This is a genomic window from Mesorhizobium sp. CA15 (assembly GCF_020165215.1).
Classification (GTDB): domain Bacteria; phylum Pseudomonadota; class Alphaproteobacteria; order Rhizobiales; family Rhizobiaceae; genus Mesorhizobium.
On sequence record NZ_JAIUHQ010000003.1, the window covers coordinates 341710 to 397393 of the forward strand.

Annotated in this window: 57 protein-coding genes and 1 riboswitch (2 of these 58 running past the window's edge); of the genes, 38 read left to right on the top strand and 19 right to left on the bottom strand. The window is 64.3% G+C overall.

All coding sequences use genetic code 11. The features are described 5' to 3' along the window. The 6 genes from LB515_RS08265 to LB515_RS08290 form a co-directional block, all read left to right on the top strand. Window positions 1-377, top strand: the 3' portion of a protein-coding gene (locus LB515_RS08265; RefSeq protein WP_224707393.1) for an ATP-binding cassette domain-containing protein. The gene continues 460 nt to the left of window position 1, outside the view; only the last 377 of its 837 coding nucleotides appear in the window; its start codon lies off the left edge, out of view; the stop codon is at window positions 375-377. Continuing rightward, complete coding sequence (locus LB515_RS08270) at window positions 374-1627, top strand: sugar ABC transporter permease (protein ID WP_224707394.1); 1254 nt, start codon at window positions 374-376, stop codon at window positions 1625-1627. Before LB515_RS08265 ends, LB515_RS08270 begins: the two co-directional genes overlap by 4 nt. A 24-nt stretch (window positions 1628-1651) precedes the next feature. After that, window positions 1652-2380: an SDR family oxidoreductase gene (locus tag LB515_RS08275; protein ID WP_224632450.1), complete on the top strand. Its 729-nt coding sequence runs from the start codon at window positions 1652-1654 to the stop codon at window positions 2378-2380. A gap of 111 nt (window positions 2381-2491) precedes the next feature. After that, on the top strand, window positions 2492-4099 hold the full coding sequence (locus LB515_RS08280) for an FGGY-family carbohydrate kinase (protein WP_224707395.1): 1608 nt from the start codon (window positions 2492-2494) through the stop codon (window positions 4097-4099). A 440-nt stretch (window positions 4100-4539) separates the two neighbouring features. Further along, window positions 4540-6309, top strand: coding sequence for an acyl-CoA dehydrogenase family protein (locus tag LB515_RS08285; protein WP_224707396.1), 1770 nt, complete (start codon window positions 4540-4542; stop codon window positions 6307-6309). Between the two features lie 20 nt (window positions 6310-6329). Further along, window positions 6330-7082, top strand: coding sequence for a crotonase/enoyl-CoA hydratase family protein (locus LB515_RS08290; protein ID WP_224707397.1), 753 nt, complete (start codon window positions 6330-6332; stop codon window positions 7080-7082). Window positions 7083-7103: 21 nt separating this feature from the next. On the opposite strand, the gene pdxH is transcribed toward LB515_RS08290, so the two are convergent. Next, window positions 7104-7718, bottom strand: a complete 615-nt coding sequence (gene pdxH, locus LB515_RS08295) for a pyridoxamine 5'-phosphate oxidase (RefSeq protein ID WP_095766741.1) — start codon at window positions 7716-7718, stop codon at window positions 7104-7106. A gap of 40 nt (window positions 7719-7758) precedes the next feature. Here pdxH and LB515_RS08300 point away from each other — a divergent pair, with 40 nt between their 5' ends. From LB515_RS08300 to LB515_RS08315, 4 genes are all read left to right on the top strand, one after another. Next, entirely contained in the window at window positions 7759-8220 is a 462-nt protein-coding gene (locus LB515_RS08300) for an RT0821/Lpp0805 family surface protein (protein ID WP_224707398.1), read from the top strand. A 117-nt stretch (window positions 8221-8337) separates the two neighbouring features. Then, complete coding sequence (locus tag LB515_RS08305) at window positions 8338-9264, top strand: DnaJ C-terminal domain-containing protein (protein WP_095767150.1); 927 nt, start codon at window positions 8338-8340, stop codon at window positions 9262-9264. 107 nt (window positions 9265-9371) lie between these two features. Then, window positions 9372-10190, top strand: coding sequence for an enoyl-ACP reductase FabI (fabI, locus tag LB515_RS08310; RefSeq protein WP_127229536.1), 819 nt, complete (start codon window positions 9372-9374; stop codon window positions 10188-10190). A 55-nt stretch (window positions 10191-10245) separates the two neighbouring features. Then, complete coding sequence (locus LB515_RS08315; protein WP_224607527.1) at window positions 10246-10833, top strand: histidine phosphatase family protein; 588 nt, start codon at window positions 10246-10248, stop codon at window positions 10831-10833. A gap of 189 nt (window positions 10834-11022) precedes the next feature. Here LB515_RS08315 and LB515_RS08320 read toward each other — a convergent pair whose 3' ends face one another. Then, a complete protein-coding gene (locus LB515_RS08320; protein ID WP_224632445.1) occupies window positions 11023-11286 on the bottom strand; it encodes a DUF1344 domain-containing protein in 264 nt (87 codons plus the stop codon). Window positions 11287-11494: 208 nt separating this feature from the next. On the opposite strand from LB515_RS08320, the gene aroC reads away from it, so the two are divergent. Together aroC and ribB are read left to right on the top strand one after the other, a co-directional pair. Beyond that, a complete protein-coding gene (gene aroC / locus LB515_RS08325) occupies window positions 11495-12610 on the top strand; it encodes a chorismate synthase (RefSeq protein WP_224707399.1) in 1116 nt (371 codons plus the stop codon). A 105-nt stretch (window positions 12611-12715) separates the two neighbouring features. Further along, complete coding sequence (gene ribB, locus LB515_RS08330; protein WP_095766746.1) at window positions 12716-13816, top strand: 3,4-dihydroxy-2-butanone-4-phosphate synthase; 1101 nt, start codon at window positions 12716-12718, stop codon at window positions 13814-13816. A gap of 371 nt (window positions 13817-14187) precedes the next feature. Here the strand turns inward: ribB and LB515_RS08335 are convergent, their stop codons facing one another. After that, window positions 14188-15408 (bottom strand): MFS transporter, encoded by a 1221-nt coding sequence (locus LB515_RS08335; RefSeq protein ID WP_224707400.1) that lies wholly within the window; start codon window positions 15406-15408, stop codon window positions 14188-14190. Window positions 15409-15528: 120 nt separating this feature from the next. Between LB515_RS08335 and LB515_RS08340 the strand changes: the two genes are divergently transcribed. Further along, complete coding sequence (locus LB515_RS08340; RefSeq protein WP_095766748.1) at window positions 15529-16122, top strand: TetR/AcrR family transcriptional regulator; 594 nt, start codon at window positions 15529-15531, stop codon at window positions 16120-16122. A gap of 131 nt (window positions 16123-16253) precedes the next feature. After that, window positions 16254-17237, top strand: a complete 984-nt coding sequence (locus LB515_RS08345; protein WP_224545889.1) for a hypothetical protein — start codon at window positions 16254-16256, stop codon at window positions 17235-17237. Here LB515_RS08345 and bluB read toward each other — a convergent pair whose 3' ends face one another. After that, a complete protein-coding gene (bluB, locus tag LB515_RS08350) occupies window positions 17238-17969 on the bottom strand; it encodes a 5,6-dimethylbenzimidazole synthase (RefSeq protein WP_224707401.1) in 732 nt (243 codons plus the stop codon). A gap of 42 nt (window positions 17970-18011) precedes the next feature. Then, a riboswitch (cobalamin riboswitch) is annotated at window positions 18012-18190 on the bottom strand. Window positions 18191-18304: 114 nt separating this feature from the next. Here bluB and LB515_RS08355 point away from each other — a divergent pair. From LB515_RS08355 to LB515_RS08380, 6 genes are all read left to right on the top strand, one after another. Further along, window positions 18305-19231, top strand: a complete 927-nt coding sequence (locus tag LB515_RS08355; RefSeq protein ID WP_224707402.1) for a histone deacetylase family protein — start codon at window positions 18305-18307, stop codon at window positions 19229-19231. 3 nt (window positions 19232-19234) lie between these two features. Further along, on the top strand, window positions 19235-19486 hold the full coding sequence (locus LB515_RS08360) for an exodeoxyribonuclease VII small subunit (protein ID WP_095766752.1): 252 nt from the start codon (window positions 19235-19237) through the stop codon (window positions 19484-19486). A gap of 192 nt (window positions 19487-19678) precedes the next feature. Beyond that, window positions 19679-19945 (top strand): DUF2277 domain-containing protein, encoded by a 267-nt coding sequence (locus LB515_RS08365; RefSeq protein WP_095766753.1) that lies wholly within the window; start codon window positions 19679-19681, stop codon window positions 19943-19945. Between the two features lie 9 nt (window positions 19946-19954). Next, a complete protein-coding gene (locus LB515_RS08370; protein ID WP_140847990.1) occupies window positions 19955-20875 on the top strand; it encodes a pirin family protein in 921 nt (306 codons plus the stop codon). A 265-nt stretch (window positions 20876-21140) separates the two neighbouring features. Continuing rightward, on the top strand, window positions 21141-23048 hold the full coding sequence (dxs, locus tag LB515_RS08375; protein WP_224707403.1) for a 1-deoxy-D-xylulose-5-phosphate synthase: 1908 nt from the start codon (window positions 21141-21143) through the stop codon (window positions 23046-23048). Window positions 23049-23237: 189 nt separating this feature from the next. Then, complete coding sequence (locus LB515_RS08380) at window positions 23238-23486, top strand: hypothetical protein (RefSeq protein ID WP_224707513.1); 249 nt, start codon at window positions 23238-23240, stop codon at window positions 23484-23486. Here LB515_RS08380 and LB515_RS08385 read toward each other — a convergent pair. Further along, window positions 23483-23884, bottom strand: coding sequence for a GFA family protein (locus LB515_RS08385; protein ID WP_224707404.1), 402 nt, complete (start codon window positions 23882-23884; stop codon window positions 23483-23485). The genes LB515_RS08380 and LB515_RS08385 overlap by 4 nt on opposite strands. Before the next feature lie 107 nt (window positions 23885-23991). On the opposite strand from LB515_RS08385, the gene LB515_RS08390 reads away from it, so the two are divergent. The 3 genes from LB515_RS08390 to LB515_RS08400 all read left to right on the top strand — a co-directional run bounded on the left by LB515_RS08390 (window position 23992) and on the right by LB515_RS08400 (window position 28999). Next, the gene (locus LB515_RS08390) at window positions 23992-24759 is read left to right on the top strand and encodes a TlyA family RNA methyltransferase (protein ID WP_224707405.1); all 768 of its coding nucleotides are present in this window, start codon (window positions 23992-23994) and stop codon (window positions 24757-24759) included. Continuing rightward, window positions 24756-25997, top strand: coding sequence for a class I SAM-dependent RNA methyltransferase (locus tag LB515_RS08395; RefSeq protein WP_224707406.1), 1242 nt, complete (start codon window positions 24756-24758; stop codon window positions 25995-25997). The genes LB515_RS08390 and LB515_RS08395 overlap by 4 nt, the downstream gene beginning before the upstream one ends. Before the next feature lie 167 nt (window positions 25998-26164). After that, the gene (locus LB515_RS08400) at window positions 26165-28999 is read left to right on the top strand and encodes a caspase family protein (RefSeq protein WP_224707407.1); all 2835 of its coding nucleotides are present in this window, start codon (window positions 26165-26167) and stop codon (window positions 28997-28999) included. Window positions 29000-29246: 247 nt separating this feature from the next. On the opposite strand, the gene LB515_RS08405 is transcribed toward LB515_RS08400, so the two are convergent. The 4 genes from LB515_RS08405 to LB515_RS08420 all read right to left on the bottom strand — a co-directional run bounded on the left by LB515_RS08405 (window position 29247) and on the right by LB515_RS08420 (window position 32694). Continuing rightward, the gene (locus LB515_RS08405; protein ID WP_224707408.1) at window positions 29247-29906 is read right to left on the bottom strand and encodes a transglutaminase-like cysteine peptidase; all 660 of its coding nucleotides are present in this window, start codon (window positions 29904-29906) and stop codon (window positions 29247-29249) included. Between the two features lie 191 nt (window positions 29907-30097). Next, entirely contained in the window at window positions 30098-31510 is a 1413-nt protein-coding gene (gene tldD / locus LB515_RS08410) for a metalloprotease TldD (RefSeq protein ID WP_224707409.1), read from the bottom strand. Window positions 31511-31609: 99 nt separating this feature from the next. After that, window positions 31610-32077: a YbjN domain-containing protein gene (locus LB515_RS08415; RefSeq protein WP_224707410.1), complete on the bottom strand. Its 468-nt coding sequence runs from the start codon at window positions 32075-32077 to the stop codon at window positions 31610-31612. 77 nt (window positions 32078-32154) lie between these two features. After that, a complete protein-coding gene (locus tag LB515_RS08420) occupies window positions 32155-32694 on the bottom strand; it encodes an invasion associated locus B family protein (protein WP_095766761.1) in 540 nt (179 codons plus the stop codon). Between the two features lie 211 nt (window positions 32695-32905). Here LB515_RS08420 and coxB point away from each other — a divergent pair, with 211 nt between their 5' ends. The 12 genes from coxB (at window position 32906) to LB515_RS08480 (ending at window position 42810) form a co-directional block, all read left to right on the top strand. Then, window positions 32906-33907 carry a cytochrome c oxidase subunit II gene (coxB, locus tag LB515_RS08425; RefSeq protein WP_411965842.1) on the top strand — a complete coding sequence of 334 codons (1002 nt, stop codon included), beginning with the start codon at window positions 32906-32908 and terminating at the stop codon, window positions 33905-33907. A gap of 38 nt (window positions 33908-33945) precedes the next feature. Then, a complete protein-coding gene (ctaD, locus tag LB515_RS08430) occupies window positions 33946-35595 on the top strand; it encodes a cytochrome c oxidase subunit I (RefSeq protein ID WP_095766763.1) in 1650 nt (549 codons plus the stop codon). Window positions 35596-35671: 76 nt separating this feature from the next. Then, complete coding sequence (locus tag LB515_RS08435; protein ID WP_224605091.1) at window positions 35672-36616, top strand: heme o synthase; 945 nt, start codon at window positions 35672-35674, stop codon at window positions 36614-36616. Continuing rightward, a complete protein-coding gene (locus LB515_RS08440; RefSeq protein WP_224545860.1) occupies window positions 36613-36804 on the top strand; it encodes a hypothetical protein in 192 nt (63 codons plus the stop codon). The genes LB515_RS08435 and LB515_RS08440 overlap by 4 nt, the downstream gene beginning before the upstream one ends. Next, a complete protein-coding gene (locus LB515_RS08445; protein ID WP_224707411.1) occupies window positions 36804-37433 on the top strand; it encodes a cytochrome c oxidase assembly protein in 630 nt (209 codons plus the stop codon). The genes LB515_RS08440 and LB515_RS08445 overlap by 1 nt, the downstream gene beginning before the upstream one ends. 1 nt (window position 37434) lies before the next feature. Next, entirely contained in the window at window positions 37435-38316 is an 882-nt protein-coding gene (locus tag LB515_RS08450; RefSeq protein WP_140847288.1) for a cytochrome c oxidase subunit 3, read from the top strand. Window positions 38317-38400: 84 nt separating this feature from the next. Continuing rightward, window positions 38401-38787 (top strand): DUF983 domain-containing protein, encoded by a 387-nt coding sequence (locus LB515_RS08455; protein WP_224707412.1) that lies wholly within the window; start codon window positions 38401-38403, stop codon window positions 38785-38787. Further along, window positions 38784-39539 carry an SURF1 family protein gene (locus LB515_RS08460; RefSeq protein ID WP_224707413.1) on the top strand — a complete coding sequence of 252 codons (756 nt, stop codon included), beginning with the start codon at window positions 38784-38786 and terminating at the stop codon, window positions 39537-39539. Before LB515_RS08455 ends, LB515_RS08460 begins: the two co-directional genes overlap by 4 nt. Window positions 39540-39676: 137 nt before the next feature. Further along, on the top strand, window positions 39677-40681 hold the full coding sequence (ispH, locus tag LB515_RS08465) for a 4-hydroxy-3-methylbut-2-enyl diphosphate reductase (RefSeq protein ID WP_140541535.1): 1005 nt from the start codon (window positions 39677-39679) through the stop codon (window positions 40679-40681). 6 nt (window positions 40682-40687) lie between these two features. Continuing rightward, a complete protein-coding gene (locus LB515_RS08470) occupies window positions 40688-41650 on the top strand; it encodes a homoserine kinase (RefSeq protein ID WP_224707414.1) in 963 nt (320 codons plus the stop codon). Continuing rightward, complete coding sequence (gene rnhA / locus LB515_RS08475; protein WP_224707415.1) at window positions 41647-42177, top strand: ribonuclease HI; 531 nt, start codon at window positions 41647-41649, stop codon at window positions 42175-42177. The genes LB515_RS08470 and rnhA overlap by 4 nt, the downstream gene beginning before the upstream one ends. 39 nt (window positions 42178-42216) lie before the next feature. Further along, entirely contained in the window at window positions 42217-42810 is a 594-nt protein-coding gene (locus tag LB515_RS08480) for a histidine phosphatase family protein (protein ID WP_224707416.1), read from the top strand. A 3-nt stretch (window positions 42811-42813) separates the two neighbouring features. Here the strand turns inward: LB515_RS08480 and LB515_RS08485 are convergent, their stop codons facing one another. The 3 genes from LB515_RS08485 to LB515_RS08495 form a co-directional block, all read right to left on the bottom strand. Next, window positions 42814-43290, bottom strand: coding sequence for a DUF2938 domain-containing protein (locus tag LB515_RS08485; protein ID WP_095766774.1), 477 nt, complete (start codon window positions 43288-43290; stop codon window positions 42814-42816). 91 nt (window positions 43291-43381) lie between these two features. Further along, on the bottom strand, window positions 43382-43864 hold the full coding sequence (locus LB515_RS08490) for a peroxiredoxin (RefSeq protein WP_224628553.1): 483 nt from the start codon (window positions 43862-43864) through the stop codon (window positions 43382-43384). 139 nt (window positions 43865-44003) lie between these two features. Continuing rightward, entirely contained in the window at window positions 44004-44810 is an 807-nt protein-coding gene (locus LB515_RS08495; RefSeq protein ID WP_318012615.1) for a protein-disulfide reductase DsbD domain-containing protein, read from the bottom strand. 125 nt (window positions 44811-44935) lie between these two features. On the opposite strand from LB515_RS08495, the gene LB515_RS08500 reads away from it, so the two are divergent. Next, entirely contained in the window at window positions 44936-45544 is a 609-nt protein-coding gene (locus tag LB515_RS08500; RefSeq protein ID WP_095767156.1) for a YqgE/AlgH family protein, read from the top strand. A gap of 159 nt (window positions 45545-45703) precedes the next feature. On the opposite strand, the gene LB515_RS08505 is transcribed toward LB515_RS08500, so the two are convergent. The 4 genes from LB515_RS08505 to thrC are packed head-to-tail and all read right to left on the bottom strand — an operon-like array spanning window position 45704 to window position 51911. Continuing rightward, window positions 45704-48592: an EAL domain-containing protein gene (locus tag LB515_RS08505; RefSeq protein WP_176476983.1), complete on the bottom strand. Its 2889-nt coding sequence runs from the start codon at window positions 48590-48592 to the stop codon at window positions 45704-45706. Between the two features lie 2 nt (window positions 48593-48594). Continuing rightward, window positions 48595-49191 (bottom strand): GNAT family N-acetyltransferase, encoded by a 597-nt coding sequence (locus LB515_RS08510; protein WP_140541542.1) that lies wholly within the window; start codon window positions 49189-49191, stop codon window positions 48595-48597. Between the two features lie 15 nt (window positions 49192-49206). Next, a complete protein-coding gene (locus LB515_RS08515) occupies window positions 49207-50499 on the bottom strand; it encodes a M16 family metallopeptidase (protein WP_224628555.1) in 1293 nt (430 codons plus the stop codon). A 14-nt stretch (window positions 50500-50513) separates the two neighbouring features. Then, window positions 50514-51911, bottom strand: a complete 1398-nt coding sequence (gene thrC / locus LB515_RS08520; protein WP_224707418.1) for a threonine synthase — start codon at window positions 51909-51911, stop codon at window positions 50514-50516. A gap of 128 nt (window positions 51912-52039) precedes the next feature. On the opposite strand from thrC, the gene LB515_RS08525 reads away from it, so the two are divergent. Continuing rightward, the gene (locus LB515_RS08525) at window positions 52040-52783 is read left to right on the top strand and encodes a hypothetical protein (protein ID WP_224607607.1); all 744 of its coding nucleotides are present in this window, start codon (window positions 52040-52042) and stop codon (window positions 52781-52783) included. Window positions 52784-52808: 25 nt separating this feature from the next. Here LB515_RS08525 and LB515_RS08530 read toward each other — a convergent pair whose 3' ends face one another. Further along, a complete protein-coding gene (locus tag LB515_RS08530; RefSeq protein WP_224707419.1) occupies window positions 52809-53498 on the bottom strand; it encodes an HAD family hydrolase in 690 nt (229 codons plus the stop codon). 173 nt (window positions 53499-53671) lie between these two features. Between LB515_RS08530 and LB515_RS08535 the strand changes: the two genes are divergently transcribed. Continuing rightward, window positions 53672-54805, top strand: a complete 1134-nt coding sequence (locus tag LB515_RS08535; RefSeq protein WP_224637704.1) for a site-specific DNA-methyltransferase — start codon at window positions 53672-53674, stop codon at window positions 54803-54805. A gap of 51 nt (window positions 54806-54856) precedes the next feature. Here the strand turns inward: LB515_RS08535 and LB515_RS08540 are convergent, their stop codons facing one another. Together LB515_RS08540 and mutY are read right to left on the bottom strand one after the other, a co-directional pair. Beyond that, window positions 54857-55468, bottom strand: a complete 612-nt coding sequence (locus LB515_RS08540; RefSeq protein WP_224637705.1) for an HAD family hydrolase — start codon at window positions 55466-55468, stop codon at window positions 54857-54859. A 10-nt stretch (window positions 55469-55478) separates the two neighbouring features. Continuing rightward, window positions 55479-55684: the final stretch of an A/G-specific adenine glycosylase gene (gene mutY / locus LB515_RS08545; RefSeq protein ID WP_224707420.1), read on the bottom strand. It continues 949 nt past the right edge of the window; 206 of the gene's 1155 nt are visible here — the last part of the coding sequence; its start codon lies beyond the right edge, outside the window; the stop codon is at window positions 55479-55481.

Consider the following 55684-nt stretch of genomic DNA (forward strand, 5'->3'; position numbering starts at 1 on the left):
GCGGCCAACGCCAGACGGTCGCGATTGCACGCTCGCTGCTGCTCGAGCCGAAACTCATCCTGCTCGACGAGCCGACCGCGGCCCTCGGCGTCGCCCAGACGGCTGAAGTGCTCAACCTCATCGACCGCGTCCGCGCGCGCGGCCTCGGCGTCGTGATGATCAGCCACAACATGGAAGATGTCCGCGCCGTCGCCGACCGCATCGTGGTGCTGCGGCTGGGGCGCAACAACGGCGTCTTCGAGCCCGACGCCTCGAACCAGGATCTGGTGAGCGCCATCACCGGCGCGTCCAACAACGCGGTGTCGCGCCGGGTCGAGCGCCTGCGCATGGAGCGCGATCGCAGCGGCAGCGTACAGGCGGGGGAGCAGCGCCCATGACGGCAGAGAAAAGCACCTCCGCCCCGATGGCGCTCGACCGCGCCGATGCGCGAGTGAAGCATGAAGCTGGCTTCGGCGGCGCGCTGCGCGCCTTTCTGGATCGCGTGCGCAGCGGCGATCTCGGCTCCCTGCCGGTCATCGTCGGCCTGGTGGTCATCTGGACTGTCTTCACCAGCCTCAACCCCGTCTTCGTCTCCAGCAGCAATTTGGTCAATCTTCTGTTCGACTGCTCGACGGTCGGCGTCATCGCGCTCGGCATCGTCTGCGTGCTGATGGTCGGCGAGATCGACCTCTCCGTCGGCTCGATCAGCGGCTTCGCCTCAGCGATGGTCGGCACGCTCTGGGTCAACCAGGGATGGCCGGTCGCGCTCGCCATCCTGGCGGCGTTGGCCTTCGGCGCCCTGATCGGCTCGCTCTATGCCATTTTGTTCAACCGTCTGGGCATGCCGAGCTTCGTTTCGACGCTGGCCGGCCTGCTCGCGGTGCTGGGCATGCAGCTCTACATTCTCGGCTCCACCGGCTCGATCAACCTGCCATACGGCTCCGCTTTGGTGGATTTCGGCCAGCTGATGGTGATGCCGAAATGGGTATCGTACACGCTGGCAGCGATCCCGGGCCTGGCGCTGCTGATCTCCGGGCTTCGCACCTTCGCGCGCCGCCGGGCGGCCAACCTGTCGGCACCGTCCGTGACCGGGCTCATCGTGCGCGTCGCCGTCATTACCGTCGGCCTCGAGCTGATCGTCGCCTATCTCAACCAGTCACGTGGCATCCCGTGGATGTTCGGCCTGTTCGTCGGTCTCGTCGTGGCGATGAACTATGCGCTGACCCGGACCAAATGGGGGCGCTCGATGACCGCCGTCGGCGGCAACCGCGAGGCGGCGCGCCGTGCCGGCATCAAGGTGCGCGCCATCTATCTCAGCGCCTTCGCGCTGTGCTCGCTCTTTGCCGCGCTCGGCGGTGTGCTTGCGGCCGCCAGGCTTGCTTCCGCCAGCCAGCAGGCCGGCACCGGCGACGTCAACCTAAACGCCATCGCGGCCGCGGTCATCGGCGGGACCAGCCTGTTCGGTGGCCGCGGCAGCGCCTATTCCGCGCTGCTCGGCATCATCGTCATCCAGTCGATCGCCAGCGGCCTGACGCTGCTCGATCTGTCCTCGTCGCTTCGTTACATGATCACCGGTGCCGTTCTGGCCATCGCCGTGATCGTCGATTCCCTCGCGCGCCGTTCCCGTGCTTCGCACGGCCGCGCCTGAACAGTTCAAACGAGAAGGGTACACATGGCTCACAATCTTTCGGGAAAAGTCGCCGCGGTCACCGGCGCGGCATCGGGCATCGGCCTCGAATGCGCCAGGGCGATGCTTGCGGCCGGCGCCCGCGTCGTTCTGGTCGACCGCGCGGAGGACAGGCTGAAGGAGGTGGTCGCCGAGCTCGGCGACGGCGCGATCCCTCTGGTGGTCGACCTCACCAGCCCCGCTAGCGTGGCGACCATGATGCCCGGCATCCTCGACAAGGCCGGCCAGCTCGACATCTTCCACGCCAATGCCGGCTCCTATGTGGGCGGCGAGATCCTCAACGGCGATCCGGATGCCTGGGACCGCATGCTGAACCTCAACATCAACTCGGTGTTCCGCTCGGTGCACGCGGTGCTGCCGCATATGGTCGAACGCAAGACCGGCGACATCATCGTCACAAGTTCGATTGCGGGCCTCGTCCCTGTCGTCTGGGAACCGGTCTACACGGCCTCCAAGCACGCCATCCAGGCCTTCGTCCATACGCTGCGCCGGCAGGTCGCCAAGCATGGCCTGCGCGTCGGCGCGGTGGCGCCCGGACCGGTGGTGACGGCGCTGATCAGCGATTGGCCGAAGCAGAAGCTCGAAGACGAGCTGGCGGCCGGCGGACTGATGCAGCCCACGGAGGTCGCGGACGCCGTCCTGTTCATGCTGACGCGGCCGAGAAACGTCACCATTCGGGATCTGGTGATCCTGCCGCAGAGCAATGATTTGTAGGCAATAGGAATTAGGCAGTACGGAATAAGGAAAGAGGCGGTTGCCTCCGGCCATCCAACACGGACCATCTGCCTACTGCCTACTGCCTACTGCCCTACCTTTGAGGTTCTCATGCCTTCCCACTTTCTCGGCATCGATGTCGGCACCGGCAGCGCGCGCGCCGGCGTCTTTGACGAGCGCGGCGAGCTGCTCGCTTCCGCCAAACGGGACATTGCGCTCTTCGTCGAGCCCGGTGAGATCGCCGAGCAGTCGAGCCGGGACATCTGGGAGGCCGTGTGCGCCAGCGTGCGCGAGGCGGTCGGGAAGGCGGGCGTCGATCCCCGGGAAATCGGTGGCATCGGCTTCGACGCGACCTGTTCGCTGGTGGTGGTCGGCGACGAGGGCGAACCTTTGCCGGTCGGCCGCTCGGGAGATAGCGACAGGAACATAATCGTCTGGATGGACCACCGAGCCCTCGACCAGACCAGGCGCATCAACGCCCTGCGGCATCCGGTCCTCGACTATGTTGGCGGCGTCATATCGCCGGAAATGGAGACGCCGAAGCTTTTGTGGCTCAAGGAGAACCTGCCGGGGACCTTTGCCCAAGCGCGGCATTTCTTCGACCTGGCCGATTACCTGACCTGGCGCGCCACCGGCAGCCTTGCCCGCTCGGTCTGCACGCTCGCCTGCAAATGGACCTATCTCGGCCACGAACGGCGCTGGGACGAAAGCTATTTCCATGCCGTGGGGCTTGCTGAGCTTGCCGACGAGGGTTTTGCCCGCATCGGCACCGACGTGGTCGATCCCGGCACGGCGCTGGGCGCCGGCCTGACGGAAGCGGCGGCCGCTGAACTGGGACTGGTCGCGGGCACGGTTGTCGCTGCCGGGCTGATCGACGCCCATGCCGGCGGCGTCGGCACCGTGGGGGCTGCGGGCGAAGTCGGCACCATCGCCTCGCGCATGGCCTATGTGCTCGGCACCTCTGCCTGCACCATGGCAAGCAGCGAAGGCCCGGCCTTCGTTCCGGGAGTCTGGGGACCCTATTATTCCGCCATGGTGCCCGGGCTCTGGCTGAGCGAAGGCGGCCAGTCGGCGGCCGGCGCGGCCATTGATCTGCTGGTGCATTTCCACCCGGCCGAGGCCGAAGCCTCCGCGCGTGCAGCTGCCGAAGGCAAATCGCTGGTCGATTGGCTGGCCGCGGCAGCCACGGCGGGCTCGCCCGACCTGTCGACCGCCGCCACGCTCGCGGGAAGCATCCATGTCGTGCCCGAATTCCTCGGCAATCGCTCGCCCCTGGCCGATCCAGACGCGCGCGGCCTGATCGCCGGGCTTGGCACCGACCGTTCCGTCGAGAATCTCGTCGGCCTTTACGTGGCCGGGCTTTGCGGCCTCGGCTACGGCGTGCGCCAGATCGTGGCGGCGATGGCGTCGTCCGGCCATGCGGTCGATACCATCGTCATCAGCGGCGGCGCCGGACAGTCGCCGCTGGTGCGGCAGCTGCTTGCCGACGCCGCCGGCTTGCCGGTCGCCGCGTCGCAATCGCCCGAACCGGTGCTGCTGGGCGCTGCGATGCTCGGAGCTGTCGCGGCCGGCCGTTACCCGGACCTTTCGAGCGCCATGCCTGCCATGTCCCGGCTTGGCGATGTTTTCTGCCCGGCGACCGGTGAAATGCGGGCTTGGCATGACAGGCGCTACGAAGCCTTCCTAGCGCTGCAGGCGGTGGGACGCAGCATACGTTGAGAGACCGTTTTGTTTCTGCGCGATTTCGCCAAGCGGAGCAGCGCAGACCAGGAGCCATTCCGCGACTTCAAAGCGTTGCAACGGTCCAGATTCTGCTCCGCTGCACCCACGGCAAAGGTCACGGAATGGATCCTCGGGTCTGCGCGTCCGCTGCGCTCCCGCTCCGCCCGTGGATGACGAAGCTCAAGCGCTGCGGCTAATCCCCGGAGTCTGTGATTGCTCGTTGAGGCAAGTGTCCCGAACCTTCGCGATTGGCCGAAGCGATGCCAGGACCCTTCTCGGGTCTGCGCGTCCGCTCCGCCCGTGGATGACGAAGTCCACGCAAAATCCGCGTGACAAAAGTTGACGTTTACGTAAAGAGAAGGCGCGGGGCCGGCCCAAAGGTGGATGGCTTCGCTTCGGCCATGCGCCTACGCTCGGCCGGAATGGGAGGAGCAGACATGTATCGCGCGCCGATCGAGGACATCGCCTTCACGCTGAAGCAGGTAGCGGGACTGAAGCCGGCGCTCGACGCCGGCATTTTCGGCGATCTCGGCGAGGACCTTGTCGATGCGATCCTGACCGAGGCGGGCCGTTTCGCCAGCGAGGAAGTGGCCCCCCTCTACAAGATCGGCGACGAGCAAGGCGCTGTGCTGAAGGACGCTGCCGTCACCACGCCGCCCGGCTGGAAGGAACTCTACCGGCGCTGGATCGAGGGTGGCTGGAACGCGCTGTCCGGTCCTGAGGAATTCGGCGGTCAGGGCCTGCCGGCCATGCTCGGCGTCGCCGCGCTCGAAATGTGGAACTCCGCCGCCATGGCCTTCGGTATTGGTCCGACGCTAACCATGGGCGCGGTCGAGGCGCTCGACAAACACGCCTCGGAGGAACTCAAGGCCAAATACCTGGCAAAACTCGTCTCCGGCGAGTGGATGGGGACGATGAACCTGACCGAGCCGCAGGCGGGCTCGGACCTCGCGGCCTTGCGTACGCGCGCCGAGCCGGTCGGCGACGGCACCTACCGCATCTTCGGGCAGAAGATATTCATCACCTACGGCGAGCACGATTTCACCGACAACATCGTGCATCTGGTGCTGGCCAGATTGCCCGACGCGCCGGCCGGCACGCGCGGCATCTCGCTGTTTTTGGTGCCGAAGTTTTTCGTCAACGACGACGGTTCGCTCGGCGCCCGCAACGACGTCTTCTGTTCCGGCCTCGAGCACAAGCTCGGCATCCATGCCTCGCCGACCTGCACCATGATCTATGGCGACGCTTTTCAAGGCTCCGCACCCGGCGCCATCGGTTGGCTGATCGGCGAGGAGAACAAGGGTCTGGCCTGCATGTTCACCATGATGAACAACGCCCGCCTTGCCGTCGGCATGCAGGGAGTGGCGGTGGCCGAGACCGCCACGCAGAAGGCGATCGCCTATGCCAACGAGCGCCGCCAAGGCAAGGCTTCCGCTTATACGGGCCCTGGCATGGCGCCGATCGTCCATCACCCCGATGTACAGCGCAACCTGCTCACCATGAAGGCGCTGACCCAGATCGCGCGCTCGATCAGCTATTCCTGCGCCCACGCCATCGACCGCGCGCGCGTCGGCCAGGGCGAGGCCGCCGCCAATTGGCGCGATCGCGCCAACCTGCTGACGCCGCTTGCCAAAGCCTTCTCGACCGATGTCGGCGTCGAAGTCGCCTCGCTGGGCGTCCAGGTGCATGGCGGCATGGGCTTCATCGAGGAAACGGGTGCCGCAGCACTTTATCGGGACGCGCGCATCGCGCCGATCTATGAAGGCACTAACGGCATCCAGGCGATCGACCTTGTGGCGCGAAAGCTGCCGCTCGGCGGCGGCGAGCACGTGCATTCCTACATCGGCGAATTGAAAGCGGTGGCCGATGCGGTGCGCACCTCCAACATAGACGATTTCGGCCGCACCGCCGACAATCTCGACCATGCGCTGGCCGAGCTCGACGAAGCGACGCGCTTCCTGCAGAAGCTCATCGCCGACGGCAAGACCGACGCCGCGATGGCCGGCGCCACGCCCTATCTGCGCCTGATCTCGCTCGCTGCCGGCGGCGCCTATCTGGCGCAAGGCGGGCTGGCCGATCGTGGCCGCGCCGCGCTTTGCCGCTTCTTTGCAGAAAACCTGCTCGGTGAAACACGCGCCCTGAAGGAGCGTGTCGTCGACGGCGCGGAGAGCCTCGCCGCCGCCGGCAAGCAACTGATTTCCGCTTGACGTTCACAAGGAAAAAGATCGTGACAGACCACATCCTCGTCGAGCGCCAGGGCGCCGTGCAGATCATTCGCATCAACCGCCCGGACAAGAAGAACGCGCTGACGCGCGCCATGTATGCGAAAATGTCGGCGGCGCTGGCCGAAGGCGATGCCGATCCGGCGGTCCGCGTCCATGTCTTCCTCGGCGTTCCAGGCGCCTTTTCCGCCGGCAACGACTTAGCCGATTTCCTGGTCATCGCCACAGGCGGCGAGGGCGGCAACGACGTCTGGGATTTCCTGATGGCGCTGGCCAAGGCCGAAAAGCCGATGGTGTCGGGCGTCGACGGCATCGCCGTCGGCATCGGCACCACGCTCAACCTGCATTGCGACCTGACCTTCGCCACGCCGCGCACCCTGTTCCGCACGCCCTTCGTCGATCTCGGCCTGGTGCCTGAAGCCGGTTCCAGCCTGATCGCGCCGCGGCTGCTTGGCCGGCAGGGCGCCTTCGCGTTGCTCGGCCTCGGCGAAGGCTTTTCGGCCGAGCGCGCCAAGGCCGCCGGTATGGTCTACGATGTCGTCGCGGAAGAGGCCCTCGAAAGCGCCGTGTTGGCCGCCGCCAACGACATCGCGGCCAAGCCGCCTGAGGCGCTGAAGATCGCGCGCGACCTGATGCGCGCGCCGCGCGAGGAATTGATCGCCCGCATCGAGGTCGAAAGCGAGCATTTCCGCGAGCGGCTCAAATCGGACGAGGCACGCGCGGCGCTGACTGCGTTCATGACGCGCAAGAAGGGCTGAGGCCTTCGCCTACGGTACCGTTCAAGGATAAAGCCGCGTCTTGTCCCAGCCGGCGGCGTTGCGCGAGAAAAGGATGCGGTCGTGCAGGCGGAACGGCCTGTCCTGCCAGAACTCGATTGTCTGCGGCAGGATGCGGAAACCCGACCAATGTTTCGGTCGCGGGATCTCGCCGATGGCGTAGCGCGCCGTGTATTCGGCTACCGCCTTTTCCAGCGCGAAGCGGCTCTCCAGCGGCCGCGACTGTTTCGAGGCCCAGGCGCCGATGCGGCTGCCGCGCGGGCGTGTCGCGTAATAGGCGTCGGCCTCGGCGTCGCTGACGATCTCCACCGGCCCGCGTATACGCACCTGGCGGCGCAGCGATTTCCAGTGGAAGCACATCGCCGCCTTCATGCTGCCAAGAATCTCGCGGCCCTTGGCGCTCTCGAAATTCGTGTAGAAGACAAATCCCTTTTCGTCGAACCCCTTGAGCAGCACCATTCTCACATCCGGCATGCCGTCGGCGTCGACGGTTGCCAGCGCTACGCCGTTGGGATCGTTGGGCTCGCTTTTGGTGGCGTCCTCCAGCCATGCGGCAAAGAGCCTGAACGGCTCCGCGGCCTCGGTGAAGTCACTGCTTGTTAACTCAGTTTCGTTCATAATTTTCCGAATTTTTACCGTTGCGGGAGGAGTTGGCCGATTGTCGCGTATCGCGCAAGCTTTTGACAGCAGGCAATGGGGCGTTATCGCTTCTGCCAGCGTCAAGGCTGTGGTCGTGACGTTGGCGCTACCGCTTGCCGCTTGCGGTGCCGGCGGCTTCAGCCTCGAAAAGGCCGACGTCGACCGCTCGATCATCACCTCCAGCGCGCCTTCCTCGCCGGCTGCCCCGGTGGCTGATAAGGACTCCGACCAGACCACCATCGGCAACGCCGTTTCCTCCGCCGACTTGAAGGAGCTTGCCGGCCAAGCGGTGCCATGGGCCAATGCCGGGACCGGGTCCCGCGGCGCGATCACCGAACTGGTGGAACTGAAGGACGGCGGCCTGACCTGCCGCCGCTTCAGCGCCACGCGCGAGAGCTTCGACGGTGTCGCCCTCTACAAGGGCGAGCTATGCCTAGCCGAGGCCGGCGGCTGGCGCATGCAGGAATTCAAGGCGCTCTGATTGTCCGGCACTCTGATTTTTCGGGCGCCAATCGCCCTTGCGCCACTGGAATTTCTTCCTATGCGAGCGCATATAGGAGGCGACTCATAAATCCATTCTCTCATGCAGGCAGGAAGCATGCGCGACCCCTATGAGGTGCTGGGCGTTGCCAAGAACGCATCGGCCAAGGACATAAAATCGGCTTACCGCAAGCTCGCCAAGAAGTATCATCCGGACCAGAATCCGAATGATCCGAAGGCGAAGGACCGTTTTGCCGCCGCCAACCAGGCTTACGAGATCGTCGGCGATGAGAAGACGCGCGCCGCCTACGATCGCGGCGAGATCGACGCCGACGGCAAGCCTAAATTCCAGGGCTTTGAAGGCGCAGCCGGCGGCGATCCGTTTGCCGGATTCCGCCGTCAGCAAGGCCCCGGCGGCGCGCATTTCGAATTTCGCAGCGGGCGCCCGGGCGGCGATCCGTTCGACGGCAACAGCGACATCTTCAGCCAGATTTTTGGCGATGCCTTCTCCGGCGCCCGCGGCGCCGGCCGGGCCGACCGCCGTCAGCCGGTCCAGGCCGCGGACCTCAACGTCACCATGGATATCAGTGTCGAGGAGGCAGCCACCGCCGATAAGGTGACGGCGATGTTCCCCGACGGCCGCAAGGTGGCGGTCAAGCTGCCGGCCTATGTCGAGGATGGCCAGACGATCCGCTTGAAGGGCCAGGGCGAGCAGGGTCCAGGCCAGCCTGGCGATGCGCTGGTCAAGATCCACATCCGCCGCCATTCGCGCTACCGCATCGAAGGCCGCGACCTGCATGTCGATCTTCCCGTCGATCTGGCCGATGCGGTGCTCGGCGCCAAAGTGGCGGTCGAGACGCCGACCGGCAAGCTCGCGGTCAACGTGCCCGCATGGTCGAGCTCGGACAAGGTGCTGCGCCTCAAGGGCAGGGGCCTGCCGGAAAAGGCCGGCGGCCATGGCGATCTCTATGCCCATGTGCGGCTGATGCTGCCGGAGGGCGGCGATGCCGAGCTTGAGGCCCTGATGCGCCGCAGAAAAGGGTGATTGAGGGAATTTTGTTCCTGTTGCAGTGTCTTTTGAGCGCTTGAAGGGGTTTTGTGCCTGTGCGATAGGCTCTCCACAAAGCGGATATTCTTGCGGAGAGCTTGCACATGGCGGGTGGACAGGGCCTGATGGCCGGTAAGCGGGGCCTGATCCTGGGCGTCGCCAACAATCGGTCGATCGCTTTCGGCATCGCCAAGGCTTGCGTAGATCACGGCGCCGAAATCGCGCTGACCTATCAGGGCGAGGCCTTCAAGAAGCGCGTCGAGCCGCTCGCGGCCGAGCTCAACGCGCATGTCGCCGGCCATTGCGACGTCACCGACCCGGAAAGCCTCGATGCCGTCTTTGCCGATATCGCCAAGCACTGGGGCAAGCTCGACTTCCTCGTCCACGCCATCGCCTTTTCCGACAAGGACGAGCTCACCGGCCGTTATGTCGAGACGACGCGCGACAATTTCCTGCGCACCATGGACATTTCGGTCTATTCCTTCACCACCATCGCCAAGCGCGCCGAGCCGCTGATGACCGATGGCGGCTCGCTTTTGACGCTGACCTATTACGGCGCCGAAAAGGTGATGCCGCATTACAACGTCATGGGCGTCGCCAAGGCGGCGCTGGAAGCAAGCGTGCGCTACCTCGCGGTCGATCTCGGCGCCAAGAAGATCCGCGTCAACGCGATCTCGGCCGGTCCGATCAAGACGCTGGCCGCCTCCGGCATCGGTGATTTCCGCTATATCCTGAAGTGGAACGAGTACAATTCGCCGCTGAAGCAGACGGTCACCCAGGAAGAGGTCGGCGATTCCGGCGTCTATTTCCTGTCGGACCTGTCGCGCGGCGTGACCGGCGAGGTCCATCATGTCGATTCCGGCTACCATGTCGTTGGCATGAAGGCGGTCGACGCGCCGGATATCTCGACTGTCAAGGACTGATCCTTACCTCCGCCTATCCTTCGTCCCAGGCCCTGGCCCGACCTTGGAAGACCTGATGTATCCGCTCGTCTACATCGCGCGCCACGGCCAGACTGAGTGGAATGCCGAGCGCCGCCTGCAGGGCCAGGCCGATACCGATATCAACGAACTTGGCCGCGAGCAGGCGACGCAAAACGGCCGACGGTTGGCGGAACTCATCGGAAATCCTGCGGATTTCGATTTTGTCGCCAGCCCGATGCGGCGCACGCGCGAGACGATGGAGCTGATGCGCGCCGCGATGGGGCTCGATCCTTCCGCCTACCGCACCGATCCACGCCTCGTGGAGCTAAGCTTCGGCGACTGGCAGGGTTTCACCTTTGCCGAACTCGAAAAGCGTGTCCCGGGTTCGACCAAAAGTCGCCGCGCAGCGAAGTGGGATTTCCAGCCGCCGGGCGAGGGCGCGGAAAGCTACGAGATGCTGCTGGAACGGGTGAAGCCATGGTTCGATGCACTCGACCGGCCCACTGTCTGCGTCACTCATGGCGGCGTCATGCGCTGCTTCTTCCGCTTCGTCACCGGCATTTCCAAACAGGAAGCCGCCAGCCTCGAAATCCCCCAGGACCGTCTGCTGCGGCTGGAGGGTCGGAGCTTGGAGTGGCTTTAACAAATCGCGCCCTGGCAATTCAGGTCAGGCCGAGTCGAGAAGGCTGGATTCCGAGAACGGGCCTACGCTGGCCGTAGCCTTCGTAGCGCGGAGACCCCTCATGAGAGCTTCGGGCGGCGAAGGCCCGAGCGGAGCGTACTTCCGTACGTAAGCACCGGAAGCCGCCTTCGCAGGCCGGCCTACCCTAATTTAATTCTGGTCGCTGTCGGGCAGCTGCATATCCGTCACGACATTCTCGCCATTGGTCACGTCATAGGCGATGACGATGTCCATGCCGGGCTTCAGCGAGTCGATGTCGGTCTCGGCGTTGAGCTTGTAGGCCTTGCCGTCGTCGAGCGTCAGCGTCAGCGTGTCCTTGTCGACCTTCTTGATCAGGCCTTCGGTTTGGCCGGCGAACGCGGCGGCGGTGGAAATCATCAACATGGCGCAGACCGCGCCAATCAGGGTACGCATCGTCGTCCTCTTTAGGTCATTGCGCCAGCTTGTCAGCGGCGGGTCCTCAACGGCGGATGGGAAGAGAGCAGAAACCAACCGAATGTGTCAAAACTAAATCCGCCACATCACAGTTTGATGCACACCCGATCAGCGTTTGACCACTGTGGAAAACGCCAATAGAAGGCAGCCTTAACCGGGTTCCCTCGCCGGGGCAGGGCGTATCCTCATGTCGCACAACACATTCGGCCACCTCTTTCGAGTCACCACCTGGGGTGAAAGCCATGGCGCCGCGCTCGGCTGCGTTGTCGACGGCTGCCCGCCCGGCATCCGCTTCAAGCGCGAGGACATCCAGGCCGAGCTCGACCGCCGCCGCCCCGGCCAGTCGCGCTTCGTCACCCAGCGCCGCGAGCCGGACGAGGTGAAGATCCTGTCCGGCTTCATCCTAGACGAGGACGGCGAGACGATGATCACCACCGGCACGCCGGTGTCGATGCTGATCGAGAATGTCGACCAGCGCTCCAAGGACTATGGCGAGATCGCCCGCCAGTATCGGCCGGGCCATGCCGACTACACCTACGACGTCAAATACGGCCTGCGCGATCACCGCGGCGGCGGCCGCTCCTCGGCGCGTGAGACGGCAGCGCGGGTGGCGGCGGGCGCCCTGGCGCGCAGGATAGTGCCCGGCATGGTGGTGCGCGGCGCGCTGGTCTCGATGGGCGAAAAGTCGATCGACCGCGCCAACTGGAACTGGAATTTCGTCGGCGACGCCGAGAACCCGTTCTTCACTCCGGATCCGGCCTCGGTCCCGGTCTTCACCGCCTATCTCGACGGCATCCGCAAGGCTGGCTCTTCGGTCGGCGCGGTGATCGAGATCGTCGCCGACGGCGTGCCGCCCGGCCTCGGCGCGCCGATCTACGCCAAGCTCGACCAGGACATCGCCTCCGGCCTGATGTCGATCAACGCCGTCAAGGGCGTCGAGATCGGCAATGGTTTCGAGGCCGCCCGCATCACCGGCGAACAGAACGCCGACGAGATGCGCATGGGCAATGACGGCAAGCCGGTGTTCCTGTCCAACAATGCCGGCGGCATACTGGGCGGCATCTCGACAGGACAGGCGATTGTGGCCCGTTTCGCCGTCAAGCCGACCTCCTCGATCCTGACCCCGCGCCAGTCGATCAACAAGGACGGCAAGGATGTCGAGGTGATGACCAAGGGCCGCCACGACCCTTGCGTCGGCATCCGCGCCGTGCCGATCGGCGAGGCCATGGTTGCCTGCGCGATCGCCGATCATTATCTGCGGCACAGAGGACAGACAGGGAGGGGAGTAGGCAGTAGGGATTAGGCAGTAGACCGCCCGACACAGCCATTTTCTTTCTTCTACTGCCTACTGCCTACTGCCTACTGCCTACTGCCTGCTGCCTAATTCCTGCGAGCGAAGCGAGCGCCGATGCCCTACGACCAGAAGAAGATCGTCGAAGCGATCCGTGCTTTCGAGCGCGGTGAGATCGTCGTTGTCATGGACGATGACGGGCGCGAGAACGAGGGCGACCTGATCGTCGCCGCCGTCCACTGCACGCCGGAGAAGATGGCCTTCATCGTGCGCAACACCTCCGGCATCGTTTGCACGCCGATGCTGCGCGAGGACGCGAGGCGGCTGAACCTCGCGCCGATGGTGGCGGACAATGATTCCGCGCACACCACTGCCTTCACGGTCAGCGTCGATTTCAAGCACGGCACGACAACAGGCATTTCCGCCGACGACCGCACGCTCACCGTGCGCAACCTTGCCAATGGCAATGTCGGCCCGTCGGATTTCGTGCGTCCCGGCCACATCTTCCCGCTGATCGCGCGCGAAGGCGGCGTCTTGATGCGCTCCGGCCATACGGAGGCCGCGGTCGATCTCTGCAAGCTCGCCGGTCTGCCGCCGGTCGGCGTCATCTCTGAGCTGGTCAATGACGACGGCACGGTCAAGCGCGGGCCGCAAGTCCAGGCCTTCGCCGAGGAACATGGGCTGAAGCAGGTCTCGGTCGCCGACCTCATCGCCTATCGCCAGCGCAAGGAGACGCTGGTCGAACGCGTCGCCTGCTCCGACATCGACACGCCCGGCGGCAAGGCGCAGGCCTTCACCTACACGCTGCCTTGGGATTCCATGCACCATCTCGCGGTCGTCTTCGGCGACATCCGCGATGGCGAGGAGGTGCCGGTACGACTGCACTCGGAAGATGTCGTCACCGACGTCTTCGGCACCAGCCACCGGCTCGACGGCATCATGAAGGCGATGGGCGAGCGCAGGCGCGGCGTCATCGTCTATCTGCGTGAAGGCTCGGTCGGCGTCGCCCATCAGGAGCGCAAGCGGCCCGCGAGCGGCGACCGCGAGGACCACGAAGAAGCCCGCCGCCGCGAGAACGAATGGCGAGAGATCGGTCTCGGCGCCCAGATTCTCAAGGACCTGGGTATCTCCTCGATCAACCTGATCGCCTCGCGCGAGCGCCACTATGTCGGCCTCGAGGGATTTGGCATTCACATCGCCAAGACCGAGATTCTGTAGTCCGTCGGAGGGTTGACGAACCGGAGGCCGTACGGCAGCCCGCCGGCCTTGCTGATTGACGGAAGTCTCCGCGACGGAGGCGATTGGCCGGAGCATGCGCGACGCGGGCGATTGGCGGAGACCTACGCGATGTCGTCATCCACGGGCGGAGCGACGCGAAGCGACGCGCGTAGACCCGAGGATCCATTCCGTGACGTTGATTGTAGAATGCTAAGGAGCAGAATTCTGCACCGTCGCGGTGCGTCGAAGTCACGGAATGGATCCTCGGGTCTGCGCTCCGCTTCGCGTCGCTCCGCCCGTGGATGACGAAGTCGCGGAGGCTCCGGCCAACCGCCAACGTCCGCGATAATGATCGGACGGCCGAATAACCGTCACTCCGCCGCGACGACCGCCTCGCCCCTATCCGCCTCGCAATCGTCCGTCGCCAGCCGGCATTGGCCGGCGAGCACGGTGGCCAGCGCGATGGCGCCGGCCGCGACCGAAACCCAGAACCCGTTCTGCGGACCGAAGGTGTCGACCATCCAGCCGGCGGCAAAGGAGCCCAGCGCCATGCCGATGCCGATGCCGGTCGTCACCCAGGTGACGCCTTCGGTGAGCATCGCCGGCGGCACGTGGCGCTCGATCAGGCCGAAGGCGGTGATGAAGGTCGGCGAGATCGCGACGCCGCTGACGAACACCGCCAGCGCCAGAGTCGGCACCGTGTCAACGAAGAGGAGCGGCAAGGTGGTGAGCGCGATCACGGTGACTGCAAGGGCCAATTGCCGCTGCAGCGGCGCCTTGAGGCTGAGCGCGCCGACGATGATGCCCAGCACGAAGGATCCCAGCGCATAGACGCCGATGACGAGGCTCGCCGCCTCAGGTTGGCCAAGCTCTTTGGTGATCGCCACCGTCGTCACTTCCGTCGTGGCGAAGGTCGCGCCGACGAAGATCAGTGCGAAGGTGATGATCTGCACCGGCCGGAGCCGGATCGCCGAGCCGGCCGCGCCATGTTCGGCCGGGCGGACCGGCGGCTCGGACGAGCGCTGCAGCAGGAATGCCGCCGAGCCGAGCGCAAGCAGCAATGTGCTGACCACCATGCCGGCTTCCGGGAACAGCGCGGCGCTCAAGCCCACCGACAGCGAGGCGCCGGCGACATAGACCAGTTCGTCGGCGGCCGATTCGAAGGCGAACGCCGTGTTGAGCTCCGGCCGGTCGCGGAAGATCTCGGTCCAGCGCGCCCGGACCAGCGCCGGGATGCTGGGCATGGCGGCGGCAAGTAGCGCCGAGCTGAACAACGTCCAGATAGGCCAGTGCTGGTTGGCCGCGACGATCAATGTCGCGAAGGAAAGCACCGAGACGAGCGTCATGGGTGCTGCGATCGCCGTCTGGCCACGTCGGTCCACCAGCCGCGACCCTTGCGGCGACAGGAAAGCATTGACCAGCGCATAGGTCGCCGAGACGGCGCCGGCCAGCCAGTATTCGCCATGTGTCTGCGACAGCATCGCCACGATGCCGATCGGGGCCATGGCGATCGGCAAGCGCGCGATGAAAGCCGCCGCGGCGAAGCCTTTCGTGCCGGGAGCCCGAAAGATGTCCGAATAAGGGTTTCGCATGATCCTGCTCCTCGACAACGGTGCATACTAAAATTACATACGCTGCGTATGACTGTGAGATAGTTCATACGCCACGTATGTCAATTGGCATACGAGGCGTATGTGAGTAGGGCCAGAACCATGCACAGACCGCGCAAGGAGATGATCGCCGAGACGCGCGCCAAGCTGATCGCGGCCGCTCGCCATGCTTTCGGCACGATCGGCTATGCCGAGGCCTCGATGGACGATTTCACCGCGTCGGCCGGCCTCACGCGCGGCGCGCTCTACCATCATTTCGGCGACAAGAAGGGACTGCTGCAGGCGGTGATCGCGGAGATCGACGGCGAAATGGCTGTGCGGGTGAACGAGGTGGCTTCGAAAGCGCCCACCCGCTGGCAGCATTTCGTCGACGAATGCACCACCTATATCGAGATGGCGCTCGAGCCGGAAATCCAGCGCATCATGTTCCGCGATGGCCCGGCGGTGCTCGGCGATCCGGCGCAGTGGCCGAATGCCAGCGCCTGCACCGCCTCGATGACCAACCATCTGACCAGGCTGCAGGAAGAGGGCGAGGTCGTTCCGGAGCTTGATCCCGAGACGACCTCACGGCTGATCAATGGCGCCAGCAGCCAGGCCGCGCAGCGCATCGCCAATTCGACGGACCCCGAGGCGACCTCGAAAAAAGCGATCACGGCCTTCAAGCAGTTGCTCGAAGGCTTGCGAAAGAAGCCTTGACGGCACGCTCGGGTAATCAAGCCACCGGCTTATGCACCGGTTTCGGGCCGGCGCAACCCTGCCGCGATTGACAATCGCCGGGGCGAGCGCATCCTCCACCGCCAACTCTGAAGGTGAGGGGAGTCGGGGCCATGTGGGACTTCAGCATCGCCAGATCCGTGTCGATCATGATGCGGACATGGCCGTTCATCGTCTTTCGCATGATCGTCTATTTTGGCATCACGGTCGCCTACATCATGGCGACCGGTACGGGCGCCAGCGTCGGCTACGGCGTCGGCCACATCTCCACCGATCCCGACGGCCCGATGTCCTTCGCGCTGTGGGGTGGCGTGGTCGGCTTCGGCGTCGTCTCGATCGCTGTCTACTGGATACGCGAATACATCCTCTATGTGTTGAAAGCGGGCCATATCGCCGTCATGGTGCATCTGATCGACGGCCAAGATGTCCCCGACGGCCAGGGCCAGATCGCCTACGCGAAGGAAGTGGTCACCCAGCGTTTTGCCGAGGCCAACATCCTTTTCGTCGTCGACCAGCTGGTCAAGGGCGCCATCCGCGCCATCACCGGCCTGATCGGCGGCATCGCCGCCTTCCTGCCCGTTCCGGGCTTGAGCGGCATCGTCAGCTTCATCAACACGGTGATCCGCCTGTCGCTGACCTATGTCGACGAGATCATCCTCGGCTACAACATCCGCATCAATTCGAGCTCGCCTTTCGAGACGGCAAGGCAAGGCGTCGTGCTCTACGCGCAGAACGGCAAGCACATGGTCAAGAACGCCGTCTGGCTGGCGGCGATCATGTGGGGCGTGTCCTTCGTCATCTTCCTGTTGATGCTGGCGCCCGCGGCCGCCATTCTGTGGGTCATGCCGGGCCAGCTTGCCGGCTGGGCCTTCGTGCTGGCCATCGTCTTCGCCTGGGCCTTCAAGGCAGCCTTCATCGAGCCCTTCGCCATCGCCTCGCTGATGCAGGTCTATTTCGAAGCCATCGAAGGCCAGGCGCCCAATCCCGAATGGGACCGGCGGCTCGCCGAGACCTCGTCCAAATTCAGGGAACTGCGCGACAAGGCGCTGGGCTCTTTCGGCGGCGGCTCGCGCTGGGATACGCCGAGAGCCGCCTGATCATGGCTTTGATGGGCCGCCAAGCTTTGCGATTGCCGATTTAAGCGGCGCCTCGCCGGCGCCGCGAAACGTCTCGCTCATGACCAGTTCGGGCAGCGGCAGGCGCTTGCCCCAGCCATGCGCCTCGAGGTCCGGCTTCGGCGCGAAGGCCGAGACGCGGCCGACGCACAGATAGGCGATCGGCGTGACATGCTCCGGGATCGCGAGAAGCCGCTTCAGTGCCTCGGTCTCGATGATGCTCACCCAGCCGACGCCGACACCTTCGGCCCGTGCCGCCAGCCAGAAATTCTGCACCGCGCAGACGGTGCTGTAGAGATCCATCTCCGGATTGTGCCAACGCCCGAGAGGCGAGTCCTTCGAGCGCTGCCGATCGCAGGTGATACACAGGTTGAGCGCGCTTTCGCAAATGCCCTCGAGTTTCAGCTTGCGGTAGAGCGCCTGCCGTTCCGCCTCGATCGCCGGCAACTCCTGCTCGCGCGCGGCGAGGAACAGGTCGCGCACTTGTCTGCGCCGCTCGGCATCGCGGATGACGATGAAATTCCACGGCTGCATATAGCCGACCGACGGGGCGTGATGCGCGGCGGTGATGAGCCGCGCCAGCACATTGTCGTCGAGATCGTCGGGGACGAAATGGCTGCGCACGTCGCGCCTGGTGAACATGGCCCGGTAGACCGCGTCGCGCGCCAATTGGTCAAAGTCGTCGCCGCTCGCGGCGATCGCTGCTGCCGTCATCGCTTTTCCCCTTGCGACAAGCAGTCCCCCGCCTGACCAAGCGGAAAACCATGTCTGCCGGGCCGGTCTTCTGGCTCGGGATCGTCCCGCATCCGGCGCCTTCCCGTCTTCGACAGTGGCGTGTGCCGGCGCGGTCCCCCTTACAGTGTTGGGCACGCCACGGAGTTCAACCGTGTTCCCGATTCTCCCGCGTCGCGGGCACCTGGCAGCGATGCGACCTTACAGCGAAGCTTAGGCCGCGCCAATGGCGTTAGCGACACGGCAAGACGCGATTTCCCCAGCCATTCGGCTGCCAAACATGGTCATTGCGGGCATAGGCCCCTAGATTAGGCGCCATGGCCACCCGTCTCTATACGCACCCGATCTTCCTCGAACACCTCACGCCGCCCGGCCATCCCGAGCGGCCCGACCGCCTGCGTGCCATCGAGCGCGTGCTCGACGACGAGGCATTTTCGGCGCTCGACCGCGTCAAGGCGCCGGAAGGCGACGAGAAAACGATCCTCTATGCGCATCCGGAGGATTTCGTCGAGCGCGTGCGCGGGGCGATCCCTGAGAGCGGGATCGCGTCGATCGACGCCGACACCAGCGCCAGCCCGAAAAGCTGGCAGGCCGTGATCACCGCGATCGGCGGTGCCAACGCGGCGGTGGACGACGTCTTCGAGGGCCGTGCGGCAAACGTCTTCGTCGCCGCGCGTCCGCCTGGACATCATGCCGAAAAGACCACGGCAATGGGCTTCTGCCTGTTCAACACGGCGGCGATCGCCGCCCGTTACGCGCAGAAGAAGCACCAGGCCGAGCGTGTCGCCATCGTCGACTGGGACGTTCATCACGGCAATGGCACGCAAGACATCTTCTGGGACGACCCATCGGTGCTCTATTGCTCGACGCACCAGATGCCGCTTTACCCGGGCACCGGCGCGAAGAACGAGACCGGCGCCGGCAACATCGTCAACGCGCCGCTGGCGCCGCAGACCGGCAGCGATCTCTTCCGCGACGCCTTCCTGTCGCGCGTGCTGCCCTCGATCGACGCGTTCGCGCCAGACCTGATCATCATTTCCGCCGGCTTCGATGCGCACCATCGCGACCCGCTGGCCGAGATCAACCTGACCGAGGACGATTTCGACTGGGCGACCGGGCAATTGATGGAACGCGCCGGGCGCCATAGCTCCAACAGGCTCGTCAGCCTGCTGGAAGGCGGCTACGATCTGCAGGGACTGGCATTTTCAGTCGCCGCCCATGTCGGGCGGCTGATGAAGGGATAGGGTATGGCATTGGAAGGCAATGAGGACGTCAAGGCGATGAGCTTCGAACAGGCGCTCGACGCGCTGGAGAAGATCGTCGATGATCTTGAGCGCGGCGACGTCCCGCTCGACCAGTCGATCAAGATCTATGAGCGCGGCGAGGCGCTGAAGGCGCATTGCGACCGGCTGCTGAAAGCCGCCGAGGACAAGGTCGAGAAGATCAGGCTGTCGCGCGACGGCAAGCCGGTGGGAACTGAACCGCTGGACGCCGACTGAGGTGTTGATATTCAGGTGAGGCCGGCCTGCAAATGGCAACTTCCTGCGCTTCCGGTGCTCACGTACTTCAAGTACGCTCCGCTCCGGTTCTCGGAAACCACCATTTTCGGCTCGGCCTGACCTGATCTCAACACCTCAGCGGATGATCTCAGACCGGGTAAGGGCAGAGAAAGCAGGTAAGGAGTTCAAGCCATGTGCCGCAACATCAAAACCTTGGCCAATTTCGAGCCGCCGGCGACCAATGACGAAGTGCATGACGCCGCGCTGCAATTCGTGCGCAAGCTGAGCGGCTCGACCAAGCCGTCCAAGCGCAACGAGCATGCCTTCTACCATGCTGTCGAGGCGATCGCGGCTGTCGCGCGCGAATTGATCGATTCGCTCGAAACCAACCAGGAGCCGCGCAACCGCGAGGAAGAAGCTGCCAAGGCGAAGGCCAGGTCGGCGCTGCGTTTCGCCTGAGGATCCGACATGAGCTTCTTTCCGGGAAACGATCCCGAACCCGGCGATGCCTTCGCCTGCGACCAGATCGAGCTGATGGTCGTTCCGAACGCCAAGGACATTGGCGGCTTCGAGGTGCGCCGCGCCTTGCCAACGGCGAAGCGCCGGCTGGTCGGGCCGTTTATCTTCTTCGACCGCATGGGCCCTGCGATCCTGCGCGCCGGCCATGCGCTCGACGTGCGTCCGCATCCGCATATCGGGCTTTCCACCGTCACCTATCTGTTCGACGGCAGGATCAGGCATCGCGATTCGCTCGGCACCGAAATGGTGATCGCGCCGGGCGACGTGAATCTGATGACCGCCGGGCGCGGCATCGTTCATTCAGAGCGCACGCCACAGGAATTGCGCGGCGCGCCGATGTCGGTCTCCGGCCTGCAGACCTGGCTGGCGCTGCCCGACGGCAAGGAGGAGATTGCCCCGGTGTTCGCGAACACGTCGGTGGCCCGCTTGCCGCAGATCGATGCCGAGGGTGTCAGCGGCCGCGTCGTCATTGGCGCGTTCTCAGGCCTTCGCTCGCCCGTGGCGACCGCCTCGGACACGCTCTACGCCGATCTCAGACTGGCCGCCGGCGCCAGCGTGAAGATTCCAGCCGATGCCGAGGAGCGCGCCATCTACACGCTGGAAGGCGACGTCTCGATCGCCGGCGATGTTTTCCCGGCCGAGCGGCTCCTGGTGTTCAAGCCGGGCGAGGAGATCGTGGTCTCTTCCGAGCGCGGTGCGCATTTCATGCTGTTCGGCGGCGCTTCGCTGGGCTCCAAGCGCTACATCTGGTGGAATTTCGTCTCGTCCTCCAAGGAACGCATCGAGCAGGCCAAGCAGGAATGGAAGACGGGCCGCTTCGATATCGTTCCCGGCGATGAGGAGGAGTTCATTCCGCTGCCCGAGAACTAAGGTGTGTTGATATTCAGGTGAGGCCGGCCTGCAAATGCCGGTTTCCTGCGCTTCCGGTGCTCACGTACTTTGAGTACGCTCCGCTCCGGTTCTCGGAATCCATCATTTTCGGCGCGGCCTGACCTGAATCTCAATACACCTTGCAGCGTAGCACGCGTCACTGGCACGCATTTACATTCGCCCGCCGGCGGACTATTCCCGCGCATGATTATGGCGCAATCTGCTGATAGCGCCGTGTTCGATCGATAAGGCAGGACGCGCCCGAGTGAAGCCAGACACGCCGCTGCTCGACAAGGTCCGCATTCCGGCGGATTTGCGGACGCTTGATGAGAGCGCGCTGCCGCAGCTTGCCGCGGAGCTCCGCGCCGAGTTGATTGATGCCGTGTCGCAGACCGGCGGTCATCTCGGCGCCGGCCTCGGCGTCGTCGAACTGACCGTCGCGCTGCACTACGTTTTCAACACGCCGCAGGATCGGCTGATCTGGGACGTCGGCCACCAGGCCTATCCGCACAAGATCCTGACCGGCCGCCGCGACCGCATCCGCACGCTGCGCCAGGAAGGCGGCCTCTCTGGTTTCACCCGGCGGGCCGAGAGCGAATACGACCCGTTCGGCGCCGCGCATTCCTCGACCTCGATTTCGGCCGGTCTCGGCATGGCCATGGCCCGCGACTTGTCGGGCGGCCGCAACAATGTCATTTCCGTCATCGGCGACGGCTCGATGTCGGCCGGCATGGCTTTCGAGGCGCTGAACAATGCCGGCGCGCTCGACGCCCGGCTGATCGTCATCCTCAACGACAACGACATGTCGATCGCGCCGCCGACCGGCGCCATGAGCGCCTATCTGGCGAGGCTCGCCTCCGGCAAGGCCTATCTCGGCCTTCGCGATTTCGGCAAGAAGCTGACATCCTATCTGGGCAAGCGCGCCGACCGCGCCATCACCCGTGCGGTCGAGCATGCGCGTGGTTACGTCACCGGTGGCACCTTGTTCGAGGAGCTCGGCTTCTATCACATCGGTCCGATCGACGGGCACAATCTCGAACATCTGATCCCGGTGCTGAAGAACGTCCGCGACAACGGCAAAGGCCCGGTGCTGATCCATGTCGTGACGCAGAAGGGCAAGGGCTACGCGCCGGCGGAGGCCGCAGCCGACAAATATCACGGCGTCAACAAGTTCGACGTCATCACAGGCGCGCAGGCCAAGGCGCCGGCCAACGCGCCCGCCTACACCAAGGTCTTCGCCGAAAGCCTGATCCAGGAAGCGCGTGAGGACGACCGCATCGTCGCCATCACCGCCGCCATGCCGAGCGGCACCGGTCTCGATCTCTTCGGCGAGGTGTTTCCGAAGCGAACCTTCGATGTCGGCATTGCCGAGCAGCATGCGGTGACCTTCGCCGCGGGGCTCGCCACCGAAGGCTACAAGCCTTTTGCGGCCATCTATTCAACCTTCCTGCAGCGCGCTTACGACCAGGTCGTCCACGACGTGGCGATCCAGAAACTGCCGGTGCGTTTTCCCATCGACCGCGCCGGTTTCGTCGGCGCCGACGGCGCCACCCACTGCGGCGCTTTCGATACGACCTTCCTGGCCACGCTGCCGGGCTTCGTTGTCATGGCCGCCGCCGATGAGGCGGAGCTGCGTCATATGGTGCGCACCGCGGCTGCCTATGATGACGGCCCGATCGCCTTCCGCTATCCACGCGGCAATGGTGTCGGCGTCGACATGCCGGAGCGCGGCTCGCTGCTGGAGATCGGCAGGGGCCGCATCCTCAAGGAAGGGACCAAGGTCGCGCTGCTTTCCTTCGGCACGCGGCTGCAGGATTGCCTGTTGGCGGCCGAGGAACTTGGCGCTGCGGGCCTTTCCACCACGGTTGCCGACGCCCGCTTCGCCAAGCCGCTGGACGAGGATCTCATCCGGCGGCTCGCCCGTTCGCATGAGGTGCTGGTGACCGTGGAAGAGGGCGCCATCGGCGGCTTCGCCAGCCAGGTGCTGCACTTCCTCGCCCATGAAGGCCTTCTCGAAAGCGGCCTCAAGGTGCGCCCGCTGGTGCTGCCGGACGCGTTCACCGACCATGCCAAGCCGGAGAAGATGTATGCCGATGCCGGGCTGGATTCGGCAGGCATCGTACGCACCGTCTTCGCCGCGCTCGGTCGCGGCGTGCAGGCGCAGCGCGCCTGAATCAGAGCTTCAAGCGGTGAATCGTTTTGCCGGATGCCAGATGTAGGTATCTGTTAACGCTCCCGTTTGGCGGTTCGCTTACCCTGTCTCTTGGCCGATTTTCAACGGCGCCCTGCTAGAAGCTCGAGCCAGGCAGGGAGACAACCAAAAATGAAAACGCTTCTGTGCGGAGTAGCCCTTTTGGCGGCCGTGACGGCGTCGGCGGCAGCCGAAACACGTTACGACCGCAATCTCGAAAAGGCGGTGCTGGATATCGTTGCCGGCAAGATGGGCAATATTCGCGGCGGCTTCTCCTATAAGCAGGTTCCTCAACTCGTCGTGCTGCCGGATGCAGGTCCCGTCGCGCCCACTCCGGTTGAGCCGCCGCGCAAGCAAGCCTCCGGCAATGACGGCCTGATGCCCGCCATCGAGCGCCAGGTTTCGCGCACCATTTTTTAGAACCACATATCGCGCACGCAGCGGCCGTCGCGCGGCAGGTCGTCAAAAGTGTCGAGGCCGTCGAAATGGTCGATCGGCAGGTCGGCGACCTCCTCGGGCGGCGCAAGCCTGACATTGACAGCGATGCGCGTGCGGCCGCTTTCGCCGGAGCGCAGGCCACGCCAGGCGACCACGCAGGCGCAGGTCGGACAGAACAGGATTTCCAGCGCGGGCTCCGCCACCTCGGCGCGTGTGTACGATTTCAGTAGTCCGGCGACGCGGATGCGCTCGTCGGCATAGTCATAGGCCCAGAGCGCTCCGTAGCGGCGGCAAAGCGTGCAATTGCATGCGGTGATTGCGCCGGGATCGCCTTCCAGCGTCCAATGAACTGCGCCGCAATGACAGGTACCCCTCAGCATTGCCACCTCCACCGGCTGACGAACCGCCTGTTCCTCTCGGCATTCTGCAGCCTCTTGCGCCATATTCAACCATTGCGTTCGCGCCCGGCTTTCGCCAATGAAGGCCGATGAGTTCCCCTTTGCCAGCCAGCCGGCGCCAGCGGCTCGACGAATTGCTCGTCGGGCGCGGCCTGTTTGCCAGCCGTTCGCGCGCCCGCGACGCGATCGAGCGCGGCACGGTGACGGTTGACGGCGCCGTCGCCCGCAAGCCCGGCCAACCCGTCGCTTCGGACTGCCTGATCGCCATCGATGATCCGGCGCAGGCCTATGTGTCGCGCGCGGCGCTGAAGCTGATCGCCGGCCTCGACCGTTTCGGCCTCGATCCTTCCGGCAGCGAGGCGCTCGACATCGGCGCCTCGACCGGCGGCTTCACCCAGGTGCTGCTCGAGCGCGGCGCGGCCCATGTCATGGCGATCGATGTCGGTCACGGCCAGATGCATCCAGACATTGCCGGCGACCCGCGTGTGACGGTGATCGAAGGACTGAACGCGCGCGATCTGACGGCAGCCGATCTCGGCGGCCGCGTTCCCGGTTTCCTTGTCTGCGACGTCAGCTTCATCTCGCTGAAGCTGGCTCTGCCGCCGGCGCTGGAACTGGCGGGCGAGGGCGCCAAGGCAGTTCTGCTGGTCAAGCCGCAATTCGAGGCGGGCCGCGAGGCCATCGGCAAGGGCGGCCTGCTCAAGGATCCGGGCGATGCCGGGCGCATTGCTGCAAATTTGCGCGACTGGCTGGCCGGCGTTCCCGGCTGGCGCGTGCTGGGACTCGAGCCGTCGCCGATCGAAGGCGGCGACGGCAACCGCGAGTTCCTGCTCGCCGCCACGAAGGACGGGCGATGAGCACACGCTTCACCATTGCAAGGCTGGGCTCGCAGGGCGACGGTATCGCCAATGCCGAAGGCGGGGAGGTCTTCATCCCGTTCACGCTGCCGGGCGAGATGGTCACGGCCGCGCGCCAGAAGGACCGCGCCGCGCTGATGTCGGTATTGGAAGCCTCGCCGCTCAGGATCGATCCCGCCTGCCGCCATTTCACCGAATGCGGCGGCTGCGCGCTGCAGCATTACGAGGCTGGAGCCTACCGGCAATGGAAGCGCGAGAGGGTCGTGCAGGCGCTGAAGCTCAAGGGCATCGCTTGCGACATCGCTGCGCTGGTGCCTTGCGCGCCGCACACCCGCCGCCGGGTCACGTTCAGTGCCAGGCGCGCGGACGCCGGCATGCTGCTGGGCTTCGTGCGCGCGCTGTCTTCCGAGATTATCCCGATCGAGGAATGCCCGATCTCGCTGCCCGCGATCGTCTCGGCGCTCGACAAACTGCGCGCCCTGGCCGGCTTGGTCTGCGCCACCCCGAAGGCATTTCATATGACGGTGACCGTCACCGCTTCAGGCCTCGACGTGGCTGTGCACGATGCCGGCAAGCTTGGCGACCATCAGCGCCGTATCGCGTCGAATTTCGTCATGGCCGAAGGTCTGGCGCGGCTTTCCGTCGACGGCGAGATCGTCGTCGAGCCGAAGAAGCCGGTCGTGCAGTTCGGATCGGTCGCGGTCGCCGTGCCGCCCGGCGCCTTCCTGCAGGCGACGGAAGCTGCCGAGCGGGCGATGGCGGACCTTGTCGGCCGGCATCTGTGGCGCGCCAGGAAGGTCGCGGACCTGTTTGCCGGCTGCGGCAGCTTCGCGCTCAGGCTCGCGGCGAAATCAGAGGTTCACGCTGTGGAGGGCGATGCGCCGGCGCTTGCCTCGCTCGATCGCGCCTTCCGCTTTTCCAGCGGCCTGAAGCGCGTGACCAGCGAACGCCGCGACCTGTTCCGTCGGCCGCTGACCTTCAAGGAGTTGAACGTCTTCGACGGGCTGGTCTTCGATCCGCCGCGCGCCGGCGCCGAGGACCAGTCGAAGCAGATCGCCCGCTCCGACGTGCCGCTGGTCGCCGCGGTGTCCTGCAATCCGGTGACGCTCGCGCGCGATCTGCGCATCCTGATCGATGGCGGCTACACGCTGAAGAGCGTCACGCCGATCGACCAGTTCCTGTGGTCGCCGCATGTCGAGGCGGTCGCGCTTTTGGAGAAGCCGAAGCGGCGGCGGTAGCTCGCGGCCGGAGGCTCGCGTGAAAACTGTGAAGCCTCTGTTCTTTCGACGAAATTGCGCCCTAAAGCCGCCTTTTTGCAGGGTCTTAATTCTGCGGTTAGGGAAACATTCCTGTCTCTCCGGCGTTATCGCGTTGGACGAATGGCGGACAAGGATGGCGGATTGCAATGCGCTCGCTTCGGAAAATCATCGGCCTTGTCGTCGTTCTCATCACGTTCGCCGTCGCGTCCACGACGGGCGCGCTCGCCCAACAGCAGAAACGTCTCGCATTCGTCATCGGCAACGCCGCCTATCCGTCGGATGCGCTGGTCACCTCCGCGAATGACGCCGGCCTGATCGCCCAGACCCTGCAGGCAGCAGGGTTCGATGTGGTCGGCGCACGCGATGTCGACCAGGACTCGTTGCGTGGCGCGCTGCGCGATTTTCTTGGAAAGGTTTCTGCCGCCGGCCCGGACGCGACCGTTTTCGTATACCTCGCCGGCCGCGGCGTGCAGTTCGAAGGCGAGAACTATTTCTTGCCGGTCGACGCCCGGATCGCCAATCCGGCCGACGTGCCGCTGCAGGCCATGCGGCTCTCCGATATTACCAAGTCCCTGGCGGGACTGCCGGCGAAGGTCAATATCGTTGTCCTCGACGCGGCTCGGCCCAATGCCCTTCCGAAAATGAGCCAGCCGCTGGCTAGCGGTCTCGCGCTGGTCGACCCCGACCCCAACATGCTGATTGCCTTCAACGCGGCGCCCGGAACGGTTGCGCCGGAAGGCAAGGGCCCATACGGCGCCTATGCTCAGGCGCTCGCCGAGATGATGCGCGAAGGCGGCTTGTCGCTTGACGATGTTTTCGACCGCACGCGGCTACGCGTCAACGAGGTGACGCAAGGTGCCGAAATTCCGTGGGACGCCTCGAAGATCAGCGCGCCTTTCGTCTTCTTCGAACGCGCTCAGGACGCGCCGCCGCCGAAGGTTTCGGAGGCCGAAGAACGGGCCAACCGGACCAGGCCGATCCGCGACTTCAATGCGCATGACGCCTATGTCGCGGCACTCGACCGCGATACCATGCGCGGCTACGAGGAGTTCCTCGTCGCTTATCCGCACGATCCGATGGCCAAGCGCGTGCGCGCCATCATCGCTGCGCGGCGCGAGGCGATCACCTGGCGCGAAACATGGCTGCGGGACACGCCGGAGGCTTATTGGTCCTATCTCGAGCGTTATCCGCACGGGCTGCATGCCTGGGACGCGCGCCGCCGGCTGGAGCATTTCGACGCCGAGCTCGAACCACCGACGAGCTTCACCGTCATCGTCTACGACGTGCCACCGCCGCCGCCGGAGGAAATCATCTATGTCGACAGGCCGGTGCTCTATTTCGACGATCCCGATTTCGACTTCGAGCCGCCGCCGCCGATCGACGTGATATTCCTGCCGCCGCCGCCGCCCGATTTCGTCGTGCTGCCGCCGCCCCCGCCGCCGGTCGATGTTTACGTCCTGCCGACGCCGGTCTTCGTCCCCGTGCCGGTCTGGGTCAGGCCGCCGCGTGACATTGCGCCGCCGCCGAACGACATCATCTTCAACAACATTCACAACACGACCGTCATCAACAACATCAACAACACGACGATCAACAACGAGCCGGCCAATCAGGCCCGACAGCCAAACGCAAATGCACCCAGCGGCCTCACCACCGGGCAGAAGATGGCGGTTGGTGCGGGCGCGGCCTCGCTGGCGGCCAAGGTGGCGTTGCCGCCGTTGCTGCAGAAAAGGGCGGCGCTATTCAAGCAAAATCAGGGCGGCCAGCCGCTGAAGCCGGGCCAGGCTGCCACGCAGGGCCAGCAGCCTGGTGAGACGCCGCAATCGCTGAAACCGGGCCAGGCTGTCACGCAGGGCCAGCAGCCGGGTGTGACGCCGCAGGCGAGGACGATGGGCAAGCTCTCGACTGATCACGCCTTGCCGGGAGCTGACGGCAGAGCGCTGCCGCTCGTCAACGGCAAGCCGGTGCTCAACGGCCAGAACGCGCCCAACAGGAGGGTGCTGGGCAAGCAAGGCCCTGTGAGCGGCAACCAGCAGGCTACCGGGAATGCCGGCGCCCCCGTCACGGGCAACGGCCAGCAGAACGGAGTTGTCGACGATCAGGGCAAGAAGGGCAAGTTCCGCAAGTTGCCGACCGTCAATGGCGCGTCGGGCGAGAACGGGCAGAACGCCCAGCAGAGGTTTGGGAAGAACAATCCGAATGCGTTGTCCGGCCAGAACGAAGGCAGACCGAGGAAGCTGACCCGCAAGGATCTGCCGGCAGGCCAGACAGCTGTCGGACCGAGCGATCAAGGCACGGTCAACGGAGGCGATAGAGGTAAGAAGCTCCGCAAGCTGCCGACCGTCAATGGCGCGCCAGGCGAGAACGGGCAGAACGCTCAGCAGAGGTTCGGGAAGAACAATCCGAATGCGTTGTCCGGCCAGAACGAAGGCAGACCGAGGAAGCTGACACGCAAGGATCTGTCGGGAGGCCAGACAGCCCTCAGCCCGAGCGATCAAGGCTCGGTCAACGGAGGCGATAGCGGTAAGAAGTTCCGCAAGCTGCCGACCGTCAATGGTGCGCCAGCCGACAACCGGGCGAGCGTGCAGGAGCGGCTCAGGAGAAACAATCCGAGTGTGTTCTCCGACCAGAATCAGGGTTCGGCCAACGCAAACAGGAAGTTTCGCAGGCTGCCGAACGGCGAAGAGGGTTCCGCCGGCGCAGGCATCAACGTCCAGCGCAGCTTCAAGCAGGAAAGGCCGAACGTGCAGGTGCTCAGGCCGCAAAGGCCAGAGTTCCAGGCGCAGCCAAGGCCTCAGATGCAAGAGAGACACCTGCAGCAGTTGAGGCCTGAGCCTCAGATGCAAGAAAGACGCTTGCAGCAGCGGCCTCAGCCTCAGATACAGGAACGGCGCCTGCCGCAGCAGCTCAAGGAGCAGCCGCCGCAGGGAAACAAAAAGCCGACCTGCGGGCGTCCTGGCGAGCCGCCCTGCCAGCAGTAGGCCAGCAAGGCTTGACCGCGGGCGGCAACGCTCGTTCATGGGCCGGATTTTCCGGCCTATGAATTTGCGAGGTAGAGAATGTGACGGATCAGTCCGTCAAAGCAGACAGGACCGCTCTGGTCACGCCGGGAGCGATTGCGGGAAAAGGTGAAAGGTTCTGGCTCGGTGACTTCGCCATAGCCTTCCGTGCAGAATTGCATCCCAGGGCGAGAGAGCGGCTCGCCGTTTCCGTGAAACGCTCTGGCCCTTATGAGCTCGGAGACAGTCGTTTCGCCGTGCCGCCGCGCTGGTTGATCGACACCCAGGTGTTCGGGTTCTGCTGCGACTGGCGTTTCAGGAAATAATAGCCGGTGGCGTTCCAGGGGCGGATTTCGTCGACCAGATTGTCCAGCACGAGATCGCCCTTGTCGGTTTTCACCGTCAGAATGGTGTGGCCCTCATTGTGGAGATCGCGCACCACCGTCATCAGCAGCGCCTGCCGGGGGAAGCCCGCTTCCAGGAGCAGCTTGCGCTTGTAGAGCGCGTAGATCTTGCAGTCGCCCTTGCCGTCCGTCGGATAGTCCCAGTGGTCCATCGTCGTGCCCCAGTGGTCATAGTTGCTGACGGGCTTGATGGAACGGTTCGCCTTCTGGTTTACCCGCTTGAGGATGCTCATTTTCTGCGCGGTCAGCCTGACGCTTATGGCAGGCAGGGCAGGCACGTTGCATTCCTTCGGCCGGCGATGACAGAAATCGAGCCAGCCATATGGGACGCTGGTGCTGCCGCCGACTGCGGCGGCGCTCGCAGCCGTTAGCTTGAACAGCGACGACTGCGCCGCTGCAGGGCCGACTTGCAGCGATGATGCGCCAACCAGGGAAACGAGGCCAATGAGGAAAGAAGAAGTCAGGACGCCAGGGGAACGCTGCATTGCCGACACCACCGCAACGAGAAGACTGGCGACAAGCTAATGCGCAAACGCCCGCCCCGCCAATTGAACAATTAATAATGTCCTAACACGATTGTGTTCACTTCAAGGTGGAGGATGCATTCACGCCGGAACCGCCTGGCGCGCGGAGACTGCTCCGGATGGTCGTTCGTCAGGCAGTGGACGACAGACCCTCAAACCCTGGTGCCGCCCACCGTCATCTGGTTCATCCGCAGATGCGGCTGGCCGACGCCGACGGGCACGCCCTGTCCGGCCTTGCCGCACATGCCGATGCCGGTGTCGAGCTTCATGTCGTTGCCGATCATGCTGACGCGGTGCATGGCGTCCGGCCCGTTGCCGATCAGCATCGCGCCCTTGATCGGCTGCGTCACCTTGCCGTTCTCGATCATGTAGGCTTCGGTGCAGCCGAACACGAACTTGCCCGACGTGATGTCGACCTGGCCGCCGCCGAAGGAAACGGCATAGATGCCGTTCTTGACCGAGGCGATGATCTCTTCCGGCTCCATGTCGCCCGAGGTCATGTAGGTGTTGGTCATGCGCGGCATCGGCTGGTGCGCATAGCCTTCGCGGCGGCCGTTGCCCGTCGCCTTCATGCCCATCAGCCGGGCGTTCTGGCGGTCCTGCATATAGCCGACCAGTATGCCGTCATCGATCAGCACATTGCGCGCCGAGGGCGTTCCTTCGTCGTCGACAGTGAGCGAGCCGCGCCGCTCGGGGATGGTGCCATCATCGACCACGGTGACACCCTTCGCCGCCACCTGTTGGCCCATCAGGCCGGCGAAAGCCGATGTCTTCTTGCGGTTGAAGTCGCCTTCGAGCCCGTGCCCGACCGCCTCGTGCAGCATCACACCCGGCCAGCCGCTGGACAGCACGATGTCGAATGTGCCGGCGGGCGCCGGAACCGCTTCCAGATTGACCAGCGCCTGCCGCAGCGCCTCGCTGGCGGCATGCTTCCAGCTTTCCTCGCCGACGAATTCGCCAAAGCTCTTGCGGCCGCCCATGCCGTAGGAGCCGCTCTCCTGCCGGTCGCCATCGCCGACCACCACGGAAACGTTGATCCGCACCAGCGGGCGGATGTCGCGCACAATGTGGCCGTCGCCGCGCACGATCTCGACATGCTGCCACGAGGCGGCAAGCGACGCCGTCACCTGGCGCACGCGCGGATCCTTGGCGCGCAGCCAGCCGTCGATCTCCTGCAACAGCTTGGCCTTGGCCTCGAAGGAAGGCGAGGGGATAGGGTTCTCGTCGCCATAGAGATGGCGGTTGGTGCGGGCGGGCGCTCCGGCCAATGTGCCGGAATAGCCGCCTTTGACAGCCGAGACTGCGTCCGCCGCGCGCAACAGCGAGGCTTCGGAGAGATCGCTCGAATGCGCATAACCGCTGGCCTCGCCGGCCACGGCACGCAGGCCGAACCCCTGGTCGGTGTTGAAATTGGCCGTCTTCAGCCGGCCATTATCGAACATCAGCGCTTCGTTCTCGCTGTATTCGAGGAACAGCTCGCCGTCGTCGGCGCCCTTGATGGTCTCGGTGACGATCTCCTTGACGCGATCGTCGGAAATGTCGAATTGGCCGATCAGGCTGTTCATGGCAAATCCATTCGTGGAAACAAATCGTTCCTCGGCATGTAGGCGCGAAGCCGCCGTTGCACAATCGCCAACTGGGTCAAGGCGACGATTGCGCCGCCATCACCTGCCGCTGACGAAGTCCTTGATGTTGCCGGCCATCGCGTTCCAATTGGAAAACTGCTCCTCGAGATTGGCCCTGGTGATGCCGCCGGCAAAGCTGACATCCATCCTGAAATTCGAGCCGTCGCCCGAATAGGCCCTCACCCACCGGTATTTTGCGTTCCAGGCGTTGGCTTGGTCAGCGGTAAGCGGGTCGGCGTAGCCGGTCGCGAATTGCAGCGACTTGCAGTTCTCGCGGTCTTCGCAGCCGTAGAAATAGATCAGGTATTTAACGCCGTCGACCCGCCCCGAAATCATCGGATCGCCGTTGTCGTCCTTGCCCATCCTGGCGGAACCGAAGCCTTTGGCGATATCGAGGATCGCCGCCGGGTCGGGCCTCCGGAGGATTTCGGCGTCCTCGGCCCGGGCGACCGAAACCGCACCGGCCAGCGCCAGCCCAGCGATGAAAGCGGACAATGACGTGCGCATGGAGCCTCCTGCCGCCAAATCCGCATTCGCCATCCGACCTCAGCGTCGGAAATGGCCGCGGTGCATGGGCAAGAAGATCAAGGTAGGGCGGCGAAGCCGTCCGCAAAGCCCTTGAGATCGACCGGAATGCCGATGCCTTCCTCGGGCGTCTGGAACACGATGAAGGTGGCCGACGTGCCGCTCTTCAGCGTGTCGAGCAGCGGCTTTTCCAGAATCACCTCGGCGTAGCAGCCATCCTGGAAGCAGCGCACGAAATAGGCGCGGCCGATATCCTTGCCGTCGACATTGAGGCCAAGCCCGTTGGGCAGGAGCACGCCGAGCGGCGCCAGCACGCGCAGGATCTCGGCCTTGTTGTCGGCTGTGCGCAGCACCACGACCGAAAGCCCCATTTCAGGGCGGTCCTCGGCGACGACGTTCTGCATCATCACGCATTGTTCTGAGGTAGCACCTGCAGGCGTATCGCAGATGATCGACCACGCGCCATGCGTCGACTTCACCGTGCCGCTCGGTGGCTTGGCGTCGTTAGGCGAGGCGGGGGCGCCGACGGCTACGCCGACACCGAGCAAGGCGACGGCAAGGACGACCTTCGCCAGGGTTCTCGAAAGCCAGGAAGTCATAACGGCTCCATTGCGAATCACGGCACTTTAAGCCGCGCCGGGGCCAAGTAAAGGACGAGACCTCCGCCGGTCCGCCCCGATACCGGCAATTGCATGCTTTTCCAAAGCAAATTCGCCCGAATTGCGACCGTCGCGCATATAGCATGGCGGGCGCCGAACGCAGCCTTCGGCCTGCGCGCAAAAATGCCGCACGGTTTCCTCCGCTCCTTTCTTGCGGAGGGAAATAGAGTATGGTTTGAACCAGCCTCGGGACAGCCCGGGATTCCCAATTCCGGTGTCGTCCGTTATTGGTGCGACCAGATCGCGGGAAGTGGGAGACGAGAGGGCGATGAGGAAATTCCTGGCAAGCGCTGAATTCTTGGCAGGTACGGCAGCTTCGGCCGTGCTCTTCTCCGGTGCGGCGGCTCGCGCCGACCAGCCGCGGGAATGGGAGATGACCTTCCAGGCGCCCGCGACCGACATGATGCGGCAGATCGAGCGGTTTGGGAACTACACCATGTGGTTCATCGTCCCGATCACCATCCTCGTGCTGGTGCTTCTGCTGGTCTGCATCGTCAGGTTCCGCGCAAGCGCCAATCCAGTGCCGTCCAGGACCAGCCACAACACGCTGATCGAGGTGATCTGGACCGTCGGGCCGGTGATCGTGCTTCTGCTCATCGCCATTCCCTCCTTCCAGCTGCTCACCGCTCAATACACGCCGCCGGAAGAAGCCAAGCTCACCGTCAAGGCGACCGGCAACCAGTGGAACTGGGATTACGAGTACCAGGTCGACAAGACCTTCTCCTTCAACTCGGCGGTTCTTCAGGATGCCGACCGGGCCAAGGCGGGCAAGGAAGATCGCGCCCGCTATCCGCGTCTGCTGGCGGTCGACAACGAGCTGGTCGTGCCCGTCAACACCATGACCCGCGTGCTGATCACCGCCACCGACGTCATCCACTCCTTCGCCGTGCCGTCCTTCGGCATCAAGATGGATGCCGTCCCCGGCCGCACCAACGAGACCTGGTTCAAGGCGGAGAAGGAAGGCCTCTACTACGGCCAGTGCTCGCAGCTCTGCGGCAAGGACCATGCCTTCATGCCGATCGCCGTGCGCGTGGTGTCCGATGCGCAGTTCAAGACCTGGCTGGATACGGCCAAGACCGACGTGCCCGCCGCCAACAAGGCGCTGATGGCCGAGATCGATGGTACCAACAAGGTAGCGGCCGCCGGCAACTGATGCCGCGGGTTAGCAAGATTTAGGGAACGGAGCGGAACATGGCAGAGGCTGCAGCTCACGATCACGGCGACCACAGGCCGCATGGCTGGGTCCGCTGGGTCTACTCGACCAACCACAAGGACATCGGCACGCTCTACCTGATCTTCGCGATCATGGCCGGCATCATCGGCGCCGCGCTCTCGGTCGCCATCCGCATGGAGCTGCAGGAGCCGGGCATCCAGATCTTCAGCGGCCTGGCGCAGATGGTCTACGGCATGCAGGGCGACGCCGCCATCGACGGCGGCAAGAGCATGTACAACGCCTTCGGCGCCGCGCACGGCCTGATCATGATCTTCTTCATGGTCATGCCGGCGCTCATCGGCGGCTTCGCCAACTGGATGGTGCCGATCATGATCGGCGCGCCGGACATGGCCTTCCCGCGCATGAACAACATCTCGTTCTGGCTGCTGCCGCCTGCCTTCATCCTGCTGCTCTCCTCGATGTTCGTGCCGAGCGCGCCGGGCGCCTTCGGCGTCGGCGGCGGCTGGACCATCTATCCGCCGCTCTCGACCTCCGGCCAGCCAGGCCCGGCGATGGACCTGGCGATCCTGTCGATCCATATCGCCGGCGCGTCGTCGATCCTCGGCGCCATCAACTTCATCACCACCATCTTCAACATGCGCGCTCCCGGCATGACGCTGCACAAGATGCCGCTGTTTGCCTGGGCGGTGCTGATCACCGCTTTCCTGCTGCTGCTGTCGCTGCCGGTTCTGGCGGGCGCCATCACCATGCTGCTCACCGATCGCAATTTCGGCACCGCTTTCTTCGTGCCGGATCAGGGCGGTGACCCGATCCTCTTCCAGCATCTGTTCTGGTTCTTCGGCCATCCCGAGGTGTACATCCTGATCCTGCCGGGCTTCGGCATCATCAGCCATATCGTCTCGACCTTCTCGAAGAAGCCGGTGTTCGGCTATCTCGGCATGGCCTACGCCATGGTCGCGATCGGCGCCGTCGGCTTCATCGTCTGGGCGCACCACATGTACACGACCGGCCTGTCGCTCGACACGCAGCGTTACTTCGTGTTTGCCACCATGGTCATCGCGGTGCCGACCGGCGTGAAGATCTTCTCCTGGATCGCCACCATGTGGGGCGGCTCGATCTCCTTCAAGCCGCCGATGCTGTGGGCGCTGGGCTTCATCTTCCTGTTCACCATCGGTGGCGTCACCGGCGTTCAGCTGGCCAATGCCGGTCTCGACCGCTCGCTGCACGACACCTACTTCGTGATCGCCCACTTCCACTACGTGCTGTCGCTGGGCGCGGTGTTCGCCATCTTCGCCGGCTGGTACTACTGGTTCCCGAAGATGACCGGCTACATGTACTCGCCGGTTATCGCCAACACCCACTTCTGGGTCACGTTCGTCGGCGTCAACCTGATCTTCTTCCCGCAGCACTTCCTCGGCCTCGCCGGCATGCCGCGCCGCACCGTCGACTATCCGGACGCGTTCGCCGGCTGGAACATGGTTTCGTCCTACGGCTCCTACATCGCGGCCGTCGGCGTTGCGATCTTCCTCTACGGCGTGTTCGAGGCCTTCCAGAAGAAGCGCGTCGCCGGCGCCAACCCGTGGGGCGAGGGCGCCACCACGCTCGAATGGCAGCTGCCTTCGCCGCCGCCGTTCCACCAGTGGGAACAGCTGCCGAAGATCAGGTAGGCAGCGTCCCGACGCATACGAGGCCGCCGGCTTGCCCGGCGGTCTTGGCCAACGGAATGATGGACTTTAAGTACGCATGGCCCTTGCCGAAGACAGATTGATGGAGGAAGCGGGTTTTCGCATGTCGGAAGCGACCGCAGGCGATTTCTTCGCCCTCCTGAAGCCGCGTGTCATGTCGCTGGTCGTCTTCACGGCCTTTGTCGGCATGATCGCGGCGCCCGTTGCCATCAATCCGCTCATGGCGGTGATCGCCATCCTCGCAATCGCCATTGGCGCCGGTGCTTCCGGCGCGCTCAACATGTGGTACGACGCCGACATCGACGCCGTGATGACGAGGACCGCCGGCCGCCCGGTGCCGTCCGGTCGCGTCACCCCAGGCGAGGCGTTGAGCTTTGGCCTTGTGCTGTCGGTGCTGTCGGTGATGACGCTCGGAGTGCTGGTCAACTGGCTGTCGGCATCGCTTCTCGCCTTCACCATCTTCTTCTACGCCGTCATCTACACGATGTGGCTGAAACGCTGGACGCCGCAGAACATTGTCATCGGCGGCGCCGCCGGCGCCATCCCGCCGGTAATCGGCTGGGCCGCCGTGACCGGCTCGGTCAGCCTCGAAAGCGTGATCCTGTTCCTGATCATCTTCCTGTGGACGCCGCCGCATTTCTGGGCGCTGGCTCTCTTCAAATCCGACGACTACGCCCGCGCCGGCATTCCGATGATGCCGAATGTCGCCGGCCATGCCTCGACCCGTAGGCAGATTTTTGCCTATGCGCTGATCCTGGCGCCGGTCGGGGTGCTGCCCTGGGCGCTCGGCTACACCACGGCCGGCTACGGCGTCGTCTCGGCGGCCCTCGGCGCGGGCTTCGTCTGGTATGCCTGGAAAGTGCTTGCCATGGCCGACGACGATCGCGCGATGAAGCCGGCCAAGGCCCTGTTCGGCTACTCGCTGCTCTATCTCTTCGCTATCTTTGCCGCCTATCTCGTCGATTGCGTGGTCGGGCGCGCCCTCATGATGGGGGGAGCATGATCGTGGCTGACAAGAAACTCGAACTGGTCACGCTGACCGAACGCCAGCAGAAGGCCCGCCGCAACCGCTCCATCGCCATCGGTCTTGCGCTGGCAGCGCTGGTCGTCGTCTTCTATGCCGCCACCATCGTGCGCTTCGGTCACAGCGGAGCCAGCATCACCAGCTCCGGCCTGTTGGGAGGCGGCTGATGGGCGGCGAGACCAGCAGCAAGCCCCGCAAGGTGAACAACAGCATCGTCGCCGCCGTCTGCCTCGCCTTCTTCACCGGCATGGTCGGCATGGCCTATGCGGCGGTTCCGCTCTATAAGATGTTCTGCCAGGTCACCGGCTATGGCGGGACCACGCAGCGCGCCGAGAAGCAATATGCCGGCCGCGTGCTCGACCGTGATATCACCATCCGCTTCGATGCCAACACCAACGGCATTCCATGGCAGTTCGAGCCTGTCGCCCGCTCGGTGACGATCAAGATCGGCGCGACGGCGCAGGCGCATTACAGCGCCACCAACAAGTTCGACCGCACCATTACCGGCCGCGCCTCGTTCAACGTGCAGCCGGAAATGGCCGGTGCCTATTTCAACAAGGTGGAGTGCTTCTGCTTCACCGACACGACGCTGAAACCCGGCGAGACGCTGGACATGCCGGTCGTGTTCTATGTCGATCCAGACATCGTCAACGTGCCGGAACTCAAGGACTTGAAGACCATCACCCTGTCCTACACGATGTTCCCGGTCGAAAATAAACAGCCGGTCGCCTCCTCGGTGCCGGCCGCTGGCAGCAGCAACAAAGTTCCAGATTCCGACGCAAGCCTCGGGGGTTGATATGGCAGACGCGCACGCAAAACCACAACACGACTACCATCTCGTCAACCCCAGCCCCTGGCCTTTCCTGGGTTCCGTCGGCGCGCTGGTCACCGCCATCGGCGGTGTCTGCCTGATGCAGTATCTGAAGGGCGGCAACTTCCCGGTCTTCGGCCACAACATCGCCAATCCGTGGCTGTTCTTCATCGGCATGATCATCGTGCTCTACACGATGTTCGCCTGGTGGTCGGACACCATCAAGGAAGCGCACGAGGGCCATCACACGCGCGTCGTTTCGCTGCACCTGCGCTACGGCATGATCATGTTCATCGCCTCGGAGGTGATGTTCTTCGTCGCCTGGTTCTGGGCCTTTTTCGACGCAAGTCTCTTCCCCGGCGAGGCGAACCAGTATGCCCGCACCGCCTTCACCGGCGGCGTGTGGCCGCCGAAGGGGCTTGAAGTCCTCGATCCCTTCCACTTGCCGCTCTACAACACCATCATCCTGCTTCTGTCGGGCACGACGGTGACCTGGGCGCACCACGCGCTTCTGCATGGCGACCGCAAGGGCCTGATCAACGGCCTGGTGCTGACGGTCGGCCTCGGCATGCTGTTCACCATGGTGCAGGCTTACGAGTACATGCACGCTCCGTTCGGCTTCAGGGATTCGATCTACGGCGCCACCTTCTTCATGGCGACCGGCTTCCACGGCTTCCATGTCATCATCGGCACCATCTTCCTGCTCGTCTGCCTGATCCGCGCGTGGCGCGGCGACTTCACCCCGAAGCAGCATTTCGGCTTCGAAGCGGCCGCCTGGTATTGGCACTTCGTCGACGTGGTCTGGCTGTTCCTGTTCAGCGCCATCTATGTCTGGGCCTCGAACGGCGCACTGATCGAAGGCCATTAAACCGACGGGTTTCGGAATCCCAAAGGGCGGCTGCGGCGACGTGGCCGCCTTATTCTTTGGGACAAAAAGGTCTAGGGTGGGAACATGAGCGAAGACAAGGCGATCTGGCCACCTATCGATCCGATCTCGGCCGGTCTGCATGGCCGCTGTCCGCGCTGCGGCGAAGGCAGGCTGTTCTCGGGTTTCCTCACCATCGGCAACCGCTGCTATAATTGCGGACTCGACTATTCCTTCGCCGATGCGGGCGACGGGCCGGCCGTGTTCGTCATCCTGATCATCGGCTTCGTCGTCGTTGGCCTCGCATTGTGGATGGAGGTGACGTTCAGTCCGCCGCTCTGGCTGCACTTTATGTTGTGGATACCGCTGGCGCTGGTGCTCTGCCTGACGGCGCTGCGCCTGATCAAGGGCGTGCTGATCACCTTGCAGTACTCCAAGAAGGCTGCTGAAGGCAGGCTGGATTCCAACGAATGAGCGAGACGACCGATTTGGTTGGCGGCCCTTCGCGGCCGCGCACGGCGTTGCTGCTTGGCCTCGGCCTTGTCCTGTTCGCCGTCCTGATCGGGCTCGGCACCTGGCAGGTCCAGCGCCTGCACTGGAAGGAAGGCCTGCTCGCAACCATCGACAAGCGCACCCATTCCGCACCGCTGGCGCTAGCGGACGTGGAGAAGGAATTCGCCGCTTCCCACGATGTCGACTACACGCCCGTGACGGTGACAGGCACTTTCCTGCACCAGGGCGAGCGGCACTTCTTTTCCACTTGGCAAGGCGACAGCGGCTTCAACGTCTACACGCCCCTGCAGCTCGAGGACGGCCGCTTCGTGCTCGTCAACCGCGGCTTCGTTCCCTATGACCTCAAGGATCCCTCCAAGCGCCGGCAGGGCGAAGTCGCCGGCAAGGTGACCGTGACCGGACTTGCCCGCAATCCGCTGCCTGCAAAGCCGTCGATGATGCTTCCCGACAATGACGTCGCCAAGAACATCTTCTACTGGAAGGACCGCGACGTCATGGCGGCGACCGCCGGTCTGCCTGCCGGGTTCGTGCTGGTGCCGTTCTTCGTCGATGCCGACAAGACGCCGAATCCTGGCGGCCTGCCGGTCGGTGGCGTCACCATCATCGACCTGCCGAACAACCATTTGCAATATGCCGTCACGTGGTACGGGCTGGCCGCCGCCCTTGCAGCCGTGCTGATCCTGAGGTTGCGCCGCCCGGTGAAGGAGCAGTGAGCGTCCTCGCTCTTGACAGGGCAGGGGTGCGCACATCATTTCGCCTAATCAAACAGATAGACCATGATGTCGTCCGAAAACCGCTTCACACCTTTCGGCATCATGTTCTTGGTTCCGACTGAATCGGCCTTGCATTCATGACCCAGAAAAAGCCACCGCTGACGATCAGGCTCTGCCAGCCGCGCGGCTTCTGCGCCGGTGTCGACCGCGCCATCCAGATCGTCGTGCTGGCGCTGAAGAAATACGGTGCGCCGGTCTATGTCCGCCACGAGATCGTGCACAACCGCTACGTCGTCGAAGGGCTGCAGAGCCTGGGCGCCGTCTTCATCGAGGAACTGTCCGAGATTCCGCCGGAGCATCGCCAGTCGCCCGTGGTCTTTTCCGCGCATGGCGTGCCGAAATCGGTGCCGGCGGACGCGCAGGCGCGCAATCTCTTTTACCTCGACGCCACGTGCCCGCTCGTCTCCAAGGTGCACAAGCAGGCGATGCGCCACCAGCGTCTCGGTCGCCACGTACTCCTGATCGGCCATGCCGGTCACCCGGAGGTGATCGGCACGATGGGACAATTGCCGGAAGGCGCGGTGACACTGATCGAGACCGAGGCTGACGCCGCGCGTTTCGTGCCCGTCGACGCTTCGGCGCTGGGCTTCGTCACCCAGACGACCTTGTCGGTCGAGGACACCGCCGGCATCATCCGGGCGCTCCAGGAGCGGTTTCCCGAACTGCATGCGGCCGCGGCCGAATCGATCTGCTACGCCACCACCAACCGCCAGGAAGCGGTGAAGGAGACAGCGGCCGGCGCCGATCTTTTCCTTATCGTCGGCGCTCCCAATTCGTCCAATTCGCGTCGTCTTGTCGAAGTGGCGGAGCGCGCGGGCGCCACAATGTCGCTTCTCGTGCAGCGCGCCGCCGAAATTCCGTGGGATGAGATCGCCGGGATCAGGACGCTCGGCCTGTCGGCCGGCGCCTCGGCGCCGGAAATCATCGTCGACGAGATCATCGACGCGTTCCGGCAACGCTTCGACGTCACCATCGATCTGGCCGTCACGGCCACGGAAACGGAGGATTTTCCGGTGATGCGGGTGTTGCGCGATGTCGAACTGACGGCGGCCGACATGGCCTTCGTCAACGGAGCGGCGTGAAACCGGATGGCCGTCTACACCGACGTCAACGAAGGCGAGCTGACCGCATTCCTCAAGGCCTATCCGGTGGGTGAGCTGCTCTCCTACAAGGGCATCGCCGAAGGCACCGAGAATTCCAATTTCCTGGTCCACGCCTCGACCGGCTCCTACATCCTGACGCTCTACGAGAAGCGGGTCGACAAGGCCGACCTGCCGTTCTTTCTCGGCCTGATGGGCCATCTTGCCAGGAAAGGCATTTCCTGCCCGCTGCCGGTCACCGCGCATGACGGCACCGTCATCGGCACGCTGGCCGGCCGGCCCGCCGTCATCATCACCTTCCTCGAAGGCCTGTCGCTCAGGCGGCCGACGGCCGCGCATTGCGGCGAAGTCGGCAAGGCGCTCGCCAGCCTGCATCTTGCCGGCCAGGATTTTCAGATGCGAAGGCCGAACGCGCTGGCGATCGAGGGCTGGCGCAAGCTCTGGGCTGCCTCGCGCGAGCGCGCCGACGAGGTCGAGCCAGGGCTGGCGGCCGAGGTCGACGCCGACTTCAGCGATTTCGAGCGCAACTGGCCCACCGGCCTGCCGAAGGGCATCATCCATGCCGACCTGTTCCCGGACAATGTCTTCTTCCTCGGCGAGAAACTGTCCGGGCTGATCGACTTCTATTTCGCCTGCGACGACCTCTACGCCTATGATATCGCCACCTGCCTCAACGCCTGGTGCTTCGAGAAGGATTTTGCCTTCAACCTGACCAAGGGGACGGCGCTGCTGGCCGGCTACCAGTCGGTGCGGCCGCTTCAGGCCGACGAGAAGGCGGCGCTGCCGATGCTGGCGCGCGGCTCGGCGCTGCGCTTCATGCTGACCCGCCTCTATGACTGGCTGACCATTCCGGATGGCGGGCTGGTGATGAAGCGCGATCCGACCGAATATATCCGGCGCATGCGCTTCCATCGCGCCATCAAGTCGCCATCCGAATACGGGCTGACATGAACAAGCAGATCGAGATCTTCACCGACGGCGCCTGCTCGGGCAATCCCGGGCCGGGCGGCTGGGGCGCAGTGCTTCGCTACAACGGCGTCACCAAGGAGCTGTCCGGCGGCGAGGCCGAGACCACCAACAACCGCATGGAGCTGCTGGCCGCCATCACCGCGCTCAACGCGCTGAAGGAGCCTTGCGCGGTCGACCTCTACACCGACAGCAAATACGTCATGGACGGCATCTCCAAATGGATCCACGGCTGGAAGAAGAACGGCTGGAAGACCGGCGACAGGAAGCCGGTCAAGAATGGCGAGCTCTGGCAGGCGCTCGATGAGGCCAACCGGCGTCACAAGGTCGTCTGGCACTGGGTTAAGGGCCATGCCGGCCACCCGGAGAACGAGCGCGCTGACGAACTGGCCCGGCAGGGCATGGCACCGTTCAAGAAGGGCCCGGTGAAGCCTGTTTTGGCGGCGCAGTCCGCAGCGCAGCCGAAGCGGCCGGCGGTTGCGAAGGCGCGACGCTCGACCCAGAGCTACTGATCGGCCATCGAGCCCGCATCTGATCGGAGAAAGTTTGCCTTGCCGATCGCCTATTACATTACCCATCCGCAGGTTCGGATCGACGCCAACATTCCGGTGCCGGAATGGGGGCTGTCTGACATCGGCCGGGCAAGGGCTGTTGCGATGCTCGATCAGCCCTGGATCGGCTCGATTGGGCGCATCGTGTCGTCCGCTGAACGCAAGGCGGTCGAAACTGCGGAAATCCTGGCGAAGCACCTTCATCTCGAGGTCGAGGTGCGGGAGCGGATGCACGAGAACGACCGGTCGGCGACGGGCTTCCTGCCGCCGCCGGAATTCGAAGCGGTTGCCGACGAGTTCTTCGCCAGGCCGCACGACTGCATCCGCGGATGGGAAAGGGCGATAGACGCGCAGCAGCGCATCATGGACGAAGTCGACGCCGTGCTTGGCACCGGCCTCACCGGCAACGTGGCTTTCGTTGGCCACGGAGGCGTGGGAACACTTCTGCTGCTTTCGCTCGATGGCCGCGAGATCAGCCGTATCGCGGATCAGCCGGCGGGCGGCGGCAATTACTTCGCCTATGACATTGAGGCTCGCCGCATCCTGCACGGCTGGCGCCCCATCGACGAACTGGCGCCGCATAGCGGCATTTGATCGTCAGCGGATCAGCAGCGCCGTCGAGAACATGCCGAGCGCGAACACCGTGTGCGCCAGGAGGTTGAGCGCGCGCACCTTCATCGGATTGGGAAGCTTGGACGCCGCCCAGCCGGCGCCCATGCCCGGCGCCAGGAGGAACCAGCCGGCCCCAACCGTGACGATGCCGAGGATGAAGGCCGGCAGGAATGTCGGTGCCGCCAGCCAGCCCGCGCCGGCGAGCACGACAAGGATCACGCCGTAGAGAATGCCGACGAGGTAGTGGAATGCCCAGCCGAGCGCCTTTTCATGCGCATAAGGTGCCGCCTTGCCGATATCGTCGTGAAAAACCCTCTTCGGCAGATGCCGCACCCAGCGTCCGACCATGCCCCAGTTGGGCAATGGCAGGCCGAACGCCTTGTTGAGGACGATCGCCCAGACATCCATGAATACTGTGGCGCCGATGCCGATCGCCACTGCGCGCCAGACGGTGTCAAACATCAGAGCATGATCCTGAACCGAAGGTCAGCGAACGCAAAAAGTGGAACTGGTTTTCGGACAAGATCATGGGGCCAACGAAACCTGACCTGATCTAGAGCTGCTCGAGGATTTTTGCCGCGCCACTCTCGTCGACGCCCGGCTTGGTCTCGACATTGAGCGCCACGACCTTGCCGTCGTCGACGATCATTGAGAAGCGCTTCGAACGCAGGCCCATGCCGGCCCCGGAAAGATCGTTGTCGAGTCCCACCGATTTGGCGAAATCGCCGCTGCCGTCGGCGAGATAGAGGATCTTGCCTTCGCCGCCGGTGAACCGCGCCCAGGCGCCCATGACATGCACGTCGTTGACCGAGACGACGGCGATCGTGTCGACGCCGCGGGCCAGGATGGCGTCATGATTCTCCAGATAGCCAGGCAGGTGGTTGTTGCTGCAGGTCGGCGTGAAGGCGCCGGGAACGCCGAACAGCACGACTTTCTTGCCGGCGAAGATCTCATCGCCGGTGATCGACTTTGCGCCGTCCGCGGTCATGGTCTTGAAGGTCGCTTCGGGCAGTTTTTCGCCAACCGCAATGGTCATGGGGTGCCTCGCTTGGGGGATGGGAAGGATCGATGCCTTCGATATCGGACTGCGCGGGCTCCGGCAACTCTTCAGAGCAATTCCAGGAAAAGTGTGCAGCGGTTTTCCGTCCGGAATTGCGGCTCAGAAAGACCCTGCATCAAGGGAAAGGCAGCAGCCCGTCCACCGAACCCTCGGCACTGGTCAGCGTGTAATACAGCCCGCCATCGGTCGGCGCCGCCGACGGCCGGTCGAGGATCGGCACGGTGAAGACGAGCTTGCCATCCTTCTGACTGCGCACCGGCGCGCCGAACATGTAGTCGCGCTCGCCGGCGATGAAGAGATCGACGGATTGCGGATCGCCGGGCGACTGCGCCTGGACGACAAGGGTCTCATGGTCGCTGGACAGCACGCTGATGCCGAAATCGGACCGGGCCGGGGAGGGCAGCGTCGCAAGTGCGGTTTTCACCAGGGCCGCGTCGGTCGCGTTATCGGGGTCGGACCCGGGATCGACGCTGAGCCGGGTCTGCACTGGAATGCAGATCGTCTCGCAGATGCCGAGGAAGATATTGGCATCGATGGTCGCCGGCTGGTCGGGCGAAGACAGCGTGAACGTCACCGGCAGCGACACCGGACGATCGTAGCCGGCCCATTTGCCATAGCCGTCGTCATGCCGCTGCGGCTGCGGGAACGACAATTGCGCGTCGGCGACATTGGTGCTGCCCGATATGTCGAGTTGCGGCGGCACGCCGGCGTCGCCTGGATCGCGCCAATAGGTTTTCCAGCCGGGCTTCAACGCGATGTCGAGCACGCCGTGGATCTTGCCGACCTGGTCGGGCTTGCCGGTGGTCACCAGCCGAACCTTGCCGCCTTCACTGTTGTACCAGTTAGAGGAGGAGGCCTCAGCCGGTAGGCTTGTAGCCCACCCGAAAACGACGCCGAGAACCAGTAATTTCATGTATCGCATGCGGTGATTTGACCGTCCGTTCTTGGCCGCGCAATGACTTCATCGCTCTCCCGGTATCATATTTGCGTGACATCGGGGACTGGCACCATCTTTTCGGCGCTGCCGAAACGCGTTACGCTGAGGCCATGGACTTGCTGCGCCACAAGAAGTCGGCCGCCGGACGCGGTTTCCTCGACGATCAGTTCCTGATTGCCATGCCTGGCATGAAGGACGACCGTTTCGCGCGCTCCGTCATCTACATCTGCGCCCATAGCGACGAGGGCGCGATGGGCCTGATCATCAATCAGACGCAGCAGATGCTGTTTCCGGACCTGCTTGTGCAACTCGGCATCATGAACGAGCAGGAAGCGATCCGCCTGCCGGCGCATACGCGCGATTTCGTCGTGCGCAACGGCGGGCCCGTCGACCGCAGCCGCGGCTTCGTGCTGCATTCGGGCGACTATCGCGTGGAATCCTCGCTCAACGTCTCCGACGATATCTGTCTGACGGCAACCGTCGATATCCTGCGGGCCATCTCGACCGGCCGCGGCCCGCGCCATGCCCTCATGGCGCTCGGCTATTCCGGCTGGGGCGCCGGCCAGCTCGAAACGGAGATCTCCGAGAATGGCTGGCTCACCTGTCCGGCGACGCCGGAGCTTCTCTTCGACACCGATATCGAGCGCAAATACGACCGTATCCTTGCCTCGATCGGCATCGACCTCGCCCATCTGAGCGCCGCCGCCGGGCACGCTTAGCCTACCCGAGCAGACGCAGAGGCCGTTTCGAAACTCGCTCATGCCAGCCATATGGTGGTGATTTCGAGAACCGGAGCGGAGCGTGCTTAACGCACGTGAGCACCGGACGCGCAGAAAGCGCATCCAGATGGCCGCAGGAGCAGAGTTTCCAAACCGCCTCTAAGCCTGGGTCAGCGGATACTGCTCCCTCAGCGTCTTCAGCACCTGGTCGCCGGGCATCGGCGCGCCGAACATGAAGCTCTGCACATATTCGCAGCCCATCTGGCGCAGCTCCAGCGCGTCGCTTTCATCCGAAATGCCTTCCGCCACGACCGAAAGCCCCAGCTCATGCGCCATGTTGACCATCGATTTGAGCAGCACGGCACGCTTCGGCGTGGCGTCGTCGACGAAGCTCTTGTCGATCTTGATGGTGTCGAAGGGGAAGCGCGTCAGGTAGGAGAGCGAGGAATAGCCGGTGCCGAAATCGTCGAGCGACAATCCGATGCCGAGCTGCTTCAGCTTGGTCAGCACATGCGCGGTCTGCTCGGGATTGTCCATCACCAGGGACTCGGTGAGCTCCAGCCGGAAGCAGCGCGGTTTCAGATTGGCGCGCGCTATGACCGAGCGGACGTCGCTGACCAGGTCGCGGCGGATGAGCTGGCGGCTGGACAGGTTGACCGACACCGACAGCGGCGCGTCGCCGATCTGCTTCTGCCAGGTCGCGAGGTCCTCGGCCGCCTGCTGCATGGCGAACAGGCCGAGCTGCACGATCAGCCCGCAATTCTCGGCGACCGGAATGAAGTCCCCCGGCGGGATCATGCCGCGGCGCGGATGGTCCCAGCGCAGCAGCGCCTCGAAGCCGGCGACGCTGCCATCCTCCAGCCGCACGATCGGCTGGTAGGCAAGCGTGAACTCGCGCCGCTCGATAGCGCGGCGAAGGTCGGATTCGAACTGCAGCCGGTCGGTGCCGACGGTGCGGAAGGCGGGACGGAAGGGCTCGATCCTGTCGCCGCCGAAACGCTTGGCCTGGTGCATGGCAAGCTCGGCGTCCTTGACCATGTCCTCGGCCGAAGTCTGCGCCGTCGTCCAGGTGATCAGGCCGATCGATGCGGTGAGCACGATTTCTCGCTTGGCGAAGGTGATCGGATTGTTGATCGCGTGCTTGATGGCGTCCGCCATGGCAGCGATGCGGGCCGGGTCCTGTTCCGAAAGCAGCATCAGCGCGAACTGGTCGCCGGCAAAGCGCGACAGCGAATCCTTCGGCTTGAGCAGCCGGTGCAGCCGGCGCGCGACAGTGAGCAGAATGGTGTCGCCGGCGGAGATGCCAAGGCCGTCATTGACCTGCTTGAAGCGATCGATGTCGATGATGAAGACCGTCGGGCGCACCTTCTCCTCGGTGCGGGCGATCGAGATGATCGCTTCCAGCCGGTTCATGAACAATTCGCGGTTCGGCAGGCCGGTCAAATTGTCATGCACGGCGTCGTGCAGCAGCCTTTCCTCGGATTTCTTCTGCTCGGTGACGTCGATCATGGTGCCGACGCAGCGGATCACCTCGCCGTCGGAGCCGATCACCGGGCGGGCGCGCAGCGAGAACCAGTGGTAATGGCCGTCGGCGCCGCGCAGGCGGAAGTTCTGCGCTACCTTGCCGCGCCTATGCTCCAGCACCACGTCGAGCGTGGTGCGGAACGTGTCGCGGTCGTCGGCATGCAGCACCGGCAGCCAGTTGCGGGCCGCACCCCCAAGGCTGTTGGGCGCAAGGCCGAGCTGCAGGCTGATGTCGGGCTTAGTCACCACGCGGTCGCGCAGCACGTCCCAATCCCAGACGATGTCGCCCGAGCCGGCGACGGCGAGCGCCTGCCGCTCCAGGTCGGAGAACAGGCCCTGATGCAGCGCGCCGCCGGCAAAGGCGTGCTGCATGACCGTGAAGCCGATCAAGAGGATGATCAGGATCAGCCCGCCGCCCAGCGCCGGCTGGGCGATGTCGTTGTCCAGCATGCCGGTGATCGCCATCCACGATCCGCATAGCCATAGCAACACCATCACCCAGCTCGGCACCAGCATGATCGCGCGGTCATAGCCGCGGATGCCGAGGAAGATGATCAGGCCGAGACCCGTGAGCGCGGTGGCGGCGAACGAGATGCGGGCAACGCCGGCGGCGACCGCCGGATCGACGATGGCGACCCCCGCGATCAACAAGAGCCCTAGGATCCAGACCAGCGCGCCGTAGCTGAAATGACCATGCCACCGGTTGAGGTTGAGATAGGCGAACAGGAACACCACGAAGGTTCCGGCCAAGGCCACCTCCGTGCCGGCCCGCCAGATCTGCTCGTTGCCGGGCGATATCTCGATGATCTTGTTGAGGAAGCCGAAGTCGACGCAGATATAGGCCAGCACCGCCCAGGCGAGCGCCGCGGTCGCCGGGAACATCGAGGTTCCCTTGACCACGAACAGGATCGTCAGGAACAGCGCAAGAAGCCCCGAAATGCCGATGACGATGCCGCGGAACAGCGTGTAGGAATTGACCGAGTCCTTGTAGGAATCCGGCTCCCAGAGATAGACCTGCGGCAGTTTCGGCGAGGCGAGCTCGGCGATGAAGGTCACCACCGTTCCGGGGTTCAGCGTCACCCGGAATACGTCGGCGTCGGGGCTTGTCTGGCGGTCGAGCGCGAAGCCCTCGCTGGGCGTGATGGCGGCGATGCGCGTGGAGCCGAGATCCGGCCAGAAGATGCCGGAATTCACCAGCCGGAAATGCGGCGCGACGATCAGCCGGTCGAGCTGCTGGTCGGTGGTGTTGGCGAGCGCGAAGACGGCCCAGTCGCCGCTCGAGCGAGCATCATTGGCTTCCACTTCGATGCGCCGCACGATGCCGTCGGGGCCGGGCGCCGTCGAGACCTGGAAATTCTCACCCTGGTTCCGGTAGATTTCCACGGCGCGCGATAGGTCCAGCGCCTTGTCGTCGCGCGCGATTTTGATCGGCTCGACGGCAAAAGCCGGCATGGCCGAAAAAAGCGTGACGACGACCGTCATGATGAGGGCGAATAGCGACGCTAATCGCGGAAAATTCGTCACAATCAGCCCTTCGTTCCATCGCCCGGCGGATCGTCCGCGATCCGGGCGTAGAGGTAGTGATCCTGCCAGATGCCGTTGATCCTGAGATAGGATCGCAGAAGTCCTTCGCGCCGGAATCCGGCTTTTTCAAGCACACGGATCGACCGGGCATTTTCGGGAATACAGGCAGCTTCGATCCGGTGCAACCGCAGCGTATCGAAGGCGAAGCGCGACACCAGCTTGACCGCCTCTGTCATCATGCCGCGGCCGCCGAAGCGTTCACCGATCCAGTAGCCGATATGGCCGCTCTGCGCGACGCCGTGGCGGATGTTGCCGAGCGTGATGCCGCCGGCGAGCTTGCCGCTCGATTTTTCGAAGATGAAGAAGGCGATAGCCGTGCCCTGGGCATAATCCTCGCGGTAGCGGCTGATGCGCAGGCGCCAGGCATTGCGGTCGAGCTCGTCCGGCTGCCAGCGCGGCTCCCAGGGTTCGAGGAAGGCGCGGCTTTCGCCGCGCACCGCCGACCATTCGCGATAGTCGTTGGTCAAGGGCACGCGCAGCGTGACCTTGTCGCCCTTCAGTGCCGGCAGGTCGCGGCGAAAGAAAGGGAGCGCGAACACGGTTTTGGTCGAAGATCAGACGGCGAGCCGGCGGGCCGTCGTCTGCGGGCCCGCAAGCGATTCGAGGATCGCCTCATAGGGCGCAAGCGTGCCCACGGGACCGACCGCGGTAAGCGTCGGCTTGGTCGAGAACAGCCGCGAGGAGAGATCGGTCAGCCGCTCGACGGTCAGCGCCGAAAGCCGCTCCATCAATTCCTCTTTGGCAATCGGCCGCCCGAACAACAGCAATTGCCGGGCAATCTGCGAGGCGCGGCTCGCTGGGCTTTCGGCCGACATGATCAGGCCGGCGCGATATTGCGCCCGCGCCCGGTCGAGCTCGTCCTGCTGGATGCTCTCGCCGGCCTTCTGCAATTCGCCGATGATCACCGGCACCAGCTTGGCGATGTCGCTCTGCCCGGTGGCGGCATGCACGCCGAAGATGCCGGTGTCGGAAAAACCCCAGTGGAAGGCATAGACCGAGTAGCAGAGGCCACGCTTCTCGCGCACCTCCTGGAACAGCCGCGACGACATGCCGCCGCCCAGGATCATCGACAGCACCTGCGAAGCGTAGAAATCGCGCACATGGTAGGCGCGGCCCTCGAAGCCGAGCACGATCTGCGCATCCATCAGGTCGCGGTCCTCGCGGAAGTCGCCGCCGACATATTGCGCATATTGCGGGATATTGCCCGCCGCCTTGGCGCGGAAGCCGCCAAGCCGCTTCTCGACCTCGTGCACGAAATTGTCGTGCTTGACGTCGCCGGCGGCCACGACGACCATCCGCTCCGCGTCATATTGGCGCTCGATGAAGCTGTGCAACTGTTTGGAGGTGAAGGATTTGACCGTCTCCGGCGTGCCGAGGATCGAGCGGCCGATGGTCTGATGACGGAAAGCCGTTTCGGTGAAGCGGTCGAAGACGATGTCGTCGGGCGTGTCGTGCGCGGCGCCGATCTCCTGCAGAATCACATGCTGCTCGCGCTCCAGCTCGTCGGGATCGAATTCGGATTCCTGCAGGATGTCGGCCAGGATATCGACCGCCAGCGGCACGTCGTCGGAAAGCACCCTGGCGTAGTAGGAGGTCGTCTCGACGCTGGTGGCGGCGTTGATCTCGCCGCCGACATTCTCGATTTCCGAGGCGATCTCGAAGGCGCTGCGGCGCTTCGTGCCCTTGAACGCCATGTGCTCGAGCAGATGGGCCATGCCATGCTCTTCGTCGCGCTCGTTGCGGGCGCCTGACTTGACCCAGACACCAAGGGCAACCGATTCGATGCTTGGAAGGGTTTCGGTGGCGACTGTCAGGCCGTTCGACAGACGGCTTACCTCAACACCCATATGGCAAGTACTCCCTAACGCGCCGCCCGCGAGTGGCGGTCCACGTAATCTTCCACCATTTTCAAGTCGGATGGAAGTATCGTGTATTTTTCGTCGGCTGTCATCAAGCCGCCTAGCCATGCGGGCAGGGCAGGGGTGATGCCGCTCGCGGCCTCGACCGCCGCCGGGAATTTCGCCGGATGCGCGGTGCCGAGCACCACCATGGGCACCGCGCCGGAGTCCTGGCTGGCGGCGACACGGACGGCTGCGGCCGTATGCGGATCGAGCAGGTAGTTGCTCGCCTCGAGCGTCGCACGGATGGTGGCGGCGACCTCGTCGACGCTGGCGCGGCCGGCATCGAACTCGGCGCGGATGCGCTTGAGCTCGCCCTCCTCGATGGTGAAGGCGCCCGACTGCTTCAAGCCGTTCATATAGCGCCGCACGGTCTCGGCATTGCGGCCTGCGGCCTCGAACAGCAGCCGCTCGAAATTCGACGACACCTGAATGTCCATCGACGGCGAGGTCGTGGCGAACACGCCCTTGGTGCGGTATTCGCCGCTCGCCAGTGTGCGTGCCAGGATGTCGTTGTCGTTGGTGGCGATAATCAGCCGCTCGATCGGCAGGCCCATGCGCTTGGCGGCGTAGCCGGCGAAAATATCGCCGAAATTGCCCGTCGGCACGGTGAAGGAGACCGGCCTGTCGGGCGCGCCGAGCGACAGGGCCGACGAGAAATAATAGACGATCTGGGCCATGATGCGGGCCCAGTTGATCGAATTCACACCCGACAGCGACACCCTGTCGCGAAAGGCGTGGTCGTTGAACATGTCCTTAACCAGGCCCTGGCAGTCGTCGAAATTGCCTTCGACCGACAGCGCATGGACGTTTGCCGCGCTCGACGTCGTCATCTGGCGCTGCTGCACCGGCGATACCTTGCCGTGCGGGAACAGGATGAAGATGTCGGTGCGGTCGCGGCCGGCGAACGCATCGATCGCGGCACCCCCGGTGTCGCCCGAGGTCGCGCCGACGATGGTGGCGCGTTTGCCCCGTTCCGAAAGCACATAATCCATCAGTCGCGCCAGCAACTGCATCGCCACGTCCTTGAAGGCCAGCGTCGGGCCGTGGAACAGCTCGAGGATGAAGGTGTTTTTCCCGGTCTGCACCAGCGGGCAGACGGCCTCGTGCCGGAAAGTCGCATAGGCCTCGCGCACCAGCCGCTCGAAGACGGGCGCCGCGATCTCGCCGCCGAGGAACGGCGTCAGCACGCGGATGGCAAGGTCCGGATAGGCAAGGCCGCGCATGGCGCGGATGTCGGCGGCCGAAAACTGTGGCCACTCGCGCGGCACGTAGAGCCCGCCGTCGCGCGCCAGGCCGGCCAGCACAGCGTCGGAAAATCCAAGCGCGGGCGCATCCCCGCGGGTACTCACATATTGCATCGTCAAAGGCCTATTGCTGCCGGTCGCGTCATCCACGGCAATTGGTTAATTTTCCGAGCCCGCTCAGTCGCATTTTTGCCGCGCGGTTGCTATACGTCACCGGCTTTGTGAGAGGGAAGTGCAGTTTCATGGCGTTTTATTCGGTCAACCGTCGTTTTGTTGCGGGTCTGGCGCTCACCGGCTTTATGCTTGCCGCCGCCGGCTGCCAATCGAGCGACAATGGTATTCTTAACTTTGGTCTAACCAAGAAGGATCCCGTCGCGCCGCCGCCGCCGCAGGATCCCAAGATCCTCGCCAGCCAGTTGCGAGCCTATTGTCCGAAGGTGACGCTGCGCGACGGCACTGCCTATTTCAACACCTATGCCAAAGGCACGACGGCGAAGCCCAAGAAAAAGAAAGTTGACGCCGCGGCCGACGCCGAGGCCGAGGCAGCCGCCGCGGCCGCACAGACCGGACCCAACGGCCAGCCGATCGATCCCGCTCACGATCCGTCGAAGATCATCTACCAGGCGTCGATCACCGACGTGACGCGCGATTGCACCCATGCCAACGGCCAGATGTCGATGAAGATAGCCGTCGCCGGCAAGATCGTGCCGGGGCCGATGTTCGCGCCCGGCACCGTCACCATGCCGATCCGCATCGCGGTTCAGCATGGCGAGGAGGTGCTTTATTCGCAGCTGCATCCGTACCAGGTGCAGGTTACCGACCCATCGGCCGCTACCCAATTCGTCTTCGTCGACAACAATGTCGTGGTGCCGGAGCCGACCGCGCGCGACTACCAGGCCTATGCCGGCTATGACGAGAACACGCCGGTCGCCTCGGCGGACAAGCCGAAAGGCAAGAGGAAGAAGCGCGCTCCAGCGACGAACTGAGCAAGGGCCAGGATTCGAACGATCCTCAAGCGTCTTCCGACCACTCCGACAGCGCCGCGATCGTGCTGTTGAGCTCCGCCCAGCGCCGGATGACCGTTTCGGCGCCGGCCTCGGTCAGCGCATCGGCATGGCCCGGATAGCTGTGCCCGGCGCCGGTGAAGCCAATGACGCGCATGCCGGCGGCCCTGGCGCCGGCGATGCCGTGCACGGAATCCTCGATCACGAAAGTGTTCTTCGGGTTGGCGCCGAGCTTTTCGGCGGCGTAGAGAAACACGTCCGGCGCCGGCTTGGTCTTCTTGCTGGGAATATCGAGGCCCGAAAAGATGCGGCCGGCGAAGAACTGCAGCAGCCGCACCTTCTCCAGCATGAATTCGACCCGCTCGGTGCGTGAATTGGAGCAGACGGCGCGCGGCGCGGTTACGGCCGCCACCGCCTCGCGAGCGCCGTCGATGATGCGCACGTCTGCGCGCAGCTTGCGGTCGACGAGTTCCTCCTCGCGGTCGATCAGCGAGGCCTGGAATGGGATCCGCGACTTCTCCTCGACCCGCAACATGATGTCCTTGAAGGTCAGGCCGGCATAAGTCTCGGCAAGCTCCTCGGCCGAAATCTCGAATCCGGCCGACGTCAGAAGCTCCGCATCGATGCGCGCGGCAATGATTTCGGAATCGACGAGCACGCCGTCGCAATCGAAGATGACAAGGTCTGGCTGGGGCATGGCAATCCGGACGTTGAGAAGGGGAGCGTGGCATGGCTGGCCCAAGCGGTGCGGCATACACCAACAGGCCGCTCTTCGCAAACCGAGCAAGCGTCTGCAGCCTTCACTGAATGTTTACGCTGATCGGTAACCATAACAGTCAGTAAACCGTAACGCGTGCTTTGGGTGTTTTGATGTCTGCCATGCGTCTTCTCGACGAGCTTTCCCACGCTCCCCAGCGGTCCGAATGGCTGGATACCATCCTGAAAGGCGATTGCGTCGCCGCGCTTGACCGCCTGCCGGAAAAGTCGATCGACATCATCTTCGCCGACCCGCCCTATAATCTGCAGCTCGACGGCGACCTGCACCGGCCCGACCAGTCCAAGGTCAACGCCGTCGACGACGACTGGGATCAATTCGAGAGTTTCGAGGCTTATGACGCCTTTACCCGTGCCTGGCTGCTCGCGGCGCGCCGCGTGCTGAAGCCCAGCGGCACCATCTGGGTCATCGGCTCCTATCACAACATCTTCCGCGTCGGCGCCCGCATGCAGGATCTCGGCTTCTGGATCCTGAACGACATCGTCTGGCGCAAGACCAACCCGATGCCGAATTTCCGTGGCCGGCGCTTCCAGAACGCGCACGAGACGATGATCTGGGCCTCGCGCGACCAGAAGGCCAAGGGCTACACCTTCAATTACGAGTCCCTGAAAGCCTCGAACGACGACCTGCAGATGCGCTCCGATTGGCTTTTCCCGATCTGCACCGGCGGCGAGCGGCTGAAGGACGAGAACGGCAACAAGCTGCATCCGACGCAGAAACCGGAAGCCTTGCTTGCCCGCATCATGATGGCTTCGACGAAGCCGGGCGACGTCGTGCTCGATCCCTTTTTCGGTTCCGGCACCACCGGCGCTGTCGCCAAGCGCCTTGGCCGCCACTTTGTCGGCATCGAGCGCGAGCAAGCCTATATCGATGCCGCCAATGAGCGCATCGCCGCGGTGCGCCCGCTGGAAAGCGCCGATCTCACCGTGCTTTCCGGCAAGCGCGCCGAACCGCGCGTCGCCTTCATCAGCCTGATCGACAACGGTCTGGTGGCGCCCGGCGCCACGCTCTATGACGCCAAAAAGCGCTGGGCGGCAAAGGTGCGCGCCGACGGCACGCTGGCGATCGGCGACAGCGCCGGCTCGATCCACAAGATCGGCGCCGAAGTGCAGGGGCTGGACGCCTGCAACGGCTGGACCTTCTGGCACTATGAGCGCAGCGGCGGCCTGACCCCGATCGACGAGCTGCGCCGTATCGCCAGGCTCGGCATGGAGCGGGCAGGGGGCTGATTCGCCTGAAGCTGAACCAAAACATCAACGGATCGCCGCAAGCGATTCAGATCAGGCTGCAATCCCCAGCCGCTCAAGGTCTGCCTTAAGTGCCTTGGCGTCGGTGAACAGCACGGCCTGCCAGCCCGCCGCCTTGGCGCCGTCGACATTCTTCTGGCTGTCGTCGATGAATAGCGAAGCCGCCGGATCGAGCCCGAACGAAGCCACGTGATGGTCGTAGATGGCGCGGTCCGGCTTGATCAGGCCGATGTCGCCGGAGACCGTGATGCCGCGCGGCTTCTCAAGGAACGGAAAACGGGCGCGAGCCTCGCGGAATGTATCCGACGCCCAGTTGGTGAGCAGGGTCACGTCGCGGCCGTCATCGATCAGGCCCTCGAGCAGCGCGACGCTGTCGTCATAGGCATGCGGCACCATATCATGCCAGTGGCGGCGGAAGTTGCGGATGTTCTCGGCGTGGTCGGGATGTTCGGCGATCAGCGCCGCCTCGGCCTCTTCCCATGTCCGCCCGCGATCCTGCTCGATGTTCCAGGCGCTCGTGCAGACATTGTCGAAGAACCACCGCCGCTCTTCGGCATCGGGGATCAGGCGGCTGAATGGAATGTCCGGATCGTAATGGATAAGCACCTTGCCGATGTCGAAGACGATATGGCGGATTTCGGTCATTGCGGTCCTTTCAATGCGGGTGCTGCTTTTTGGTCGCGCCCGGTATGGCCGTCTCGATTACCTTTTTCATGACGGTGGGCAGCGCTTCCCCGGAAATTTCATGGGCCAGCGACCAGAAATACCCGTCGGGCGCATCGCGCTTGACATGGGCATGAAAGATGTCGAGCTCGAGCGCGAAATGTGTGAAGACATGGCCGATCTGCCCGGCGCGCCGCC

Bases quoted from the DNA above. Each gene is read 5' to 3' on its own strand.
- LB515_RS08405 (WP_224707408.1), bottom strand. From the start codon at position 29,906: ATGCAGCGTTCCCCTGGCGTCCTGACTTCTTCTTTCCTCATTGGCCTC.
- fabI (WP_127229536.1), top strand. From the start codon at position 9,372: ATGGCGGGTGGACAGGGCCTGATGGCCGGTAAGCGGGGCCTGATCCTG.
- LB515_RS08490 (WP_224628553.1), bottom strand. From the start codon at position 43,864: ATGACCATTGCGGTTGGCGAAAAACTGCCCGAAGCGACCTTCAAGACC.
- LB515_RS08455 (WP_224707412.1), top strand. From the start codon at position 38,401: ATGAGCGAAGACAAGGCGATCTGGCCACCTATCGATCCGATCTCGGCC.
- LB515_RS08395 (WP_224707406.1), top strand. From the start codon at position 24,756: ATGAGCACACGCTTCACCATTGCAAGGCTGGGCTCGCAGGGCGACGGT.
- LB515_RS08270 (WP_224707394.1), top strand. From the start codon at position 374: ATGACGGCAGAGAAAAGCACCTCCGCCCCGATGGCGCTCGACCGCGCC.
- LB515_RS08420 (WP_095766761.1), bottom strand. From the start codon at position 32,694: ATGACTTCCTGGCTTTCGAGAACCCTGGCGAAGGTCGTCCTTGCCGTC.
- ribB (WP_095766746.1), top strand. From the start codon at position 12,716: ATGCCCTACGACCAGAAGAAGATCGTCGAAGCGATCCGTGCTTTCGAG.
- pdxH (WP_095766741.1), bottom strand. From the start codon at position 7,718: ATGAACGAAACTGAGTTAACAAGCAGTGACTTCACCGAGGCCGCGGAG.
- LB515_RS08335 (WP_224707400.1), bottom strand. From the start codon at position 15,408: ATGCGAAACCCTTATTCGGACATCTTTCGGGCTCCCGGCACGAAAGGC.
- LB515_RS08305 (WP_095767150.1), top strand. From the start codon at position 8,338: ATGCGCGACCCCTATGAGGTGCTGGGCGTTGCCAAGAACGCATCGGCC.
- thrC (WP_224707418.1), bottom strand. From the start codon at position 51,911: ATGCAATATGTGAGTACCCGCGGGGATGCGCCCGCGCTTGGATTTTCC.
- bluB (WP_224707401.1), bottom strand. From the start codon at position 17,969: ATGACGGCAGCAGCGATCGCCGCGAGCGGCGACGACTTTGACCAATTG.
- LB515_RS08515 (WP_224628555.1), bottom strand. From the start codon at position 50,499: ATGGGTGTTGAGGTAAGCCGTCTGTCGAACGGCCTGACAGTCGCCACC.
- LB515_RS08440 (WP_224545860.1), top strand. From the start codon at position 36,613: ATGATCGTGGCTGACAAGAAACTCGAACTGGTCACGCTGACCGAACGC.
- aroC (WP_224707399.1), top strand. From the start codon at position 11,495: ATGTCGCACAACACATTCGGCCACCTCTTTCGAGTCACCACCTGGGGT.
- LB515_RS08320 (WP_224632445.1), bottom strand. From the start codon at position 11,286: ATGCGTACCCTGATTGGCGCGGTCTGCGCCATGTTGATGATTTCCACC.
- LB515_RS08460 (WP_224707413.1), top strand. From the start codon at position 38,784: ATGAGCGAGACGACCGATTTGGTTGGCGGCCCTTCGCGGCCGCGCACG.
- LB515_RS08535 (WP_224637704.1), top strand. From the start codon at position 53,672: ATGTCTGCCATGCGTCTTCTCGACGAGCTTTCCCACGCTCCCCAGCGG.
- LB515_RS08370 (WP_140847990.1), top strand. From the start codon at position 19,955: ATGAGCTTCTTTCCGGGAAACGATCCCGAACCCGGCGATGCCTTCGCC.
- LB515_RS08355 (WP_224707402.1), top strand. From the start codon at position 18,305: ATGGCCACCCGTCTCTATACGCACCCGATCTTCCTCGAACACCTCACG.
- LB515_RS08530 (WP_224707419.1), bottom strand. From the start codon at position 53,498: ATGCCCCAGCCAGACCTTGTCATCTTCGATTGCGACGGCGTGCTCGTC.
- ispH (WP_140541535.1), top strand. From the start codon at position 39,677: ATGACCCAGAAAAAGCCACCGCTGACGATCAGGCTCTGCCAGCCGCGC.
- LB515_RS08385 (WP_224707404.1), bottom strand. From the start codon at position 23,884: ATGCTGAGGGGTACCTGTCATTGCGGCGCAGTTCATTGGACGCTGGAA.
- rnhA (WP_224707415.1), top strand. From the start codon at position 41,647: ATGAACAAGCAGATCGAGATCTTCACCGACGGCGCCTGCTCGGGCAAT.
- LB515_RS08415 (WP_224707410.1), bottom strand. From the start codon at position 32,077: ATGCGCACGTCATTGTCCGCTTTCATCGCTGGGCTGGCGCTGGCCGGT.
- LB515_RS08365 (WP_095766753.1), top strand. From the start codon at position 19,679: ATGTGCCGCAACATCAAAACCTTGGCCAATTTCGAGCCGCCGGCGACC.
- LB515_RS08315 (WP_224607527.1), top strand. From the start codon at position 10,246: ATGTATCCGCTCGTCTACATCGCGCGCCACGGCCAGACTGAGTGGAAT.
- LB515_RS08450 (WP_140847288.1), top strand. From the start codon at position 37,435: ATGGCAGACGCGCACGCAAAACCACAACACGACTACCATCTCGTCAAC.
- LB515_RS08470 (WP_224707414.1), top strand. From the start codon at position 40,688: ATGGCCGTCTACACCGACGTCAACGAAGGCGAGCTGACCGCATTCCTC.
- LB515_RS08360 (WP_095766752.1), top strand. From the start codon at position 19,235: ATGGCATTGGAAGGCAATGAGGACGTCAAGGCGATGAGCTTCGAACAG.
- LB515_RS08285 (WP_224707396.1), top strand. From the start codon at position 4,540: ATGTATCGCGCGCCGATCGAGGACATCGCCTTCACGCTGAAGCAGGTA.
- tldD (WP_224707409.1), bottom strand. From the start codon at position 31,510: ATGAACAGCCTGATCGGCCAATTCGACATTTCCGACGATCGCGTCAAG.
- LB515_RS08540 (WP_224637705.1), bottom strand. From the start codon at position 55,468: ATGACCGAAATCCGCCATATCGTCTTCGACATCGGCAAGGTGCTTATC.
- LB515_RS08345 (WP_224545889.1), top strand. From the start codon at position 16,254: ATGTGGGACTTCAGCATCGCCAGATCCGTGTCGATCATGATGCGGACA.
- ctaD (WP_095766763.1), top strand. From the start codon at position 33,946: ATGGCAGAGGCTGCAGCTCACGATCACGGCGACCACAGGCCGCATGGC.
- LB515_RS08435 (WP_224605091.1), top strand. From the start codon at position 35,672: ATGGCCCTTGCCGAAGACAGATTGATGGAGGAAGCGGGTTTTCGCATG.
- LB515_RS08445 (WP_224707411.1), top strand. From the start codon at position 36,804: ATGGGCGGCGAGACCAGCAGCAAGCCCCGCAAGGTGAACAACAGCATC.
- LB515_RS08525 (WP_224607607.1), top strand. From the start codon at position 52,040: ATGGCGTTTTATTCGGTCAACCGTCGTTTTGTTGCGGGTCTGGCGCTC.
- LB515_RS08500 (WP_095767156.1), top strand. From the start codon at position 44,936: ATGGACTTGCTGCGCCACAAGAAGTCGGCCGCCGGACGCGGTTTCCTC.
- LB515_RS08400 (WP_224707407.1), top strand. From the start codon at position 26,165: ATGCGCTCGCTTCGGAAAATCATCGGCCTTGTCGTCGTTCTCATCACG.
- LB515_RS08275 (WP_224632450.1), top strand. From the start codon at position 1,652: ATGGCTCACAATCTTTCGGGAAAAGTCGCCGCGGTCACCGGCGCGGCA.
- LB515_RS08340 (WP_095766748.1), top strand. From the start codon at position 15,529: ATGCACAGACCGCGCAAGGAGATGATCGCCGAGACGCGCGCCAAGCTG.
- LB515_RS08495 (WP_318012615.1), bottom strand. From the start codon at position 44,810: ATGCGATACATGAAATTACTGGTTCTCGGCGTCGTTTTCGGGTGGGCT.
- LB515_RS08280 (WP_224707395.1), top strand. From the start codon at position 2,492: ATGCCTTCCCACTTTCTCGGCATCGATGTCGGCACCGGCAGCGCGCGC.
- LB515_RS08390 (WP_224707405.1), top strand. From the start codon at position 23,992: ATGAGTTCCCCTTTGCCAGCCAGCCGGCGCCAGCGGCTCGACGAATTG.
- LB515_RS08485 (WP_095766774.1), bottom strand. From the start codon at position 43,290: ATGTTTGACACCGTCTGGCGCGCAGTGGCGATCGGCATCGGCGCCACA.